Source organism: Streptomyces sp. NPDC005263, from assembly GCF_042872365.1.
In the GTDB taxonomy this organism is placed as follows: Bacteria; Actinomycetota; Actinomycetes; order Streptomycetales; family Streptomycetaceae; genus Streptomyces.
On the sequence record NZ_JBIAKJ010000005.1, the window covers coordinates 517810 to 574565 of the forward strand.

General features: G+C 72.2%; 47 protein-coding genes and 2 pseudogenes (2 of these 49 only partly in view). 31 read left to right on the plus strand and 18 right to left on the minus strand.

The genetic code is table 11. The features are described from left to right. The 3 genes and pseudogenes from ACFYRY_RS24810 to ACFYRY_RS24820 form a co-directional block, all read left to right on the plus strand. Nucleotides 1-61: pseudogene (locus ACFYRY_RS24810) on the plus strand (chemical-damaging agent resistance protein C) (its annotated part extends 29 nt beyond the left edge of the window); the annotation flags it as partial. Between the two features lie 90 nt (nucleotides 62-151). After that, nucleotides 152-808: a hypothetical protein gene (locus ACFYRY_RS24815; protein ID WP_389149571.1), complete on the plus strand. Its 657-nt coding sequence runs from the start codon at nucleotides 152-154 to the stop codon at nucleotides 806-808. A gap of 123 nt (nucleotides 809-931) precedes the next feature. Beyond that, on the plus strand, nucleotides 932-2101 hold the full coding sequence (locus ACFYRY_RS24820; RefSeq protein ID WP_389149574.1) for an FAD-dependent oxidoreductase: 1170 nt from the start codon (nucleotides 932-934) through the stop codon (nucleotides 2099-2101). 18 nt (nucleotides 2102-2119) lie between these two features. Here ACFYRY_RS24820 and ACFYRY_RS24825 read toward each other — a convergent pair whose 3' ends face one another. The 4 genes from ACFYRY_RS24825 to ACFYRY_RS24840 form a co-directional block, all read right to left on the minus strand. Continuing rightward, nucleotides 2120-3433, minus strand: a complete 1314-nt coding sequence (locus ACFYRY_RS24825) for a hypothetical protein (RefSeq protein ID WP_389149577.1) — start codon at nucleotides 3431-3433, stop codon at nucleotides 2120-2122. Then, entirely contained in the window at nucleotides 3430-4695 is a 1266-nt protein-coding gene (locus ACFYRY_RS24830; RefSeq protein ID WP_389150269.1) for a glycosyltransferase, read from the minus strand. Before ACFYRY_RS24830 ends, ACFYRY_RS24825 begins: the two co-directional genes overlap by 4 nt. Before the next feature lie 201 nt (nucleotides 4696-4896). Further along, on the minus strand, nucleotides 4897-5436 hold the full coding sequence (locus tag ACFYRY_RS24835) for a hypothetical protein (RefSeq protein WP_389149580.1): 540 nt from the start codon (nucleotides 5434-5436) through the stop codon (nucleotides 4897-4899). A 10-nt stretch (nucleotides 5437-5446) separates the two neighbouring features. Further along, the gene (locus tag ACFYRY_RS24840) at nucleotides 5447-5953 is read right to left on the minus strand and encodes a SigE family RNA polymerase sigma factor (RefSeq protein WP_389149583.1); all 507 of its coding nucleotides are present in this window, start codon (nucleotides 5951-5953) and stop codon (nucleotides 5447-5449) included. Nucleotides 5954-6199: 246 nt separating this feature from the next. Between ACFYRY_RS24840 and ACFYRY_RS24845 the strand changes: the two genes are divergently transcribed. Next, the gene (locus ACFYRY_RS24845) at nucleotides 6200-6589 is read left to right on the plus strand and encodes a DUF6193 family natural product biosynthesis protein (RefSeq protein WP_389150272.1); all 390 of its coding nucleotides are present in this window, start codon (nucleotides 6200-6202) and stop codon (nucleotides 6587-6589) included. Between the two features lie 195 nt (nucleotides 6590-6784). On the opposite strand, the gene pgm is transcribed toward ACFYRY_RS24845, so the two are convergent. Beyond that, nucleotides 6785-8425, minus strand: coding sequence for a phosphoglucomutase (alpha-D-glucose-1,6-bisphosphate-dependent) (pgm, locus tag ACFYRY_RS24850; protein WP_389149586.1), 1641 nt, complete (start codon nucleotides 8423-8425; stop codon nucleotides 6785-6787). Between the two features lie 150 nt (nucleotides 8426-8575). Here pgm and ACFYRY_RS24855 point away from each other — a divergent pair, with 150 nt between their 5' ends. Then, nucleotides 8576-10114: a CHAD domain-containing protein gene (locus ACFYRY_RS24855; protein WP_389149589.1), complete on the plus strand. Its 1539-nt coding sequence runs from the start codon at nucleotides 8576-8578 to the stop codon at nucleotides 10112-10114. Nucleotides 10115-10366: 252 nt separating this feature from the next. Here ACFYRY_RS24855 and ACFYRY_RS24860 read toward each other — a convergent pair. Further along, nucleotides 10367-11350, minus strand: a pseudogene (locus tag ACFYRY_RS24860) (MASE1 domain-containing protein); the annotation flags it as partial. Next, complete coding sequence (locus tag ACFYRY_RS24865) at nucleotides 11350-12231, minus strand: PP2C family protein-serine/threonine phosphatase (protein WP_389149592.1); 882 nt, start codon at nucleotides 12229-12231, stop codon at nucleotides 11350-11352. The pseudogene ACFYRY_RS24860 and the gene ACFYRY_RS24865, both read right to left, overlap by 1 nt. Nucleotides 12232-12549: 318 nt before the next feature. Between ACFYRY_RS24865 and ACFYRY_RS24870 the strand changes: the two genes are divergently transcribed. From ACFYRY_RS24870 to ACFYRY_RS24880, 3 genes are all read left to right on the plus strand, one after another. Next, complete coding sequence (locus ACFYRY_RS24870; protein WP_389149595.1) at nucleotides 12550-13149, plus strand: hypothetical protein; 600 nt, start codon at nucleotides 12550-12552, stop codon at nucleotides 13147-13149. Nucleotides 13150-13273: 124 nt separating this feature from the next. Beyond that, the gene (locus ACFYRY_RS24875; protein ID WP_389149598.1) at nucleotides 13274-13975 is read left to right on the plus strand and encodes a class F sortase; all 702 of its coding nucleotides are present in this window, start codon (nucleotides 13274-13276) and stop codon (nucleotides 13973-13975) included. A gap of 151 nt (nucleotides 13976-14126) precedes the next feature. Further along, a complete protein-coding gene (locus ACFYRY_RS24880; protein WP_389149601.1) occupies nucleotides 14127-14576 on the plus strand; it encodes a hypothetical protein in 450 nt (149 codons plus the stop codon). 82 nt (nucleotides 14577-14658) lie between these two features. On the opposite strand, the gene ACFYRY_RS24885 is transcribed toward ACFYRY_RS24880, so the two are convergent. Next, complete coding sequence (locus tag ACFYRY_RS24885; protein WP_389149603.1) at nucleotides 14659-16023, minus strand: alpha-lytic protease prodomain-containing protein; 1365 nt, start codon at nucleotides 16021-16023, stop codon at nucleotides 14659-14661. A 342-nt stretch (nucleotides 16024-16365) separates the two neighbouring features. Next, entirely contained in the window at nucleotides 16366-17250 is an 885-nt protein-coding gene (locus ACFYRY_RS24890; RefSeq protein WP_389149606.1) for an oxaloacetate decarboxylase, read from the minus strand. 248 nt (nucleotides 17251-17498) lie between these two features. On the opposite strand from ACFYRY_RS24890, the gene ACFYRY_RS24895 reads away from it, so the two are divergent. The 6 genes from ACFYRY_RS24895 (at nucleotide 17499) to ACFYRY_RS24920 (ending at nucleotide 24903) form a co-directional block, all read left to right on the plus strand. Beyond that, the gene (locus ACFYRY_RS24895; RefSeq protein ID WP_389149609.1) at nucleotides 17499-18647 is read left to right on the plus strand and encodes a substrate-binding domain-containing protein; all 1149 of its coding nucleotides are present in this window, start codon (nucleotides 17499-17501) and stop codon (nucleotides 18645-18647) included. A gap of 150 nt (nucleotides 18648-18797) precedes the next feature. Next, nucleotides 18798-20129 (plus strand): ABC transporter substrate-binding protein, encoded by a 1332-nt coding sequence (locus ACFYRY_RS24900; protein WP_389149612.1) that lies wholly within the window; start codon nucleotides 18798-18800, stop codon nucleotides 20127-20129. A 28-nt stretch (nucleotides 20130-20157) separates the two neighbouring features. Further along, complete coding sequence (locus tag ACFYRY_RS24905; protein ID WP_389149615.1) at nucleotides 20158-21135, plus strand: carbohydrate ABC transporter permease; 978 nt, start codon at nucleotides 20158-20160, stop codon at nucleotides 21133-21135. Next, nucleotides 21132-21995: a carbohydrate ABC transporter permease gene (locus tag ACFYRY_RS24910; RefSeq protein WP_389149618.1), complete on the plus strand. Its 864-nt coding sequence runs from the start codon at nucleotides 21132-21134 to the stop codon at nucleotides 21993-21995. The genes ACFYRY_RS24905 and ACFYRY_RS24910 overlap by 4 nt, the downstream gene beginning before the upstream one ends. A gap of 41 nt (nucleotides 21996-22036) precedes the next feature. Further along, nucleotides 22037-23017, plus strand: coding sequence for a hydroxyacid dehydrogenase (locus ACFYRY_RS24915; RefSeq protein ID WP_389150275.1), 981 nt, complete (start codon nucleotides 22037-22039; stop codon nucleotides 23015-23017). Further along, nucleotides 23014-24903 carry a DUF2264 domain-containing protein gene (locus ACFYRY_RS24920; RefSeq protein WP_389149621.1) on the plus strand — a complete coding sequence of 630 codons (1890 nt, stop codon included), beginning with the start codon at nucleotides 23014-23016 and terminating at the stop codon, nucleotides 24901-24903. Before ACFYRY_RS24915 ends, ACFYRY_RS24920 begins: the two co-directional genes overlap by 4 nt. Nucleotides 24904-25028: 125 nt before the next feature. Here the strand turns inward: ACFYRY_RS24920 and ACFYRY_RS24925 are convergent, their stop codons facing one another. Further along, nucleotides 25029-26363 carry an endo-1,4-beta-xylanase gene (locus ACFYRY_RS24925; protein ID WP_389149624.1) on the minus strand — a complete coding sequence of 445 codons (1335 nt, stop codon included), beginning with the start codon at nucleotides 26361-26363 and terminating at the stop codon, nucleotides 25029-25031. Between the two features lie 349 nt (nucleotides 26364-26712). On the opposite strand from ACFYRY_RS24925, the gene ACFYRY_RS24930 reads away from it, so the two are divergent. The 6 genes from ACFYRY_RS24930 (at nucleotide 26713) to ACFYRY_RS24955 (ending at nucleotide 37421) form a co-directional block, all read left to right on the plus strand. Then, nucleotides 26713-28290 carry an acyl-CoA carboxylase subunit beta gene (locus tag ACFYRY_RS24930; RefSeq protein ID WP_389150278.1) on the plus strand — a complete coding sequence of 526 codons (1578 nt, stop codon included), beginning with the start codon at nucleotides 26713-26715 and terminating at the stop codon, nucleotides 28288-28290. An 85-nt stretch (nucleotides 28291-28375) separates the two neighbouring features. Beyond that, nucleotides 28376-30166 (plus strand): fatty acyl-AMP ligase, encoded by a 1791-nt coding sequence (locus ACFYRY_RS24935; protein WP_389149627.1) that lies wholly within the window; start codon nucleotides 28376-28378, stop codon nucleotides 30164-30166. Further along, complete coding sequence (locus tag ACFYRY_RS24940) at nucleotides 30163-34287, plus strand: acyltransferase domain-containing protein (protein ID WP_389149630.1); 4125 nt, start codon at nucleotides 30163-30165, stop codon at nucleotides 34285-34287. Before ACFYRY_RS24935 ends, ACFYRY_RS24940 begins: the two co-directional genes overlap by 4 nt. Before the next feature lie 60 nt (nucleotides 34288-34347). Then, entirely contained in the window at nucleotides 34348-35280 is a 933-nt protein-coding gene (locus ACFYRY_RS24945; protein ID WP_389149633.1) for an alpha/beta hydrolase, read from the plus strand. A 122-nt stretch (nucleotides 35281-35402) separates the two neighbouring features. After that, nucleotides 35403-36629: a PucR family transcriptional regulator gene (locus ACFYRY_RS24950; RefSeq protein ID WP_389149636.1), complete on the plus strand. Its 1227-nt coding sequence runs from the start codon at nucleotides 35403-35405 to the stop codon at nucleotides 36627-36629. A gap of 150 nt (nucleotides 36630-36779) precedes the next feature. After that, nucleotides 36780-37421, plus strand: a complete 642-nt coding sequence (locus ACFYRY_RS24955) for a cutinase family protein (RefSeq protein WP_389149639.1) — start codon at nucleotides 36780-36782, stop codon at nucleotides 37419-37421. 78 nt (nucleotides 37422-37499) lie between these two features. On the opposite strand, the gene ACFYRY_RS24960 is transcribed toward ACFYRY_RS24955, so the two are convergent. From ACFYRY_RS24960 to ACFYRY_RS24975, 4 genes are all read right to left on the minus strand, one after another. After that, nucleotides 37500-39221 (minus strand): hypothetical protein, encoded by a 1722-nt coding sequence (locus ACFYRY_RS24960; RefSeq protein ID WP_389149642.1) that lies wholly within the window; start codon nucleotides 39219-39221, stop codon nucleotides 37500-37502. A 177-nt stretch (nucleotides 39222-39398) separates the two neighbouring features. Next, nucleotides 39399-39572: a CsbD family protein gene (locus ACFYRY_RS24965; RefSeq protein ID WP_389149645.1), complete on the minus strand. Its 174-nt coding sequence runs from the start codon at nucleotides 39570-39572 to the stop codon at nucleotides 39399-39401. Between the two features lie 121 nt (nucleotides 39573-39693). Further along, nucleotides 39694-40575: a diacylglycerol/lipid kinase family protein gene (locus ACFYRY_RS24970; protein WP_389149648.1), complete on the minus strand. Its 882-nt coding sequence runs from the start codon at nucleotides 40573-40575 to the stop codon at nucleotides 39694-39696. A 154-nt stretch (nucleotides 40576-40729) separates the two neighbouring features. Further along, nucleotides 40730-42325, minus strand: coding sequence for an FAD-binding oxidoreductase (locus ACFYRY_RS24975; protein WP_389149650.1), 1596 nt, complete (start codon nucleotides 42323-42325; stop codon nucleotides 40730-40732). A 79-nt stretch (nucleotides 42326-42404) separates the two neighbouring features. Between ACFYRY_RS24975 and ACFYRY_RS24980 the strand changes: the two genes are divergently transcribed. Beyond that, nucleotides 42405-43001, plus strand: coding sequence for a TetR/AcrR family transcriptional regulator (locus tag ACFYRY_RS24980; RefSeq protein ID WP_389149652.1), 597 nt, complete (start codon nucleotides 42405-42407; stop codon nucleotides 42999-43001). Next, nucleotides 42998-44701, plus strand: a complete 1704-nt coding sequence (locus ACFYRY_RS24985; RefSeq protein WP_389149654.1) for a glycerol-3-phosphate dehydrogenase/oxidase — start codon at nucleotides 42998-43000, stop codon at nucleotides 44699-44701. The genes ACFYRY_RS24980 and ACFYRY_RS24985 overlap by 4 nt, the downstream gene beginning before the upstream one ends. A 28-nt stretch (nucleotides 44702-44729) precedes the next feature. Here ACFYRY_RS24985 and ACFYRY_RS24990 read toward each other — a convergent pair whose 3' ends face one another. From ACFYRY_RS24990 to ACFYRY_RS25000, 3 genes are all read right to left on the minus strand, one after another. Next, on the minus strand, nucleotides 44730-45368 hold the full coding sequence (locus tag ACFYRY_RS24990) for an SAM-dependent methyltransferase (RefSeq protein ID WP_389149656.1): 639 nt from the start codon (nucleotides 45366-45368) through the stop codon (nucleotides 44730-44732). Between the two features lie 165 nt (nucleotides 45369-45533). Continuing rightward, nucleotides 45534-45821: a hypothetical protein gene (locus tag ACFYRY_RS24995; RefSeq protein WP_389149658.1), complete on the minus strand. Its 288-nt coding sequence runs from the start codon at nucleotides 45819-45821 to the stop codon at nucleotides 45534-45536. Next, nucleotides 45814-46647, minus strand: a complete 834-nt coding sequence (locus ACFYRY_RS25000) for a lysozyme (RefSeq protein ID WP_389149661.1) — start codon at nucleotides 46645-46647, stop codon at nucleotides 45814-45816. The genes ACFYRY_RS24995 and ACFYRY_RS25000 overlap by 8 nt, the downstream gene beginning before the upstream one ends. A 279-nt stretch (nucleotides 46648-46926) precedes the next feature. Here ACFYRY_RS25000 and ACFYRY_RS25005 point away from each other — a divergent pair, with 279 nt between their 5' ends. From ACFYRY_RS25005 to ACFYRY_RS25025, 5 genes are all read left to right on the plus strand, one after another. Next, nucleotides 46927-47508, plus strand: coding sequence for a hypothetical protein (locus tag ACFYRY_RS25005; RefSeq protein WP_389149664.1), 582 nt, complete (start codon nucleotides 46927-46929; stop codon nucleotides 47506-47508). Between the two features lie 115 nt (nucleotides 47509-47623). Continuing rightward, nucleotides 47624-48157 (plus strand): DoxX family protein, encoded by a 534-nt coding sequence (locus ACFYRY_RS25010; RefSeq protein ID WP_389149666.1) that lies wholly within the window; start codon nucleotides 47624-47626, stop codon nucleotides 48155-48157. Between the two features lie 291 nt (nucleotides 48158-48448). Then, entirely contained in the window at nucleotides 48449-49141 is a 693-nt protein-coding gene (locus tag ACFYRY_RS25015) for a nucleotidyltransferase family protein (protein ID WP_389149669.1), read from the plus strand. Further along, nucleotides 49138-49428 carry a BON domain-containing protein gene (locus ACFYRY_RS25020; RefSeq protein WP_389149671.1) on the plus strand — a complete coding sequence of 97 codons (291 nt, stop codon included), beginning with the start codon at nucleotides 49138-49140 and terminating at the stop codon, nucleotides 49426-49428. Before ACFYRY_RS25015 ends, ACFYRY_RS25020 begins: the two co-directional genes overlap by 4 nt. Continuing rightward, nucleotides 49425-50153 carry a metallophosphoesterase gene (locus tag ACFYRY_RS25025; protein WP_389149674.1) on the plus strand — a complete coding sequence of 243 codons (729 nt, stop codon included), beginning with the start codon at nucleotides 49425-49427 and terminating at the stop codon, nucleotides 50151-50153. Before ACFYRY_RS25020 ends, ACFYRY_RS25025 begins: the two co-directional genes overlap by 4 nt. A gap of 146 nt (nucleotides 50154-50299) precedes the next feature. Here the strand turns inward: ACFYRY_RS25025 and ACFYRY_RS25030 are convergent, their stop codons facing one another. Next, nucleotides 50300-51349: a LacI family DNA-binding transcriptional regulator gene (locus tag ACFYRY_RS25030; RefSeq protein WP_389150281.1), complete on the minus strand. Its 1050-nt coding sequence runs from the start codon at nucleotides 51347-51349 to the stop codon at nucleotides 50300-50302. A gap of 317 nt (nucleotides 51350-51666) precedes the next feature. Here ACFYRY_RS25030 and ACFYRY_RS25035 point away from each other — a divergent pair, with 317 nt between their 5' ends. The 4 genes from ACFYRY_RS25035 to ACFYRY_RS25050 all read left to right on the plus strand — a co-directional run. Continuing rightward, complete coding sequence (locus tag ACFYRY_RS25035) at nucleotides 51667-52593, plus strand: carbohydrate ABC transporter permease (protein WP_389149677.1); 927 nt, start codon at nucleotides 51667-51669, stop codon at nucleotides 52591-52593. A gap of 4 nt (nucleotides 52594-52597) precedes the next feature. Then, complete coding sequence (locus tag ACFYRY_RS25040) at nucleotides 52598-53545, plus strand: carbohydrate ABC transporter permease (RefSeq protein ID WP_389149680.1); 948 nt, start codon at nucleotides 52598-52600, stop codon at nucleotides 53543-53545. An 89-nt stretch (nucleotides 53546-53634) separates the two neighbouring features. After that, nucleotides 53635-54969 carry an ABC transporter substrate-binding protein gene (locus ACFYRY_RS25045; RefSeq protein ID WP_389149683.1) on the plus strand — a complete coding sequence of 445 codons (1335 nt, stop codon included), beginning with the start codon at nucleotides 53635-53637 and terminating at the stop codon, nucleotides 54967-54969. A gap of 87 nt (nucleotides 54970-55056) precedes the next feature. After that, a protein-coding gene (locus ACFYRY_RS25050) for a beta-galactosidase (protein WP_389149686.1) crosses the window boundary here: on the plus strand, nucleotides 55057-56756 show its 5' portion. The gene runs 343 nt beyond the window's last position; only the first 1700 of its 2043 coding nucleotides appear in the window; it begins with the start codon at nucleotides 55057-55059; the stop codon falls past the right edge of the window.

A 56756-nucleotide genomic window follows, 5' to 3' on the forward strand; every position in this document is an offset into this window, starting at 1 on the left:
GGTCGGGCAGGGTTACGCTTCCGGGCCGACCGGGATCGCCGCCGACTTCGGCGTCAACGTCCGAGGCCGCGGGTGGGCCGGGTCGGCTCTCGGGAGCGGGCCCGGCCCGCCGCGTCCACCACCGTCGGCACCCCACCCCTGAGGAGACCATGTGAGCGGACCGTCCGGCCTCCGCCCCGAGCACCGCGCGGACTTCGAGGCGGTGCTGCACCTGGCACTGAACACCCCCGACATCCGCAGCGCCCTGCGCGCCGACCCGGCCGGCCTGGCCGCCCGGCGCCTGCGGGTCCGCGCACTCGCGGACGCCGGGGAGATAGCCGCCCCGGCGCGCGCCGAGTACCGCGCGTATCTCGCGTGCCTCGACCTGGACGCGGCGGCGACGGGGGCCGGGGTGCGGCGGCACACCTCGGACACCGGGCCGGGTCGGCGGGCCGAGGGGGGACCGCTGTCGGCGCCGGCCGTTCTCACGCCCCTGCTGGCCTGCACCTCCGCCGCCGTCCTGATCGTGCTCGGCCACCTGCTCCACCTGGTCGACGTACGCGGCCCACTGCCGAGTTCACTCACCACCGCCGGCTGGGCGCTCGCTCTCCTGGCCGCCCTGAGCACGCTCCTCGCGCTCGTGGCACCGATGCGCGGGATGGTGCGCCGACGTGCCGGTCGCGCACCGGCCGCCCGGCGCGAGCAGACCTGGCTGGAGTGGCGGCAGGCCCTGTTGGAGCGCGGCATGCTGCCCCATCTCCGGCGGTGCCTCGACGAGGACCCCTCGCTGTGCCCCTCCCGCGGCGGGCAGCCGCGGTCCCACGACTGAGGCACGCCGTCCGATCGTCCCGCGGTCGCCCACCCGTTCGACCGGAACCGTCACCGCCGCCCGGACGTTTCCCACCCGAAGGCGCGGCCGCGGCGGCCGAACCGGGCACGAACGGGGTGTGGTGTGGCGCGCGTACTGGTCATCGGCGGCGGAATCGCGGGTACGGCGGCGGCCGTGGCCCTGCGCAAGGCGGGTATCGACGTCGTCGTGTACGAGGCGCACCCCGACTCGGCCGAGGACATCGGCGCGTTCCTCACCCTCGCGAGCAACGGCATGCGCGCCCTCGCGGAGCTCGACGCCTCCGCCGCCGTCACCGCCGTCGGCTTTCCGCTGACCTCGATGCGCGTCCTCGACGGCGCGGGCACAGCGGTGGCGCACGTTCCGCTCGGCGAGGCCGCCGACCCCCTGCTGCGCTACCGGTGCCTGCGCCGCGGCGAGCTCACCACGGCCCTGCAGGCGGAGGCCGCACGCCGCGGCGTCGACATCCGCCACGGCGCCCGGCTCACCTCCGTCCAGGACGGCCCCGGCGGCGTCACCGCTCACTTCGCCGACGGCGGCACCGCGACCGCGGACCTGCTCGTCGGCGCCGACGGTCTCCACTCCACCGTGCGCCGGGCGGTCGCGCCCGCCACCCGCCCGCGTCACGCGGGCCAACGCGTCTTCTACGGCTACACCGGCGCCACCGCGCTGCCCGGCCCGGACGCCTGCATCACCATGGTGCGAGGCGGCCCGGGCGGCTTCGGCTGCGCGGTGTCGCCCGACGGCGAGAGCTACTGGTTCGCGCGTGTCCCCGGTGATCCCCTGCCCATGGACGAGATCGCCCGGGGCACCCCCGCCGGCTGGCGCGACCTGCTCGTGCCGTTGCTGCGCGAGGACGCCCCCGTCGCCGCGGACGCCGTGGCGGCCACCACCGACGACATCATGGTCACCAACGCCACCGAGCTGCCCCCGGGCACCCCCTGGCGCACCGCCCGCACCCTGCTCATCGGCGACGCGGCCCACGCGGCCTCCCCCGCGACCGGGCAGGGCGCGTCCATGGCGCTGGAGGACGCCGTCGTCCTCGCGAAATCCCTGCGCGACGCCCCCGACACCGAGACCGCGCTCTCCCACTACGAGTCGCTGCGCCGCCCGCGCACCGAGCACAACACCACCGTCAGCGGGAACATCTCCCGCGGCACCCACACCCGCCCCGTCGGTGGAGCGCCCCCGTCCCGGCCCGGCGACGACGACCTGGCCCGGCTCCTGGACTGGGACGCGGACGTCATGACCATGCAACCGGTTCACGAGGGGTAGCGGGCGGGGCGAGGGGGCCTACGGGACCCCCACTTCGAAGAGCACGTATCCCGCGTACGAGCCCGACGCGACCGCTGTGATGCCGAGCAAGGTGAACAGCGTGGGCAGACCGAGGCCGCGCAACTTGACGGCCACGGGGATGAAGAGAGGGAAGAGCGGGAGCAGGTAGCGGGAGACGTTGCCGAATATCTGCTGGCTGCCCAGGACCAAGGCGAGGGTGAGGAGCGTGTAGACGGGCAGGACGGCCGGTGGGCGCAGGCGGATCAGCAGCGGGATCAGCAGCACCGCCAGGAGGACCACGCCCGCGCCGATGGTGTCCTCCAGGGGGTACGCGAAGAGGTAGTCGAAGCGGCCCACGGCCATGGAGGTGAACACGTCGACGGTTTGTTCGCCGTAGTCGAAGGTGTGCGCCCAGGCCCCCTTCTGGAGCTTGAAGTAGCCACTGAGGTCGCCCATCCGGTTGCCGACCCAGAGCAGGTAGCCGACGAGTCCGAGCGGCGCGATCAGGATCGCGGTCCATGGGCGGGCGATGTCGTCGTGACGGCGGTGCAGCGCCAGCAGCCCGGCGACGGTGAGCGCGGCGATGAGCGCGACGGAGGTGGGGCGGTTGAGGCCGGCGGCGAAGGTGAGGATGCCGGCGGTGAGCCAGCGGTCGCTCATCACGGCGTGGCAGGCCCAGACGGCGAGGGCGACGTAGAGGGACTCCGAGTAGGCCGCCCACTCCATGCCCGAGCCGGGCCAGACGGCCCACAGTCCGGCCGCGGCCAGCCCGGCCCGGCGGCCACCGAACCGGGCGGTGACGGCGTAGATGCCGAGGGCGGCCACGAACGAGGCGACGACCGAGACGAGCATGCCGGAGCCGTACAGACCGAGCCCCGTGCCTTCGGAGACGATCCGCATGGTCGCCGGGTAGAGCGGGAAGAACGCGGCCGAGTTGCCCTCGAGGGTGATGAGTCCCTTGGCGCCGGCGACCGGAACGAGAGCGGGGTCGTACCCGTGGGCGGCGATCTGCTGGTACCACCAGCCGTCCCAGCTCGCCAGCACGTCCCAGGCATGGGCGCCGCCGCCGAAACGCGGGTCCCTTTTCCGGTACTCCCCCGAGGAGTTGAGCAGGTACATGAAGACGGAGAAGCCGATGAGCTTCAGTACGCCGTAGAGGGCCAGTACGGGACCGTGGTGGGCGGCCCAGCGTCTCAGGCGCCCCCGCCAGGCGTGCCTCCACCAGCGATACGGGGTGCGGCTCGGGTCGGGGACGGGGCTCGGGCCCAGGACGGCGGACTCGGTGGGGTCGGGCCCGGGGATGACCGCGGGTGTCGGCATCGTGTGGTTCATGCGGCAGTGGATCCCGTCCCGCGGCGGCGGACCGGGAACACCCAGGCCCGGAAGAGCAGGAAGCGCAGGAGTGTCGCGCCCAGGTTGGCGGCGACGAGCACCCCGATCTCGGTGGGCCGCGCGGGTCTCGGTGCCACCTGGTGCAGCACGGCCAGAGATCCGCTGGTGAGTGTCAGACCGACCACGAACACCAGCAGGCCCTTTGCCTGGTGGCGCAGCGCGCCGCCCCGGCCGCGCAGCCCGAAGGTGAGCCGACGGTTCGCGGCCGTGTTGGCGACCGCGCAGATCAACAGGGCCAGCGCGTTGGCGGCCTGCGATCCGGTCGGCGGGCGCAACAGCGCGTACAGCAGCACGTATCCGACGGTGCTCACGGCTCCCACCGCCGCGAAGCGCAGCAGTTGGCCGGGCAGACCGCCGGCCGAGTGGTCGACGCCGCCTCGCCGCAGCCCGGCCGTGGGCAGTGTGCCCCGGGCCAGGGACCGGCCCATCCTGGCGATGCCCCGCAGGTCCGCCAGCGCCGTGGACAGGATGTCGACCCGGCTGTCGGGATCGTCCACCCAGTCGACCGGCACCTCGTGGATGCGCAACCCGGCCCGCTCCGCTATCACCAGCAGTTCGGTGTCGAAGAACCACCCCGAGTCCTGCACCAGGGGCAGCAGCCGCTCGGCGACATCACGTCGTACCGCCTTGAATCCGCACTGCGCGTCGGAGAACCCCACGGCGAGGGTGGAGCGCAACAGGACGTTGTAGCAACGGGAGATGACCTCGCGCTTCGGGCCCCGCACCACGCGGGCACCGCGGGCCAGGCGGGTGCCGATCGCGATGTCGGAGTGGCCGGAGATCAGCGGGGCGACCAGCGGCAGCAGCGCCGTCAGGTCGGTCGACAGGTCCACGTCCACGTAGGCGAGTACCGGTGCCCGCGAGGTGGACCACGCCGCGTGCAGCGCGCCGCCTCGCCCCTTCTCGGCCAGCCGCAGCGACCGCGCTTCCGGTAACTCGGCGGCCAGCCGGGCCGCGATCCGTGGGGTGTCGTCGGTGCTGGCGTTGTCCGCGACGGTGATCCGGAACGGGTACGGGAAGGTCTCGCGCAGATGCGCGTGGAGCCGCCGCACGCTCGGCTCCAGTTCCGCCTCCTCGTTGAACACCGGGACCACCACGTCCAGAACGGGATCCCGGTGATGCGCCGACACCGGTGTGCGGAGCGGCAGTTGGTCCAGCGGGCAGTCGGTCGCGGAGTCCCCCGGATGATCCGGATGATCCATGGAGTGGCCCTTCAGCGCGGCCGTCCCGATATTTGTCACGATGTGTCCGTGTCTGTGTTCTGTCGCAGGGCATGCCGAGGTCACTCGCGGCGATGGTGCGACCGGCGGGCAGGGGTCAGGAGTTACGAGGTGCCGGTCTCGGCTTGTCGTTGCCGTTGAGGGAATGCGTGGAGGTTGGCCGGCCGGTGTCGGCCGGGCCGGTTATCCGGTGTCGGCCGAGCCCCAGGTCGCCGACGGATCGTTGGTCGACGGCATGGTCGTCGGTGCGGACGGAGTGTGTGTCGCCCCCGAACTCGAGGTCGGCGGCGGGGAGGTGGTCGACGAGACGTTCGGGCCGGAGGGCAGCCCGTCGGGATCGCCGGTCGTCGTCGGCGTCTCCGACGGGCCGACGGTCCCCTCGATGGTCGGGTCGGCGGTCGCGGTGGGGGGCGGGGCGGTCACGGACCGGGACGCGGGCGCGTCCGGAGTCCGGGTCGGAGTCGTGGTCGGCCCGGCCGGGCTCGTCACGGGCCGCGGAAGGGGAGCCTGGGGCCTGTTCTCGACGGGGTCGCGGGGCAGCAGGAAGAAGCCGATGCCGAGTCCGGCGACGGCCAGGGCGCACCCCACGGCCCGCTGCGCCACCCGCGCGCGCCGCCGGGACCGCACTCCGGACCGCAGGCGGTCTCGGTGCCGCGGCTCGAAGGGGGCGTGTTCCTGGGTGTCGCGCATCATCCGCGACAACTCCCGCTCGAAGTGATCCATGGCCTCCCCTTCACCCCACCGGCTCGATGACATCGGCCAGGATCCGACGCAGCCGGGCCACGCCGCGTGACGCGTGGGATCGGGCCGTGCCCACCGGGCACCCCAACACCTCCGCGACCTGCTTCTCCGACAGGTCCTGGTAGTAACGCAGCACCACCGCGGCCCGCTGCCGCGGCGGCAACTGGGCCAGCGCGGCTTCCAGCCGGGAGCGCTCCACCACCGCGGCGGAGACGTCCCCCGTCGTCGCCAGGTCGGGCAGCTGCTCCACGGGGCGCTCGCCCCACCAGAGCCGCCTCGCCGAGCGTGCCGCCGCTCGCGCCAGCACCTTGCGCAGGTACGCCTCCGGCGCCTCGTCGGCGATCTTGGGCCAGACGAACCAGAGCTTGACCAGGGCCTCTTGGAGCAGGTCCTCGGCACGGTGCCGATCGCCTCCCACGAGGAGACGGGCGAGGTTCAGCAACGCCGACCAGCGGGCCGCCACGAACCCGTCGAACCCCTCGGCTCGACTCTGCTCCATCCGCACCGTCCCCGTTCCGGTCAACCCTCTACATCCAGGGAAAGGCCGTGGGACCGGCACTACGATGCACTCCGAGCCTATGATCCAGATCACATCGCCCCGTACGCGGGGCGGCCGGTGGACGAGAACGTCACCGCCTCGCTCCCACCGATTTCAGGCAACGGCCGCGACACTATGACAGTGGACGCGAATGACGAGACCCGCGATCAACAAGTGCCCCTGCCTCCAAGGCCGGTTCTGCCAGACATGGCCGCGGCACGCAGTCGCGGGCCGGCTGACGTTGTCGAGGCCCATTGGCAGTCCCTACGACTCAGCTGGCAGTGGAGACACGCCGTACACAGGGTCCGCTCGCCCGGGCGCCCGTATCCGGACACCGTTGCGCTGTGGGAGGCTGCCGCCGCTCAACCACGACTCCGACGGCTGTGTCCGTTCACCAGCCACTTCGCCCTGCTCTTCAGCAGCTCCACCAGCTACCCCTGGAATGTGCAGGCCGGATCGATCGAGCCCCTGGACAACGGACGGTTCAAGGTGCGCCGAGGCAGTACTTCCGCCGTGATCGGCGACGTCGAGACCGCCGAAGAGGCTGTGGCCATGGTGCTTGACCTCCTGCCCACCGGCCCCGAGCCGTCACCCTGAAGAGCATCGCGGAGTCCATCGCCCAGGGTCTCCTGACCCCCTCATGAGTGACGCCGAAGGCGCCCTTGACGAGCCGACGCGACCCAGGCGAAATCGCCGCAGGTCGGCGAGTTCCGTCGGCCCCCCTCATCCGGGCTGATGACGGCCACACCGTCGACCAGGTCGAGTACTGCCCGGTCACGCTCGCTCGTCGCCTCAGCCGCCCAGTGCCGTACGGACCACCGCCTTGGCCTCCTCCTGCACCTGGGCGAGGTGGTCGGGGCCGAGGAACGACTCGGCGTAGATCTTGTAGACGTCCTCGGTGCCCGAAGGGCGGGCCGCGAACCAGGCGTTGGCCGTGGTGACCTTGATACCGCCGATCGGCGCCCGGTTGCCGGGGGCCTCGGTGAGTACGGCGGTCACCGCGTCGCCGGCCAGGGTGTCCGCGCTGACCTGGGCGGGCGAGAGCTTGCCGAGCAGGGCCTTCTCCTCGCGGGTGGCGGGCGCGTCGATGCGGGCGTACGCGGGCTCGCCGAAGCGGGCTGTCAGTGCGGAGTAGTGCTCCGACGGTGTCTTCCCGGTGACCGCCGTGATCTCGCCGGCCAGCAGCGCGAGGATGATGCCGTCCTTGTCGGTGGTCCACACCGAGCCGTCCCGGCGCAGGAACGACGCGCCGGCCGACTCCTCGCCGCCGAACCCGAGCGATCCGTCGACCAGTCCGTCCACGAACCACTTGAACCCGACCGGCACCTCGACCAGCCGGCGTCCCAGGTCGGCGGCGACCCGGTCGATCATCCCGGACGACACCAGCGTCTTGCCGATGCCCGCTGCGGCGGGCCACCCCTCGCGGTGCGCGAAGAGGTAGGAGATGGCCGCGGCCAGGTAGTGGTTGGGGTTCATCAGCCCCGCGTCGGGCGTGACGATGCCGTGCCGGTCGGCGTCGGCGTCGTTGCCGGTGGCGATCTGGAAGCGGTCGCGTTGCTCGATGAGGGAGGCCATGGCGTACGGCGACGAGCAGTCCATGCGGATCTTGCCGTCCCAGTCCAGCGTCATGAACCGCCAGGTCGGGTCGGCGAGCGGGTTGACCACGGTGAGGTCGAGCCCGTGCTGCTCGGCGATCCGGCCCCAGTAGGCGACCGAGGCCCCGCCCAGCGGGTCGGCGCCGATACGGACGCCCGCCGAGCGGATCGCGTCCAGGTCCAGGACGCTGGGCAGGTCGGCCACGTACGTGCCGAGGAAGTCGTAGCGCCCCGTGCCCTCGGCGGTGAGCGCCCGGGTGTAAGGGATGCGCCGGACGTCCTTGAGGCCGGCCGCGATGATCTCGTTGGCGCGGTCCTGGATCCAGGTCGTCGCCCCGGAGGCGGCCGGGCCGCCGTTCGGCGGGTTGTACTTGAACCCTCCGTCGGCGGGCGGGTTGTGCGACGGGGTGACGACGACGCCGTCCGCGAGGCCCGAGGTCCGCCCGCGGTTGTGGGTGAGGATGGCGTGCGAGACGGCCGGGGTGGGTGTGTAACCGTCCGCGCTGTCGATGAGCACGGTGACCTCGTTGGCCGCGAAGACCTCGAGGGCGGTGACCCTCGCCGGCTCCGACAGGGCGTGCGTGTCGGCCCCCAGGAACAGGGGGCCGTCGGTGCCCTGGTCGGCGCGGTACTCGCAGATGGCCTGGCTGGTCGCGGCGATGTGCGCCTCGTTGAACGCGGTCGCCAGGGACGACCCGCGGTGCCCGGACGTCCCGAACGCGACCCGTTGCCCCGGTTCGGTCGGGTCGGGGTGCAACGCGTAGTACGCGGTGACCAGTCGGGCGACGTCGACGAGGTCCTCCGGACCGGCCTGCTTGCCCGCTCGCTCGTGCTGCATGCCCGCTCCCACAGATCGTTCGGCCTACGGTGAAGCCCCTATCCTTCCTCGTCACGGCAGTGTTCCGCGAGTCCGCCTCGGGTTCCCGGCGGGAACAGCGGAAGTGCCTCCGCGGGTTTGATTCGGGCTGAGATGTGTACGCGGAACCACATGGCCCAGTCGACACGAGAGACGGAACGAAAGTACGAGGCTCCGGCGGCGGAGGACACGTCCTGGCTGCCCGACCTCACCAAGGTGGACGCCATCGCGTCCGTGGTGGACCGCGGCACCGACGACCTCGACGCCGTGTACTACGACACCGTGGACCTGCGGCTGGTCGACGCCTCGGCCACGCTGCGCCACCGGACGGGCGGCGCCGACGCCGGCTGGCACCTCAAGCTGCCGCTGTCCGGCGACAGCCGCGAGGAACTGCGCGCCCCCCTGTCCGACACGGTCCCGGACGACCTGCGTGACCTGGTGCTCTCCCGTACCCGGGGTGCGGAACTGAGGCCGGTGGTCCGCCTGCGCACCGAACGTCACCGGCGCGAGTTCGTGGACGCCGGGGGCACCGTGCTGGGCGAACTGAGCATCGACGCGGTCGAGGCGGAGTCACTGCTCGCCGGGGCCACGCGGGCCTCGTGGACGGAGCTGGAGGTCGAGCTCTCCGAGAGCGCCGACCCTCAGCTGCTGCGGGCCGTGGACAAGGTGCTGCGCGAGGCCGACGTCAAGCGGCTGCCCGGTCCGTCCAAGCTCGCCCGCGCCCTGGAGGAGACGGCGGTGGGCGCGCCGCGGCTGCCGGACGCGCGGGCCGAGGACGTGGTCGCGGGCTCGGCCGGCGATCTGGTCCTCGCGTATGTGGAGAAGCAGGTGCGGACCCTGGTCGAACTCGACCCCGCGGTCCGCCGGAACCTGCCGGACTCCGTGCACAGGATGCGGGTCGCCTGTCGTCGGCTGCGGAGTGTGCTTCGCTCGTACCGTTCGGTCCTGGACCGCGCGGCGACCGACCCCGTGCGCGGGGAGCTGAAGTGGCTGGCCGGTGAACTGGGCGTGGAGCGCGACCACGAGGTGCTTCAGGAACGGCTCGACGCCGGGCTCGGGGCGCTGCCGCGGGAACTGGTCCTGGGACCCGTCACCGCCCGGCTCCAGGCGTGGCACGTCACCAAGAGCTCCGAGGCCCGGACGCGTACCCAGGACGCCTTGGCGTCGCCCCGCTATCTGGCCCTGCTGGACTCGCTGGCCGGTCTGGTCGCGCGGCCCCCGCTGCGCCGCAAGGCCGCCGGGAAGCCGAAGGACGTGATGGCCAAGGCGGTCCTCAAGGAGTACGACCGGTTCGCCGACCGGGTCGGCATCGCCCTGGAGACGCCCCCCGGCCCGGACCGGGACGTGGCCCTGCACCAGGCACGCAAGGCGGCCAAGAAGGCCCGGTACGTCACGGAGCCGGCCCGCGTCTCGCTCGGCAAGCCCGTCCAGCGCCTCGGCAAGCGCGTCAAGAGCGTGCAGAAGGTGCTCGGCGACCACCAGGACAGCGTGGTGGCCCGGGCCGAGCTGCGCCGGATGGCGGCGGCGGCGGGAACGTCCGGTGAGGCGAGCTTCACCTGGGGCCTTCTGTACGGGCGGGAGCAGACGGTGGCCGGTGAGCGGCAGCGGGAACTGCCGAAGGCCTGGGCCCGCGCCTCGAAGCCCGCGTTGCGCAAGGCGCTGAGGCGCTGAGTCGGACAGATCGCGGATCCCACCTGGACCGCACCCGCGTCAGGGCCTGTCGGGCCGGTCACCGCCGTCGGTGTCTCCGGGCGGCGGGCCGGGCAGGTCGCCGTCACTCATGTCCCTGGGCGGCCGGTCGTGCAGATCACCACCGCCACCCTCACCGGCCGGGCGGCCCGGCAGACCGCCACCACCCGTCTCACCCGGCGGCCCATCGCCCTCACCATGGTCACGGGCCGCCCGGTCGGGGCGGTACCCGCCGTCCATGTCTCTAGTCGGCTGGGCGCGTGGTGTGTCGCCGGCGGTGAGGTGTTCCAGGACCTCGACCAGTTCCTGGCAGGCTTGTTCCACCGAGCGTCTGGTGTTGCGTTGCTCGGTGATGACGGCCGACAGGAGCAGGGCGATCATGGCCATGGTGCCGTTGAACGCCTGCAGTTTGATCATCACGTCGATGCTGGACAGCCCGGCGAAGGGGCCGATCACGTCCGTCGCGGCGACGGTGGCCATGACGGACGTGAAGAGGGCGCAGAGCATGCTCCCGACCAGGAGGAAGCGCAGCGCGGCCCAGATCAGCAGCGGATAGACGAGGAACAGGAGGCTGGCCTCGTCACGGGTGGCCGTCGGTACGACGACGCAGGTGATGGCGGTCAGCGCCAGGGCCTCCTTCCACCGGCCCATGGGCAGCGGCAGGCGGGCCCGGTACAGCAACAGCAGGAGCGGGGTGACGATCAGGACGCCCATCGCGTCGCCCACCCACCACGCGAGCCAGACCGGCCAGAAGCTCCCGGCGTCCAGCCGGCCGGTGACCACGAGGATGCCGACGCCCACCGTGGAGCTGATCAGCATGCTGGCCAGCGCCCCCAGGAACACCAGGGCGAGGCCGTCCCGCAACCGGCTGAGATCGATGCGGAAGCCCACCCGGCGCAGCAGGAGGTACGCGCACAGGGGAGCGAGGGTGTTGCCCGCCAGGTTGGCGAGCACGTCGGGCCGGAACGCGGTGATGTGCAGGATGACGAGGAGGACACCCAGCGCGATGCCGGGCAGGACACGGGGCCCGAGGATCAGCAGGCAGGCCACCGCGACACCCGTGGGCGGCCAGATGGGCGTGAACACCGCGCCCTCGACGACCAGGTCCCGCAACAGTCCGAGCAGCCCTGCCGCGTAGTAGCCGCCGGCGACTGCCAGCGTCTGGAGGGCGAAGACGCCGGTGCGGCGCAGATCCTCGGTGCCCACCACACCAGCCATCAGACACCGGTAGCGCCGTCCCGGCGAGACGTGGGGCGCGCGCTGCCGCCCTCTGGCTGAACCTCGGGCCCGTCGTAGCCGAGGACCAGCACCGCGGCGTCGTCCTCGTGGCCCACTCGGTCGGCTCCCTTGATCACGGCGGCGGCGAGCGCGTCCACCCCCATGCCCGCCACCACGGCGACGCCCGCCAGCCGGACCACCTGGTCGAGCCCCTCGTCGACCTCCATCAGGGGGCCTTCCACCACGCCGTCCGTGAGCAGGACGATCACTCCGCCCGTGGTGAGCCGGTGCCGGGCCACCGGGTAGGTCAGTCCCGCCTGGATGCCGAGCGGCGGTCCCCCTTCGCCGTCGACGATGCCTGACTTCCCGTCCGCGGTGGCCCAGACAGAGGGGATGTGCCCGGCCCGGGCGCTCTCCAGCACGCCGGTGGACGGGTCGAGCCGCATGAACGTGCAGGTCGCGAACAGTTCGGTGCCAAGGGCCAGGAGCAGGTCGTTCGTCTTGGCGAGGAGCTCGCCGGGCTCGCTCGTGACGGACGCGAGCGCCCGCAGCCCGACCCGTACCTGACCCATGAACGCGGCGGCCTCGATGTTGTGCCCCTGGACGTCGCCGATCGACAGCCCGACGCGGCCGTCGGGCATCGTGAAGGCGTCGTACCAGTCCCCGCCCACATTGAGGCCGTGGTAGGCCGGTGCGTAGCGCACGGCGAGGTGGTAGCGCGGGGCCGCGGGCATGTCCGCCGGCAGCATGCCGCTCTGCAGGGCGATGGCCAGTTCGACCTGGGAGCGCTGTAGTTCCGCGCGTTCGCGCGCCTGCGCGGTCAGCGATCCGAGCCTGGTCAGCAGCTCGTCGCCGTCGTCCGTGGGGCGCTTGCGGGACATGATCGCTCCGGGAGGATGTCGACCCCTTGGGGCAAAATCCCCAAATGGTTCTTTATCGGATGATAGCGATGCCAGAGTGCGGGCCGGAAGCCAGGACTCTGAGACGTGATCGCCTCCGCCGCCGCGGAAGGGGCACCACGCCGTTCGGAGCACCCCGCCTCGGGGCCGTACGGGGGACCTCCCGCCCCGCCGGGTCGCCCGACTGAGCGCCTTGAGTGGTGGGATCCCCGGGTGTGACTGACGGTGGATCATGTCGAGGCCGGGTCAGTCCAGCTGACGCGACGCCAGCTGCCCAGGCCGAGACGGAAGGAATCCCGGATGCGCTCCACACGGATGCTCCTGGCCACCGCGGCCGCCTCCGCCGTTCTCGCGATCACCGCACCCGGCGCCTACGCGGCCGACCAAGACCCGGGCCACGAGGACTCGTCGTACAGCAAGGAGAAGGAGCACGGCAAGGACCACGGCGACAAGTCGCCGCACGGCGGGATGCACACCGGTGGCGGTGCGCTGACCACGGTGAACGAGGACGACTGGGGCAAGGAGCACGGCAAGGACCACGGCCACAAGTCGCCGCACGGCGGGATGCACACCGGTGGCGGTGCGCTGACCACGGTGAACGAGGACGACTGGGGCACCGCCAAGGACCCCAAGTACGACCCGGAGACGTACAAGGACAAGGACAAGGAAAAGGACGGCGGATACAAGAAGGAGTCGTCCGGCGGGTACGAGAAGGAGTCGTCCGGCGGGTACGAGAAGGACTCCTCCGGTGAGCACCACGGGAAGCCCCACGGCGGCGTGCACACCGGTGGCGGCGCCCTCGCCACGCCGGGCATGACCGGCGCCGGTATGGCCGTGCTGGGTGTCGCCGCGACCGGGCTGTACGCGGCGCGGCGCAGGTCGGCCGGAACCGCTGCCTGATCATGCCTGACGCGATAGCAGCCGGGCCCACCGCCGCCCCCAGCACCGGTCGGCGGGGGCCCGGCTCGCGTTCGCGTCCCCACCCCCCGCTGTGCTGCCGTGCCCGAGAGTGAGGTGCTGCCCGATGGCAGCCGGTCCTTCTTCCCCTACCGTCAGCGAGCCGGTACCGCCCGAGCAGGGGTCCCGCCTCGGCCTGGCGATGATCTGTGCCGTGGCCGCCCTGCTCCTGGCGGTGAACCTGTTCGGCGGACAAGACCCGTCGTCGGTGGCCGCCCGCCCACCGCAGGGGGCGCAGGCCGCCGCCCCCGCCGACCCGTCGACGGCGCCCGCCGACCCGTCGGCCGCGCCCACCGCGTCCCAGGCGGGCAAGAGTCTGCCGCGGTCGAGGCCGGTGCGCCTGATCATCCCGAAGATCTGGGTGGACGCCCCCTTCACCGACCTCGCCATCGAACCGACCGGGCAGCTCCAGGCCCCGCCCGCCGCCGACACCAACCTGGTGGGCTGGCACGCCCAGGGGACCTCCCCCGGGGAAGCCGGCACCGCCATCATCGCCGGGCACGTCGACACGGCCACCTCCCCGGCGGTCTTCGCCGGCCTCGGTGAGCTGAAGAAGGGTGACACCTTCCGGGTCCTGCGCGCGGATGGGCGCACGGCACACTTCGTGGTCGACAGCGCGCAGACGTTCGCCAAGAACGACTTTCCCGACCAGCGTGTGTACAACGACACCCCACGGGCCGAGGTCCGGCTCATCACCTGCGCGGGTGACTACGACCGCTCGGTCCGCGACTACACCGACAACCTGGTGGTCTTCGCCCACCTCGTCTGACGCGGGCGGACACCCGAGCGCACCCTGACATCTGTCAGGCACCGGTCGCCGTTCCGGTCTTCTAGGGTCGCCGGACGAGGGGTGGCCGGGCGGCGCGCAGCCGGCCGTACACCGCTCGATCAGCACTCCGCCGACACGGGAAAGAGGGCTCATGAGCCGCCGATCACTCTCGACTCTGCTGGCCGCGGGGGGCGCCGCCGCGGTGATGGCGCTCACTCAGGTCTCCGCCCAGGCCGCTTCGTTCCAGGGCGGCAACTACGGGGCGTACGCGATGGAGGGCCAGTACCCCACCATCTCCAGCTGCGCGGGCACGTTCCAGCAGGTCGGTGCCACGCGCTCCTGGGAGGGCATGACGCTGAAGTACTTCTACTCCTCCTCGTGCGGGTCCTTCGCGAGGATCGAGAACTCCCGCCCCAACTGCGCCGCTGTTCTGCAGCGGTCGAACTCCGGCACCGGGCGGGTGGACGGCTGGGTCTCCGAGACCGTCGACTCCGGCATCACCTACGCGTACACGAAGATCGGCAACAACCTCAACGGGCGCGTCTCGCGGGCCCTGCTCGCGTGTGACGGCCACGACGCGGTGTACACGAACTGGTACTGACGTCCCGCCGGCCGCGACCGATATGCGCTGAGCGGTGAGCCGCCCGTGAGGGCGGCTCACCGCTCAGTCGTTCCCGGAAGGGTCAGGCGCGCTGCCACAGAGCGGGCGTGGCGGCGGGCCGCAGCACTCCCTGCGCCTGGTGCGCCTGCAGACACACATAGGTGACACCGTCGTACGTCACCCGTGCTCCGGTGTCATAGACCCGGCCGCTGACCCACGAACCGGTCGGGGCGGGGGTCCCGGGGGTCTCGGCCTGCGCCGCGTTCGTCTTCAGGACGAGTCCGTAGGTGCTCAGCACCGGGTTGACCGGCTGGTAGAAGGTGGTGCCGCCCCTCGTGCAGTCGCCGGAACCGCCCGAGAGGACGCCCTGCGCCTGCGCGCCGGAGAGGTAGGAGCCGCCCGAGTCGCCCGGTTCGGCACACACCGTCGTACGCGTGACTCCGTCGATGGTGCCCTCGGAGTAGGTGACGCTGGTGTCGTGCTGCTGGATGGTGCCGCAGTGCCAGCCGGTGGTCGATCCGGAGCGGCAGACCGCGGCGCCGACCAGGGCCTGCGCCGAACCGGCGACCTGGACGTTCTGGCCGCCCTCGCCCTTGACGTAGGGCGTGGCGGTCCAGTTGCTGTTGGCGGCGACCCACGACATGTCGTGGCCGGGGAAGACGGAGGCCTGGAAGACGCCCTGGGCCACCTGGTTGAAGCCGGTGGTGGAGTCCCCCGCGTCGCCGCAGTGCCCGGCACTGACGAAGCCCTGCTTCTGCGCCTTGGTGACGGCGAAGCCGACGGAGCAGCGGGCGATGTCCTCGATGTAGTAGGCGTCGCCGCCCCGGATGTCGTGCAGGGTCCGCGGACGGTCCGCCGACACCTTCACCTTCGCCAGCGTGCCGTCGATCCTGGCGGCGGTGACGAGAGCGTCCCCGGCGGCCCGGCTGGTGGCCTGGACCGTCACGCGGTTTTTGCGCACGTCGATGTAGCGGACCGGGGCCGCGAGGGCGGTGGCCGCGGTCGCGGCGCGGTCCAGCTTCGACTTGGCGGCCTTGAGGTCCGCCAGGGTGTGTCTGACGACCGCGGCCTTCGCTCCGCCGGCCGCGATGGCGGGGGCGTCCGCGGCGTCGGTGGTCGCGACGGTGAGGTCGGCGGAGGTCGGGCCCTGCACCCAGGCCCCCGCGAAGCGCTTGCCCAGGGCGATCTGCAGCCGCCCGGCCCGGCTGCCGGCCTCGGCCTCGTTCTCCAGCCGCGTCCTGGCCTGAGCCTCGGTCAGTTTCAGGTCGCGCTGCATCGCGCGCAGCATCGCGGGCGCCGGCGTGTCGGCGCCGAGCGTCCGCGCGGCCGAGGGCGCGTCCACCGGTACGGGGGATGCGGCGGCCGACGCCTCGGGCAGTGCCGTCAGCACCAACGCGCCGAGCGCGGTCACGGCGGCGCAGGTCGCCGCGATGTGTCTGGGGGGCATACACGTCTCCTTGGTCTCAAAGGGAAAACGCCTCGAACCAGAGCCTTTGCCGCAACCCGGGCGGATGATGTCAGGCGTCCGCCGGTTCCGCGTATCGGACGACATGGGGGAGCCGCCCGGCGCAACGGGGCGCTGATCAGACGGGCTTGAGCGCGCCGTCCGCCTCCCGGGCTCGCCCCGTACACCGCCGCGCCGCCCGTCGTAGAACCTCAGGTGCGGGTCGGCCCGCAGGCCAGGGCTGAGAACTCGGCGGTCACACGGCCCGCTGGGCCAACCGGGCGCGGCCGCGTCATCGCTCGCGGCCGCGGTCCTCCGCACTCGTCGACCTGCGCTGCCGTCCCGTCACCGGGCCGTGGCGGCACCGCCGTCGCCACTGTCACCGCCGTCACCGCAGGTGCGGGCCAGGTTGCGCTCCAGCAGCGCCGTGGACTCGGCGACCCCCACGCCCCCTGCCTCCGTCACCGGCGCGAGCCTGCCGTCGGCCGCCTTCAGTTCGGTGAGCGCCGCGTCGATCGCCTCGTGCGCCGCGAACAGACACGGCGTGCTGTAGATCGCCACGTCGACGCCCAGTTCGGCCAGCTCGGACAGCGAGAGGCGGGGCGACCGGCCGCCCGCGATCTGGTTGAACAGCAAGGGCTTGTCGCCGACCACGTCACGGATCCGGCGGATCCACTCCACGCTGCGGACCCCGTCCACCAGCACCACGTCGGCGGCGGTCGCGGCCAGGGACTTCGCCCGCAGCAGGATGTCCTCCTCCTCGGTGGCGTCCGTGCGGGCGACGACCACCAGGTCACGGCGGGTGGCCAGGACCGCCGCCAGCTTGTCCAGGTACTCCTCCAGCGGCAGCACCTGTTTGCCGTCGGCGTGCCCGCAGCGGCGCGGGCGCTTCTGGTCCTCCAGGATCACCCCGGAAGCCCCGATCCGTTCCAGGTTCTCCACCACATGGCAGGCCACCTCGGTGTCGACATAGCCGTCGTCGATGTCGACCAGCAGGTCGTGCCGCGGGAAGGCGCCGCGCAGCCGCTGGACGAACGCCACCATGTCCGGCCAGGCGAGGAACCCGATGTCCGGCAGGCCGTAGTGGGACGCGGCGAAACCGAACCCGGAGACGAACATCCCGTCGTAGTGCCGCGCCGCGAGGGACGCGGAGTACATGTCGTGGACGCCGATCAGCGGGGTGGTCCCCGGTGCGGCGATCCGGTGGCGCAGCGTGCTCCCGTACGTCAAGGCTGGGCTCCTCCTCGGGCTGCGGTGCCCGGTGTCGTGGCTGATGCCGACGCCAGATGATTCACGGGACCGGCCGCCGGGCGCGCGTTCGGAACGGTCACGCTCACTCGCCCGGCGTAGCGCATTCACCGCAGAAACGTCACGCGGCCGTGGCCGGGCTCGTGACGTACGAGGGGCTCCGTTTCTGGGGACGATCGTTATGATGGCGCGCATCGCTCAAACGAACATTCAAGCGCTCGGGAGGCCTCGTGCGGGAGCCGGTCGATCTCAGGCATCAGCGGATCGTGGCCGCGGTGGAGGGTCGGGGCAGCGCGCGGGTCAGCGATCTCGCCGCCGAGCTGCGGGTGTCGGTGGTGACGATGCGCCGGGACGTCGAGGAGTTGGCCCGTGCGGGCAGGCTGCGGCGCGGACACGGCGTGGTCCACTCGACCGGGGCCGCACAGCAGTCGCCCGGCAGCGGCACCGGCACCGGCACCGGCACCAGGACCGGCGCCGACATCGACACCCCGGACCCGGACGGCGACACGGTGGCCGTGGTCGTACCGGAGCGGCACTCGTACCTGTACGAGACCCTGCACGGCGCCCGCACGGTGCTCGCGGAGGCGGGCCTGCGCATCGCGCTGCACATCGCGCCGCAGACCGCCGGAGCGGAACGCCCGTTGGCGGAGCGGGCGCTCGCGGCCGGCGCGCGGGGTCTGCTGCTGGCGCCCCGGTGGCGCACCCGCGACGCCGAGGAGGCCGACCACGGATGGCTCGCCGCGCTGGAGGTGCCGGCGGTGCTGATGGAGCGGCGGCCACGGGCGGGCGGCGCCCTGCACTCCCTGGACTCGGTGTGTTCGGACCACTGGTACGGCGCGCATCTCGCGGTGGAGCACCTGGTGGCGCTCGGCCACCGGCGGATCGTGTTCGCGACCCGGGACGACAGTCCCACCGCGCGCAGCCTGCGGGCCGCGTTCACCGAGATAGCCGGGGCGCATCCGCTGGTCGAGGAGTGGGCGTGGGCGCTGAGTTCTCCTGGGGTCGGCAAGGACGGGCCGTACACGGCGCGGGAGACGGCGGACGTTCCCACGCTGCTGCGCGAGCTCGGCGCGACGGCGGCGGTGCTGCACAGCGACGTGGACGCGCTGATGACCGTCCAGCGGTTGACGGAGAACGGCGTGCGCGTGCCGGAGGACTGTTCGGTGGTCGCCTACGACGACGTGCTCGCCGGGCTCGGCACCATCCCGCTCACCGCCGTGGCCCCGCCCAAGGCCGAGGTCGGGCGGGTGGCCGCGGAGCTGTTGGCACAGCGTCTGAAGAGCGGGCGCGGCCCCGGGTCGCCGGTGCGCCGCGTCGAGTTGCTGCCGTCGCTCACGGTGCGGGGTTCGACGAGGCAGCCGATCGCTCCGCAGGAATGAGCGTTTGACCGCTTTGATTTTCATCTGATCGATCTATTGACCGTTTACGGTCGGCGCGATGAGGATTCCCGTGTCCCGAACCGCCGTATCCCGAACCGCCTATCCCGAACCGCCGTGTCCCACCGTTCACGCAGAGCCGCGGGAGGCACCATGCTCGGTCGGCCCAGTCGCCGATCCGTGCTCGCCGCGACGGCCGCCGTACCGCTGTCAGGAGCCGTGAGCGCCTGCAGCGGGACGTCGGATTCCTCGTCGCGCAGCACCGGCAAGACAACGCGCGTCACGTTCTGGTCCGCCCTGCGCGGCAGCCAGGAAGTGGTCGACGCCTTCAACAAGACCCACTCCAGCGTCCAGGTCGACTTCCAGCAGATCCCCTCCGGAACCCAGGGCGGCTACGCGAAGCTCAGCAACGCGGCCCGGGCCGGCAACGCCCCCGACGTCGCCACCATCGAGTACCCGCAGATCCCCGGCTTCGCCATCGACGGCGTCGCCCGCGACATCACCGACCTGGTCAGCGACACGCTGCGGCGCAAGCTGCTGCCGCAGGCGCTCGGGCTGACCACCTTCCAGGGACGGGTGTTCAGCGTCCCGCTGGACGTCGAACCGATGGTGATGCACTACCGCACCGACCTGTTCGACCGTTTCGGCCTGCGCGTCCCCGGCAGCTGGGACGAGTTCGCCGAGCTGGCCCGTACGGTGCACCGCAAGACGCCCGACCGGCGACTGGTGCTCCTGCCCACGGACGGGGGGCCTCATTTCGCCGCCTGGTCCTGGCAGGCGGGCGCGCAGTGGTTCGACACCGGCAAGGGCGCCTGGAACGTCTCCCTCGCCGACGCGCCCACCCGGCGGGTGGCCGCGTACTGGCAACAACTCATCGACCACGACGACGTGTTCATGAACGCCGTGGACAGCAGACAGTACGACGCGCAACTCGCGGAAGGGCTGGTGCTCACCCGGCTCAGCGGCGCCTGGGACGCCGGCGCGCAGATGAACGCGCGCCCGGAGCAGAAGGGCCAGTGGCGGATCGCGCCGCTGCCGCAGTGGGACTCCGGGCGCCCGCACATCGGCACCCACGGCGGCTCCACGTTCGCCATCACCAAGGACAGCCAGGTGCCCGAGGCCGCGATGGAGTTCATCGAGTGGCAGGTGTCCCACCCGGACTCCCTGCGCGCCAGGCTGTCCAGCGGAGCCAGCAGCCAGTACCCGGCGGCCGGCGCGCTGGTCGCCGTCGGCCGCAAGGCGTTCGACCGCTCCTACTACGGCGGCCAGGACATCTACAGGCTCTTCCAGCAGGAGGCCGAGAAGATCCGGGACGGCTGGGTGTGGGGGCCGCGGATGACCGCGACGCTGAAGGTCATGCAGGACAACTTCGCCCGCGTGAGCAGCGGCCAGGGCTCCCTCATCGACTCCGTGCGCGCGGCCCAGGACGGCACCATGCCCGACCTGAAGGCCCTGGGCCTGTCCACCACCCAGCACAGCACCTGAGCCGCCCGAAAGGCAGGTGAACTCCCCCATGACCGCGACCACCCAGCACACGCTTCCCGCCACCGCGCCACCGAGCGCCGCGCCGGCCGCCGACCGGCGCGCCCGCAAGGCTGCCCGCCGTCGCCAACTCACCGCCTGCGGCGTGCTGATGACGCCCTTCTTCGCCCTGCTGGTCATCGTCTTCCTGGTCCCCGTCGGTACCGCCGTCTACCTGAGCTTCTTCAGCGACGACCAGCCCGGTCTCGGCTTCGGCCCCGAACGCACCGTCTTCGTGGGGCTGCGCAGCTACGCGGCGGTCCTGACCGACCCGACCTTCCTCGGCGGTCTCGGCACCGTCGCCCTGTACTGCCTGATCTACATCCCGCTCATGGTGGTCGGCGCGCTCGCCCTGGCCCTGCTGCTGGACTCCGGTGTCGTGAAGCTGCGTGCCTGGGCGCAGCTGGCGCTGTTCCTGCCGCACGCGGTGCCCGGCATCATCGCCGCCCTGATCTGGCTGTACCTGTACACACCCGGAATCAGCCCGGTCATCGACCTGTTCGCCCGCGCGGACATCACGATCGACTTCCTCGGCGTGCACACCGTGATCCCGTCCATCGTGAACATCGCCCTGTGGAGCAACCTCGGCTACAACATGGTGGTCTTCTACGCCGCTCTGCAGGCCGTGCCCCGTGAGGTGATCGAGGCGTCCGTGGTCGACGGTGCCGGGCCGGTGCGTACGGCGTTGCAGGTCAAGACGCCGCTGGTGCGGGCCTCGATCGTGATGGTCGCCATGTTCACCCTCATCTGGGCGTTGCAGCTGTTCACCGAGCCGATGCTGCTCAGCCAGTCCTCCCCGATGATCAACTCCCGGTTCTCGCCGAGCATGTACATCTACGACGCGGCGTTCACCCGCAACAACTACAGCCTGGCGGCCGCCGCCTCGGTGGTCCTGCTGCTGTGCACGATCGCCCTGTCCTATGGCGTCACCCGCTGGACCAGCCGTGCCGACGCCCAGGAGGTCCGATGAGCGCCACCGACAGCACCCTGCTGCGCCCGCGGCTGCTCGGCCGTACGACGGTCAACGCCGTCGTCCTCGTCTCCGTCCTGTACACCCTGCTGCCCGCGCTGTGGCTGGTGCTCGCCGCGTCGAAGGACCGGGACGCGCTGTTCGGCAGCGACCTGCTGTCGCTGGGCGACTTCTCCTTCGCGCAGAACCTGCGCGACCTGTTCGCGATGGACGGCGGCCAGTACGGGCGCTGGTACCTCAACAGCCTGCTGTACGCGGTGCTGGGCGCGGGGGTCGGCGCGCTGGTGAGCGTCGCCTGCGGCTACGCCTTCGACAAGTACCGCTTCCGCCACAAGGAGAAGCTGTTCGGTCTGGTGCTGGCGGCGGTGATGGTGCCGCAGACCGTGCTGGCGCTGCCGCTGTACCTGCTGGCGTCGCAGGCAGGGCTGGTCAACACCTTCTGGGCGGTGTTCATCCCGGTCCTGTTCAACCCGTTCGGCGTCTACCTCGGCCGGATCTTCAGCCAGGGCTACGTCCCCGACGAGGTGCTGGAGGCGGCCCGCATGGACGGCGCGGGCGAGCTGACCGCCTATGTGCGGGTGGCGCTGCGGATGCTGGGGCCCGGGCTGGTGACCGTGTTCCTGTTCCAGCTGACCGCGATCTGGAACAACTTCTTCCTGCCCATGGTGATGCTGTCCGACCAGGACCTGTATCCCGTCAGTCTCGGCCTGTACCAGTGGAACAGTTCGGCGACGGTGTCGCCCGAGTACTACCCGGTGGTGATCATGGGCTCGCTGCTCGCCGTCCTGCCGCTCGTCCTCGCGTTCATCCTGCTCCAGCGCTTCTGGCGCGGCGGGCTGACCGCCGGAGCAGTCAAGTGAGCGCGCCGGGGCCGGGATTCCGCCCGCGCGCCGCCCTGGCGATGTCCCAGGACGCCGCCGGGGCCGTCCTCGACGCAGAGTCACTCGACGCCCTCGCCCGGATCTGTGATCTCGCCCCGCTCCCGGTCCTCGACGACCTGAGCACACCGCGCGCCCGCCAGGTGCTCGCCGACGTGGATCTGCTGGTCACCGGCTGGGGCTGTCCGCCGTTGGACGCGTCGGTGCTGCGCGCCGCGCCCCGGTTGCGGGCCGTGGCGCACACCGCGGGCAGCGTGCGCGGCCATGTCACCGACGCGTGCTGGGAACGCGGCATCGAGGTGTCGTCCGCCGCCGCGGCCAACGCCGTGCCGGTGGCCGAGTACACCCTCGCGATGATCCTGCTCACCGGCAAGCACGTCCTGGAACGGGCCCGCGACTTCACCGCCTCGAAGCGGCGCGCGAACTGGCTGCGCACCCCCCGCGAGGTCGGCAACCACCGCCGCACGGTGGGCATTCTGTCGGCCTCACTCGTGGGCCGCCGGGTCGTCGAGCTGCTGCGTCCGCTCGACGTCGAGGTCCTGCTGTACGACCCCTACGTCTCCGATGCCGACGCCGCCGAACTCGGTGTCCGGCCCGTGGGGTTGGCGGAGCTGTTCGCCCGCTGCGACACCGTCAGCGTGCACACTCCCCTGCTGCCCGCGACCCGCCAACTGGTGAGCCGTGAGCTGATCGACTCCATGCGGGCGGGGGCGGTGCTGATCAACACCTCGCGGGGTGCCGTCGTCGACCAGGAGGCGCTCACCGACGCCGTCCTGGCGGGCCGCGTCCGGGCCGTCCTGGACGTCACCGATCCCGAAGTGCTCCCGCCCGACCACCCGTTGTGGGACTGCGAGAACGCGCTCCTCACCCCTCACCTGGCCGGCTCCGAGGGCAACGAGTGGCGTCGGCTGGCCGACCACACGCTCGCCGAGATCGAACGGTGGGCCTCCGGCGCCGGGTTCCGGCATCCGGTACAACGCGAAAGGCTGGCCTTCCTGGCATGAGCATCCCGTTCGAACTGCCCGCGGAGGACCGCGCGTCCAGCCCGTACACCGGCTACACCCGAGGCCACTGGGAAGCGGTGGCCGATGGGCTGCTGACGGCGGCATGGCGCTGGAGCACCCCCGGCGGCGCGCTGCTCGACCTGCCCGGCCGGCCCTCACGTTCGGGGGTGCGCTCCGACGGTCTCGAGGGCTACGCCCGGACGTTCCTCGCCGCCGCCTTCCGGGTGGCGGGGGCCGGCGGCGACGATCCGCACGGCTGGCTGGACCGCTACGCGCGCGGCCTCGCCGCCGGCACCCGCACCCCCGGCCGCGAGGACACCGAGTCCTGGCCGCTGATCCTCGACCACCATGTGCAGGGCCAGCCCATGGTCGAGTCGGCGTCGGTGGCGATCGGGCTGCGGCTGACGGCACCGTGGCTGTGGAAGCACCTCGACGACGACGTACGGGACCGGGCCGAGGAGTGGCTGCGTGGGGCGCTGCGGCACACTCCGGCGCCGAACAACTGGTACCTGTTCCCCTTCACGGTGGCCGGGTTCCTGGAGTCGGTCGGCCGGGGCGACGCCGAGACGGCGGCCGTACGGGCACGCGCCCTGGAGCTGATGGAGACCTGGTACCGGGGCGAGGGCTGGTACGCCGACGGCGACGGGCGGGCCTTCGACCACTACAACGGCTGGGCGCTGCACCTGTATCCGGTGCTCGACGCACACCTGGGCGGCGACACCGAACTGTCCGCGCGGTACGGCCCCCGGCTGCGCGCCCACCTGGCCGGTTTCGCGCTGATGTTCGGCGCGGACGGGGCGCCGCCGCACTTCGGCCGTTCCCTGACCTACCGGTTCGCCGCCTCGGCCGCCGTCGGCCTGGGCGCCCTGACCGGGGACACCCCGCTCTCCCCCGGGACCTCCCGCCGGTTGGCGAGCGGCAGCCTGCGGTACTTCCTGGAGCGCGGCGCGCTGACCGACGACGGTCTGCTGAGCCTGGGCTGGTTCGGTCCGCACGAGGCGACGCTGCAGTCGTACTCGGGTCCCGCCTCCCCCTACTGGGCGTCAAAGGCGTTCGTGTCGCTGCTGGCGCCCGCGGACCATCCGCTGTGGACGGCCCGCGAGGAGGCCGCGCCGGTCGAGGAGGCCGACCGGGTGCTCGCCCTGCCGGCGCCGGGTCTGCTCGTACAGGCGACCCGCGCGGACGGGATCGTACGACTGCACAACCACGGCAGCGATCATGTGCGCCCGCACGAGGGCGAGGACCCCGGAGCCGACGATCCGCACTACGGGCGCCAGGCCTACTCGACCCGCACGGGGCCGACCGCGACCGGGAACGTCGCCGACAACCATCTGTCGCTTGAGGTGGCCGGCCGGCGCAGCGTGCGGCGGCGGATCCGTCCGCTCGGTGCGGGGCAGGGCGACGGGTGGGGCTGGGCGGCGTCCTGGCACCAGCCCGTGTTCGCCGGGGGGCCGCCCATGGTGCCGGGGCTGCGGGTGGAGAGCGTGACGGTGGCGCACGGGCCGTACGAACTGCGGGTGCACCGGGTGGTCGGGGCTCCGGCCGGAACCCTCCTGACGCAGACCGGGTGGGCCACCGGCCCCGAGGAGGACCTGGTGTCGGCCCTGCACGGCCCGTACGGGTGGAGCGGTCCCGCCGAGCCCGCCCGTGCCCCGCAGGGCACCGCGTACACGCCCTGGGCGCGGGTGCCGCGGCTGGTGGGCCGGGCCGGGGGCACCACGGTGCACGTCTGTGTCGCGCTGCTGACCGGCGGGGCGGCAGCGGGTGACCCCGCTCGGGCCGTCAGGTCCGTGACGGTGGACGGGGCCGAGGTCGAGGTGGGATGGGTCGGGGCACGGACCCGGATCTCGTTCGAGCCGCTGCGGGTGTCGCACGAACCGGTGTGACGGACGGTGCGGGTGACGGCCTTGGGCGGCGTGCAGGGTCATGTGGCTGCGGGAGGCGTCGCGGACCACGAGAGGGCGCGTCACAGGGTCGTGGCGCCCCCTCTCGTGTTCCCGCCCGCGGCAGGTCAGGACGCTGAGCACGACCCCAGTGCCGGAGTCGCCGTGCTGCCGTTCTTCATCACCGTGAAGCCGAAGCTGGTCGACGCCCCGGCGGCCAGCGAGCCGTTGCCGTTGGGCTTCATGGTCATGGTGTTGCCCGTGCCGTCCCAGGTGGGCGTGCCGTTCCAGGTGGTGGAGATCTTCTGCGGCGAGGTCACGGTGACCGTCGTCGTCCAGGTACTGATCGCCGAACCGCCCGCCGTGACGGTCACCTTGCCGTTGTAGCGGTCGCTCCACTCCTCCTGCTTGCTGTAGGAGACGGTGCACGCCGCCGTACCGCCACCGCCACCCGAACCCGAGCCGCCGAGCGCCGTGAGGACGGACGTGTAGGCGGGCTTCTTGGTGTAGTTGCCGTCGAACAGCAGCGGTGTGCCACTGGAACGCCAGGAGTACTTGTCGGTGACGCCCCACACCGTGATGCCGGTACAGCGCGACACGGCCAGGCAGGCGTTGACGACGTTGCTGTAGCTGTTGGCCTGGGCGGTGCCGGAGCCCTCGATGTCCAGCTCGGTGATCTGGACGTCGACGCCGAGGTCGGCGAAGCGCTGGAGGTTGGCCCGGTAGTCGGCGGGCACCGGGGAGGCGCTGTTGAAGTGGGACTGGAAGCCCACGCAGTCGATCGGGACGCCGCGCGCCTTGAAGTCCCTGACCAGGTTGTAGACCGCGTTGCTCTTCGCGTTGACACCGTCGGTGTTGTAGTCGTTGTAGCAGAGCTTGGCGGCCGGGTCCGCGGCGCGCGCGGTGCGGAACGCCTCCTCGATGAAGCCGTTGCCGAGCTTGTCCTGGAAGGGCGAGCTGCGCCGGGCGCCGCTGCCGCCGTCCTGGAAGGCCTCGTTGACGACGTCCCAGGAGTAGATCTTGCCCTTGTAGTGCTGCATGACCTGGGTGATGTGGTTGTTCATCGCCGTTCTGAGGTCGGCGGCGCCGAGCGTGCCGACCCAGCCGGGGAGTTGGGAGTGCCACACCAGGGTGTGACCGCGGATCTTCATGCCCTTGCTCTGCGCGTGGCTGACGATCTGATCGGCCGAGCCGAAGGAGAAGGAGCCCCGGGTGCCCTCGACGGCGTCCCACTTCATCTCGTTCTCGGGTGTCACGGAGCTGAACTCGGTGTCCAGCGTGGCGGCGTACGCCGACTCGCCCAGGTGGTTCGCGGCGACCGCGGCACCGAAGTAGCGGCCCTTGCCGGCCGCCGCGGAGCCCAGGGTGCTGGCGGCGTCCGCGGTCCCGGACAGGGCGGCGACACCGGTGGCGGCGAGCAGGCCGGCCAGACCCAGGGCGCCGATGGACTTGCGGGTGACCATCTCGTCCCCCTTCTGTCTCGTTGTTGAGGTCATGACATTTCGAAACTTTCGAACCTGGTTCCGAAGGGTGCGGGAGACGTTACGACCGGGTCCTCGCACCGTCAACGCCTCGCGCACGGGCCATTCTCAGTTGTCTCAAGAAGGCCGATCGGGAGAGACGTTCGCTCTCCGGACCGAAAGTTTCGAGAACGCCCATCGCTCGATCACCGACTGCGCGATGCCTGGACGTCGCTTGTCACGCCCGGACGAAGCCTCGCCCTTCAGCACTCACCTCCGGCAAACGCCGCCCCGATCCCCCCGGTCCTCGCCCCAGGCGCTGCCATATTCGAAGGCCACTTCGGAGGTGGCTGTGACGACTGAGGCGACAACGTCCGAGGCAAGGCAGACCGCGCCGTACGTGCCCGACGGCACCGCCGACCGCATCGCCGACCTGGAGCGGCGTCGGACGCGGGCGGTGTCCCCGGGCGGGGCCAGAAGACGGGGGGAGTTCGACGCCCGGGAGCGGATCGACCGGCTGGTGGACACCGGTTCGTTCACCGAGACCGGGCTGTTCGTCCGGGCCCGGTCCGCCGGGGACGGGGCCCGGCGGCCCCACGGCGACGGCGTGGTCACCGGGACCGGCACCGTCGACGGCCGCCCGGTCTGTGTGTTCGCGCAGGACTCCGGCGTCTTCGGCGGCAGCATGGGAGAGGCCTTCGGCGAGAAGACCATCGCCCTGATGGACCTCGCCCTGAAGACCGGCTGCCCCGTCGTCGGACTCAACGACGGCGGCGGCGCCCGCATCCAGGAGGGCGTCGCCTCCCTCGCCCGCTACGCCGAACTGGTCCACCGCAACGTGCGCGCGTCCGGGGTGATCCCGCAGATCTCGGTCGTGCTCGGGCCGTGCGCCGGCGGGGCCGCCTACTCCCCCGCGATCACCGACTTCACGGTGATGGTGGACGGCGCGTCGCACATGTTCGTCACCGGACCCGACGTCATCGAGACGGTCACCGGTGAACGCGCCACCGCCGAGGAACTGGGCGGCGCGCACACCAGCAACACCGTCAACGGCAACGCCCACTTCCTCGCCGCCGACGAGGAGGACGCCCTCGACACCGTGCGCGACCTGCTGTCGTACCTGCCCCCCAACAACCTGGAGCGGCCCCCCGAGTACACCCCGGCACCGCCGAGCGCCGACGGTGTGCCGCTCGACGAGGTCGTTCCCGACCGGCTCGGTCAGGCGTACGACATGCGCGACGTGCTGCGGGCGGTCGTCGACGACGGTGAACTCCTCGACGTGCAGGAGCTGTTCGCACCGAACATCATCTGCGCCCTGGCCCGCGTGGAGGGGCGTTCGGTCGGGGTCGTCGCCAACCAGCCGCTGCACGCGGCCGGTGTCCTCGACATCGACGCCTCCGAGAAGGCCGCGCGGTTCGTGCGGTTCTGCGACGCCTTCCAGATCCCACTGCTGACCTTCGCCGACGTCCCCGGCTATCTGTCGGGCGTCCGGCAGGAGCGGGGCGGCATCATCCGGCGTGGCGCCAAGCTGCTGTACGCGTATGCCGAGGCGACCGTCCCCAAGGTCACCGTGGTGGTGCGCAAGGCCTACGGCGGCGGGTACGCCGTGATGGGCTCCAAGCACCTGGGCGCCGACGTCAATCTCGCCTGGCCCACCGCCCGGATCGCCGTGATGGGAGCCGAGGGCGCGGTGGGCCTCCTGCACCGGCGCGAACTCGCCGCCGCCGACGATCCCGAGGCACTGCGCGCGCGGCTGGTGGCCGCCTACGAGAGCACCCACGGCACCCCCTACCTCGCCGCCGAACGCGGGTACGTCGACGCGGTCATCGCGCCGCGCGAGACCCGCGACCAGGTCTGCCGGGCCCTGCGCACCCTGCACGGCAAACGCGCGCCGATGCCGCAGCGCCGGCACGGCAACATCCCGCTCTGACCGGCCCACCTGCCCGACCCGCCCCGCCCGACCGACCCGCGTCACCCGCGAGCCGCCCCCCGCGTCGTGAGGAGCCACGCCACCCATGGACAGCCGCCGCCCCCCGCTCGCGCCCCCGTGCCGGACCCTGCCGGAGTACGTGTGGCACTGGGCCGAGACCACGCCCGACCGCCGGGCGTTCACCTTCGTCGACCATCCCGACCCGCACTCGCGCGGCGTCCACCGCACCCTGACCTGGCGGCGCCTGGACACGCGGGTACGGGCGGTGGCCGCCCATCTCGCCGCCGAGGCCGAACCCGGGGCACGGGTCGCGCTGCTGTGCCCCCAGGGCACGGAGTACGTCACCGGGTTCCTGGCGACGCTGGCGGCCGGGCTGGTCGCCGTACCGCTGTATCCGCCGAGCCTGCCGGGGCACGCCGACCGGCTGTCGGGGGTGCTGGCCGACGCCACGCCCACCGTCGTGGTGACCACCAGCCACGTCCGCGCGGAGGTGCGGGACTTCTGCGACCGCGCCGCGGTACGGGTCGTCGCCGTGGACGACGTGCCCGACTCCGCCGCCGGGGACTGGCGTCCGGTCACGGTGGACGAGGACGCGATCGCCTACCTGCAGTACACCTCGGGGTCGACCCGGGCGCCGGCAGGCGTGGAGATCACCCACGGGAACGTCGTCGCCAACGCCTGGCAGGCACTGACCGCCTACGGGGCCGACACGCGTCCGGTGACCTGCGTGGGCTGGCTGCCGCTGTACCACGACATGGGGCTGGTGCTGAGCGTCGCCGCTCCCGTCGCCCGCGGGGTGCCCTCGGTGCTGATGGACCCGGCCGCGTTCCTGCACCAGCCGGCGCGCTGGCTGCGACTGCTCGCCGCGCATCCGCAGGCGATCAGCGCCGCACCCAACTTCGCCTACGACTACTGCGCCTCGGCCGTCACCCCTGAGCAGAAGGCCGAACTGCGGCTGGGCGGGGTCGCCGCGCTGATCAACGGGAGCGAGCCGGTGCGCCCCGCCACCGTCGACCGCTTCCACGCCGCGTTCGCCGCGCAGGGACTTCCCGCGGACGTCCACTGCCCGTCGTACGGGCTGGCCGAGGCGACCGTGTTCGTCAGCGCCGCCCGGCCCGGTGAGCCGGTGCGCCGGTTCGCGCTCGACCGGGACGCCCTCGCCTCCGGAAAGGCCCTGCCCGCCCGCCCCGACGACCCGACGGCCGTCCTGCTCGCGGGCTGCGGCACCCCGGCGGGCCAACGGCTGCGCGTCACCGACCCGGAGACCGGCACGGTCCTGTCCGAGGGGGAGATCGGGGAGATCCGGGTGCAGGGCCCCAACATCGGCCGCGGCTACTGGAACCGGGCCACCGAGAGCCGCCGCGTGTTCGGCACCGGGCCGGCCGACCCTGCCGAGCGGACCGGGTCCGCGGACCCCGCGGCCGGAGGGGGCCGGTGGTTGCGCACGGGCGATCTGGGGACGGTTCTGGACGGCCGGCTGGTCGTCACCGGGCGGCTGAAGGACCTCATCGTCGTCGACGGGCGCAACCACTATCCGCAGGACATCGAGGCCACCGTCCAGGACACGCATCCGGCCGTGCGCCGGGACCGGCTCGCCGCCTTCTCCGTCCCCGGACCGACCGGCGAGCGGGTCGTGGTGGTGGCCGAGCACACCCGGTCCACCCGCGTGTCCGAGATCGACGTACCGGCCCTGGTGCGGGCGGTGCGCGGGGCGGTGTCCACCCGGCACGGGCTGCGCCTCGCCGACGTCGTCCTCGTGCCGCCGGGGGCGGTGCCCCGGACGTCCAGCGGGAAGGTGTCCCGGGCGTTGACCCGGGCGCGCTATCTCACGGGCGCCTTCACCGAGGCCGGCGGGGCGCCGGAGGACGCGCGATGAGGGCCGTCGGCGAGGCCGCGCTGCGCCGCCTGATCGCCGAGCGGGTGGCCGCCTGGAACGACACGCCGGTCGGGTCGGTCGCGATGGACCGGCCACTCGCGGACCTCGGCATGTCCTCCCGGGACGCGGTCGCCCTGGCCGGGGAACTGTCGTATCTGCTGGGCCGCGAACTGCCGTCGACGCTGCTGTGGGAGACACCCACCGGTGACGCCCTGGTGGCGCGGCTGTGCGGCGAGGCGGAGGATGATCCGGTCCCCGTCGAGGACCGGTCGGCGCCCGGCCGGTCCGGCGAGCCCTACCAGCCCTACGAGCCCGTCGCGGTCGTCGGGGTCGGCTGCCGGCTGCCCGGCGCGGTGCACGGGCCCGCCGACTACTGGCGGCTGCTGGACGAGGGCACCGACGCGATCCGCCGGGTGCCCGAGGACCGGTGGCGCGACTTCACCCCGTTCCCGCCCGCCGACGTGCCCGCGTACGGCGGCTATCTCGACGAGATCGCCGGGTTCGACGCGGACTTCTTCCACATCACCCCGCGTGAGGCCGCCGTGATGGACCCTCAGCAGCGGATCCTCCTGGAGGTGGTCCACGAGGCGCTCGCCCACGCGGCCGTCCCGGCCGCGTCCCTCGCCGGTACCGCCACCGGTGTCTTCGTCGGGATCTCCGCTCCGGAGTACGGGCAGCTCACCGGCGCCGACCCGGCCGCCGTCGATCCCTGGGCGCCGGCCGGCGCGGCCCTCAGCGTGGCGGCGGGGCGGCTGGCCTACGTCCTGGACACCCGGGGTCCGAGCATGGCCGTGGACACCGCCTGCTCCTCCTCGCTGGTCGCCGTGCACCACGCCTGCGTCAGCCTGCGCACCGGCGAGAGCGACACGGCGATCGCGGCCGGCGTCAACCTGCTGCTGTCCCCGACGGTCACCCTGGCGTTCCAACGGGCGGGCGCGCTGGCGCCGGACGGCCGGTGCAAGCCGTTCTCGGCCGCCGCCGACGGCATCGGCCGCGGCGAGGGCTGCGCGGCCGTCCTGCTGAAGCGGCTGTCGGACGCCGAGCGGGACGGCGACCGCGTGCTGGCCGTCATCCGCGCCACGGCCGTCAACTCCGACGGCCGTTCCGGCGGCCTGATGGCACCCAACCCGGCCGCCCAGCGGGCCGTGTTGAACACCGCGTACGCGCGGGCCGGTCTCGCCGCGGCGTCCGTCGACTACGTCGAGGCGCACGGCACCGGCACCCCGCTCGGCGACCCGATCGAGGCCGGCGCGCTCGACGCGGTGCTCGGCCCAGGCCGCGACCCCGACCAGCCGCTGCTGGTCGGCTCGGTGAAGGGAAACCTCGGCCATCTGGAGTCAGCGGCGGGCATCGCGGGCCTGGTGAAGACGGTGCTGGCCCTCCACCACGACCGCATCCCGCCGTCCCTGCACTGCGCGGACGGCAGCGCCCTGGGCGAGGAACGGCTGCGGGTGGTCACGGAGCCCGAGCCGTGGCCCCGCTACGGCGGCACGGCCACGGCCGGTGTCTCCGGCTTCGGGTTCGGCGGCACCAACGCCCATGCCGTACTGGAGGAATGGCGGCCCGGGGCCCTGGTTCCGGACGCGGGCGGGGAGCCCGTCGCCCAGCTTTTCCCGCTGTCGGACGTGGACTTCGAACGGGTCCGCGACACCGCGAGCCGGATCTCCGACTGGCTGCACACCCCCGAGGGCTCCACCGCTCGCCTCGCCGACCTGGCCCGCACCCTCACCGGACGCACCGGCCGCGGGCGGGCGCGCGCCACCGTGACCGCCCGTGACCGGGCCGAACTCGCGGACGCGCTGGGCGCGTTGGCACGTCAGCGGTCCCACGCGCGGGTCGTCACAGGCGAGCGCGACCGCGTCGGGCGCGGCCCGGTGTGGGTGTTCTCCGGGTACGGCAGCCAGTGGGCCGGCATGGGACGGCGACTGCTGGCGGAGGAACCCGCCTTCGCCGCCGCCGTGGAGAAACTGGACCCGCAGCTCGCCGCGGAGTGCGGGCTGTCGCTCTACGACCACCTGGCGACCGGCGGTGATCTCGACCGGCTGGAGGTGGCTCAGCCGGTCCTGTTCGGGCTTCAGGTGGCGCTCGCCGAGTTGTGGCGTTCCCGGGGCGTGGAGCCCGTGGCCGTGATCGGCCATTCCCTGGGCGAGGTGGCCGCCGCCGTGTGCGCGGGCGCCCTGGACGTGCCGGACGCGGCCCGGATCGTCGCCGTACGCGCCCGGCTGCTCAGTGGGCTGAGCGGGGGCGCGATGGCCGTGGTCGACGTACCCGACGACGAACTGGACGGACTGCGCCGGGACTTCCCGGGCGTGCATGTCGCCGTGCACTCCTCGCCCCGGCAGAAGGTCGTGACCGGGCGGGAGCCGGACGTGGCCGCGTTCGTGCGGCGGCTGGAGGAGCGGGGCCGGGCCGCCCGGGTCATGCGGGTGGTCGGCGCGGGGCACTCACCGCAGGTCGACGCGCTGCTGCCGGAGCTGACGGAGGCCCTGGCCGGGCTGCGGGGACGGGCGCCGCGCGTTCCCGTCTACTCCACCGTCCTCGACGACCCGCGCGGCGTCTCCCGTTTCGACGCCGCCCACTGGGCCGCCAACCTGCGACGGCCAGTGCGTCTGGACCGGGCGGTGGCGGCGGCCGCGCAGGACGGTCACACCGCGTTCGTCGAGATCTCCCCCCACCCGGTCCTCGGGCAGGCCGTCGCCGACACCGTCGCGGACGCGTTCGTCATCGGCACCCTGCGCCGGGGCGGCGACGACTCGGCCGCGTTCACCGCACAGCTCGGCGCCCTGTACACCGCGGGGCTGCGGCTGCCGGTGCCGTCCGGCCGGGTGGTCGACGTGCCCGCCCCGCGGTGGCGGCATGTGCGGCACTGGTGGACGGACGGCGTCCGGGACCGTCGCAGCGAGCCGACCGACGCGCCGCCTCCGGCGCGGGGTGCGACGGTGCCCGGGGCCGGGCCCGGATCTGATGCCGACGCCCATTCCGACTCCCGTTCCGACTCCCGTTCCGCTTCCGTAGTGGACCGTCTGAGGCATCACGTCGCCGCCGTCACCGGGCACCCGTCGGCGCGCGTCACACCCGGCACGGCGTGGGCGGACCTCGGACTGGACTCGCTCATGGCGGTCCGGATCCGGGCGGCCCTGCAGTGCGAGTTCGGGGTCGAGCTGCCGCTGCGTGACCTGCTCGCCTCCGGAACCGTCGCGGAGGCGGCCGAGCGGATCCGGCGCAGCCTCCCGCCGTCGGCCGCGTCTCCTTCGGGGGCTTCGGGTACGGCGCCCTCGGGGTCGGCGGCGCGTTCGGCGACGGGCGGGGACTCCCCGTTGAAGGTGCTGCGCGGCACCGGCTCTCGGCCTCCCCTCTTCCTCTTCCACGCCGCGGGCGGCTCGACCGACGTCTACCGGCGACTCGTCGAACGGCTCGGGGACGACCGGCCGGTGTACGGGCTGGAGCGGCAGGAGGGTGCAGGCACGGTGGCGGACAAGGCACGCCGGTGTGCCGAGGCCGTCGCCGCCGCGCATCCCGACGGCCCCTGTCTGCTGGGCGGTTGGTCCTTCGGCGGCTTCGTCGCCCAGGAGACCGCACGGCAGCTGACCGCCGCCGGACGCGCCGTGGACCTGGTGGTGCTCATCGACTCCGTACGGCCCCTCCCCCGGCCCGGCCACACCCCGGCCGACCGGATCCGCGCCCACCTCACCGGGTTCGCCCGGTACATCGGCGACACCTACGGCGTCCCGCTGACGCTGCCGTACGACGACCTGGTGGCCGTGGACGACGACGGCGAGCGCATCGACACCGTGCTGCGGGCCGTGCGCGAGGTCGCCGACGTGCCGCCCGCCGCGCTGGAGCACCAGCGGTCCTCCTATCTGGACCTGCGGATCGGCGAGGCCCACCGGCCGGGCCGGTACGACGGGCGGGTGCTGCTGTACCGGGCCCTCGACGCGGCACCGCACACCGTGCGCGACCCGGCGTACGAACGCGCGGACGAGGCGCTGGGCTGGGACGAGGTGTGCCCGCGTCTGGAGGTGGTCCCGGTACCCGGACACCATCTGTCACTGCTCGATCCGCCGCAGGTCGACGAGATCGCCGTACACCTGCGGCGGGTGCTCGCCGAGCCGACCCACTGAACCGGACCCCGAGCGGCCCGGCCGCGACGGGAACCCCGAGCCGGAAATCTAGGAGCCGCCATGTCCCCCCACTCCACCCCCGTGTCCCGACGCACCGTCACCAGAGCGGCGGCCGCCGCCGGGCTGACCGTCCTGTTCGCAGCCGGGCGCGCCCGGGCCGCGACCCGGATCGGGCCGCGCACCCTGGACGTGTCCGTGCCCTCCGCGGCGCTGGGCCGCAGCGCGCCCGTCCGGCTGATCCTGCCGTCGTCCTTCGCCAGTCAGCCGAACCGCACGTATCCGGTCCTGTACCTGCTGCACGGCGCGCACGACGACTACACCTCCTGGACCCGGGAGACCGACATCGAGGCGTTCACCCAGGGCCGCGAGCTGATCGTGGCGATGCCGGACGCCGGTCCCACCGGGATCCCGACCGCCTGGCGCAACGGGCCCGACTACGAGACCTTCCAGCTGGAGGAGGTGCCCGCACTGCTGCGCCGCGACTACCGGGCCTCGGGGGTCCGGGCGGTGGCCGGGGTCTCGACCGGCGGGTACGGGGCGATGGCGCACGCGGCCCGGCATCCCGGCGCGTTCGGCGCGGCGGCCTCCTACAGCGGCATCCTCGACACCACCGCTCCCGGCGTGCCGCCCCTCATGGACACCATCGTGGCCCGCGAGAACCTGGCGCCCGCCTCGCTCTGGGGCAATCCGATCCTGAACCTCCTCACCTGGCGGGACTTCAACCCGCGCGCCCGTGCCCAGGGCCTGCGCGGCACCGCCCTGTACGTCTCCAACGGCAGCGGGATCGGGGGCGGCGGCGGTGACCCGCTGCCCGGGGTGCTGGAGAGTGCGCTGTGGCCCTCCGCGCATCTGTTCACCGGCGCGCTGGCCCTGCTCGGCATCTCGGTGACGACGCACTTCTACAACGGCGGAGGGCACGACTGGGCGTACTGGAAGCCGGAGTTCGCCGCGTCGTGGCCGATGCTCGCCCGTGCGCTGGGGCTGCCCGAGTGATGTCGGAGCCATGGGGGCACGGAACGGAGCGCAGGGACCGTCCGTCCAACACGGGACGTCCCCCTCACCTCATGGGAAACACCCCACGGGTGAGCCGCTTCCGGGTGAAAGGAGTGTCCGCGATGGCTGTTCCCGCCCCCCACGGCGATCTGACCGGCCCCGGACCCGCACCGGTACCGCCCGAACTGGCCAAAGTACTGCGCGACCAACTGGAGTCGGTCGCCGACGAAGTGGAGGAGGAGGTCAGACGGCAGGTTCCCCAGTACGCCCGGCCCGCCGACGGGACCTACCGGGAGAACCTGAGATCCGGGGTGGTGCAGGCGCTGACCCTGTACGTCGACCACATCGCCGATCCACGCGGACGAGGCGACGCGATCGCCGCGACGTACTACGAACTCGGGCGCGGCGAAGCCCTGGAGGGCCGCAGCCTGGACGCGCTGCAGTCCGCGCTGCGGGTCGGCGGGCTGCACGCCTGGCGGCTGATGGGACGTACGGCGGAGGAACTCGGGCTGGACTCGACGGCCGTGGCCACCCTCGGCGAACTCGCCTTCCGGACCGTGCACGAGGTCGCCGAGGCGGCGGCCGCCGGCTACGCGGAGGCCCGGCTGCGCAGCACGGACGAGCTGGAGCGGCGTCGAAAACGCCTGCTCGACCTGTTGCTGGGGGACGGTCCGGTGTCGCTGGAGGCGGTGCACGATCTGGCGCACGGCGCGCGCTGGTCGGTGCCGCGGCAGATCGCCGTCGTCGCGCTCGCGGCCTGCCCGGAGCAGCGCGAGGAGGACCGTCCGCTCGCCGCGGCGGGCGCGCTGGTGGACATGGCCTCCCGGCCGCCGCGCATGCTGGTGCCCGATCCGGACGGCTCCGGCCGGTTCGGGCGGGCGTTCGCTCTCGCCCTGCGCGGCCGGCCGGCCGCGATCGGGCCGACGGTCGCGCTCACCGACGCGCCGCGGTCGCTGCGCTGGGCCAGCCGGGCCCTCGGGCTGATGGGCCGTGGGATCCTGCCCCGGCAGGGGGTGGTGCGGTGCGACGACCACCTCTCGACGCTGTTGCTGTACGGCGACGAGCCGCTGCTGGCGCAGGTGCAGGCGCGGGTCCTCACCCCGCTCGACTCCGTGTCGGCGGGGCAGCGTCCCCGGCTCGCCGAGACACTGCTGGCCTGGCTGCTCAGCGGCAGCAACGTCCCCGACGTCGCCGCACGGCTGCACGTGCACCCGCAGACGGTCCGCTACCGGCTCCGGCAGCTGGAGAAGCTCTTCGGCCAGGCGCTGCACGAGCCCGAGACCCGGCTGGACCTGGTGCTGGCGCTGCGCGCCGAGGAGTTGCGGAATCAGGGGGCGGAGAGCCGATGAAAAACCCCCGGGAACGATACTCATGCGGGCACAAAAAGACGCCGTAATTCCATAATCCGCTGCATAACAGTCCGCCGGGAAAAGCGAATACGTTCGGGACCGTTCCTTTTCGCAGGCGCGTCAAGCGCCCCGCACGCAGAGGATTCCCCCATGCGTATTCGCTTGTGCCTCGCCGCTCTCTCCCTGGTCGGCGGGGCCGGACTGGCCACCCTGTCGGCCCCCACAGCAACGGCCGCGGCCTGCACCGACATCGACGTCGTGGCGGCCCGCGGCACCTTCGAACCGGGCACGCTCGGTTTCATCGTCGGCGACCCGGTGTATTCCGCCCTCCAGAAGAAAATCACCGGAAAGACCCTCTCCAGCTACAAGGTGAACTATCCGGCGGACCTTTCCCTGACCTCGGCGGCGCAGGGCAACTCGGACCTCGTGAACCATGTCAGGAGTCAGGCCGCCGCATGCCCGAACCAGCGTTTCATTCTGGTGGGCTATTCGCAGGGCGCGAACGTCGTCGACAACTCGATCGGTATCAGCAGCGCGGGCGCGGTGGTCGGCAGCCCGATCGTCGCCACCCTCCCCGCCGCCCTCGAACCGAAGGTCTCCTCGGTGCTGCTGTTCGGCAACCCGATCCGGGCGATAGGCAAGAGCGTCACCGGGACCTACCAGAGCCGCACCATCGACTTCTGCGCCAAGGGCGACCCCGTCTGTGAGAACGGAGGGGGTGACGTGGGGGCGCACCTCGGCTACACCGCGAACGCGGACGCGGCGGCTTCCTTCGCCGCCGGCCGCCTCTGAGCCGGACCGTTCGTTCCGAGCCGCACGCACGGGGGCCCGGGAGGTGATCACCTCCCGGGCCCCCGTGCGTGCGGTCTCCTATCGGGGTGAGCGCGCGAACCGCGCGAGGTTGGTGGAGGTGGGCTCGGGCTGTCCGTTGTTCTGGACGGGCGCCGCGGTCAGCACGTCGAGGTGCTGGTAGCCGTCGGCGATCACCGGATGCAGGTCGGCCGGGACCCGGCCCGACAGCAGCCCGTCGCCCGCGAGCACGGTGAGCGTCGGGTTGGCGGTGAGCCCCTCGGGATGCACGACCAGCCCCTTCACCTGCGGCGAGGTCCACAGTTGGAGGTCGGTGACCAGCTTGGTCGGGAAGTACTGCTCGGTGAAGTCCAGCGGCTGCTGCGCGAGACTGCGGGCCAGCTCCCGGATGTCGGTGACCTCCTTGCCCGCGCCGGTGAAGGGGGTGCCGTCCGCCGACCGGTGTCCGGGGTCGTCGGGGTCGCCGACCCGGTCGTAGTTCCGCCAGGTGTACAGCGGGCCGTGCGGCCGGTCGGGGATGGCCTTGTACTCGGTGCCGAAGAGGGCCGGTTGTGCGGCGCTGCCGTTGGCGACGGGGAAGTTCTTGTCGGCGATCGGTCCGCCGTCGAAGAGCCCGACGCTGCTCTGCAGGAACGCCAGGGGGACGGAGTTGTCGTCCATCAGCGCACCCAGGACGGCCGCGTTGGTGAGGCGGAAGTCCTTCACGGCGGGCGTGCCGCTGAGGAAGGTGGCGGTGTCCTTGGAGAACAGGAAGCGGTTGGTGGCCTCGATGTTGACGTTGACGGGCAGATAGCGGGGCAGGTCGGCCTCACCGTCGGGGGCGTCGACCGCGCCGAGTCCCGCGATGGCGAGCAGGGTCATGGTCTCGGGGTTGAGCAGGACCGGCGCGGACAGGGTGCGGGAGAGCACCCCGCTGTCCAGGCCCGCCTGCACCACGCCGTAGCCGAGGCCGATGTCGGGCAGGTTGGTGTCGTCGGGGATGCTGCCGCTGAGGTCGCCGAGGGACGTGGAGACGGTGGTGTCGAGGGCGAAGTAGCCGGCGCACTGGTTGTGTCCGGCGTCGGCGGTGGTGGCCCGGTCGCCGTCGAAGTCGGCGGTCGCGAAGTACCCGGTGATCACTCCGCCCAGCGAGTGCCCGCCGCACAGCACCTTGTTCCTGCGCACTTCCTGGTCGGGGAGTTCGGCGGCCAGCAGGTCGTACTCGTCACGGACGGTCTGTGCGATGCCGAGCTTCGCCATCCAGCCGAGGCGGTCGTTGCCGACGTAGCCGTCGAAGGTACGGCCGGCGACCTGTTTGCCGCGGTAGTAGTAGTCGACGGAGGTGTGCTGGTCGCCGGAGGCGATGCCGGTGCGGTCCTCCAGGCAGTTGGAGCGCCGGTCCAGGGCCCAGAACTCGATGTGGCTGCCCTGCTCGGCGGCGCGTGCCACGGTGTTGCGGGCGACGCTGTCGAACGCTCCGGCGCCTTCCAGGATGCCCGGCTGGGCGAGGAGGACCCGGTCGGCGTCGGCGGAGGCGGCCGGTCCGGCGGAGGAGCGGTAGCGCAGGTACGACAGCCAGTCGCACGCCGCCGGTCGCGCCCCGAAGGACGCCGGAAGCGGCACCTTGACCCGTACCACCGACTCGACCACCCCGTCCGCCGGCGCCGAGGTCGTCACCGGCGACTCAGTCCGCGCGGCCTGTGCCTGGGCCCCGGGAGCGACGGCTGTCAGCGTTCCCGCGGTCAGCAGTACCGCCAGCGCGGCACGTCGCCACGTTCCTTTTCTGCTGCGACTCGTCTTCATAGCGGGACGGTAGGGCCGGGGCCGCGGCCCGCTCAGGCGGTGCTCACAGGAATTCAGCTCATCCGGCCGCCCTTTGTCACCGGATTACACAGAAAGGGCGGGACCCCGCCCGATGAACGCGGATCCCGCCGCTGCTTTCCTGATGTCCGGCCGCCGACTTCCCGGTGCTCGCAAAGCTCAGTGCTTGAAGGCGTCCTTCGCCTTCTCCTTGGCCTGACGTGCGTCGCCCTTCGACTGTTCGGCGCGGCCCTCGGCCTCCATGCGCTCATTGCCCACGGCGCGGCCGATCGTCTCCTTGGCCTTTCCCTTGGCCTGTTCCTTCTTCCCCTTGGCCTTCTGGTCTCCGGTCACGTTGTCTCACTCCAAGCCATCTCGACTTCGGTGTCGTCCTTCGGGTAGCCGCCTCGGCAATTCCCAAACCGTGCGGAGAATTGCGTTCGGCCATCCGATGTGCCGTGTTTACCGGTCAGGGTCAGGACAACACCTGGAGCGCTCCGGGCAGCACTCTGGCCGTCACCGGCAGCTGGGCCTCGACCTCGCCGTCGGCGCCGTAGGGCACGGTGCGGTCGGCCTCGAAGCGGATCTCCCGGCCTCGCAGGACGCGTACCTCGGGGCGGTGGACGTGGGCTCCGGACCTGAGGTCGTTCATCAGGGCGAAGAACAGCAGGCGTGGTGCCTCGCGGATCATCACGACGTCCAGCAAGCCGTCGTCGAGGCGGGCGTCGGGGGCGACGAGGCGGCCCGACCCGTAGTAGCCGGAGTTGGCGGCCACGACCGTGTAACCGGTGTGCGGATGTTCCTCGCCGTCGACGGTGACCCGGTAGCGCACCGGTCGCCAGGTGGCGACCGCTCGCAGTCCGCCCGCGTAGTAGGAGGCGGTGCCGCGCAGGAGCCCGGCGCGGTTGGCGTGCCGGTTGGCCAGCGCGTCCACTCCCGCGTACACACTGCCGAGCACCACCGTGCGGTCGTGGACGGCCGAGCTGACCTCGATGGCGTCGACCGGGCGTGGCTCGTGGTGCAGCAGGATCCGGGCCAGGCCGACCGGGTCGGCGGGCAGTCCCAGCGCCCGCGCGAAGTCGTTGCCACGGCCGGCCGGAACGAGCCCGAACAGCGTGCCGGTGCCGCTGAGGGCTCCGCCGACGCGGCCGGTGATGCCGTCACCGCCGACGGCGAGGACCACCCGCCCCCGCTCCCCCGCCTGCCGGGCGATGTCCTGGGCGTGGGCGAGGCTGCGGCTGTACTCGGTCTCCAGTTCCGCCCCCGCCTCCCGCAGCAGCCGCGCCACCGCGAGCAGGGCCGCGGCGCCGGTGGATCCACCCGCGGTGGGGTTGACGACGGCGGTGAACTGTCGCATCGGGGTGCCTCCGGGGCTGACGGCAAGGGGGAAGGGGGAAGGGGGGAATAACGGCAGGACAGCAGGACGGGTATCAGGATGACCGGACGTGCGGACCTGCCGGGGCCGGGGGGCGGCCGGGCGGGCCGGAGGGCCGGACAGTAGCGGGCGAGGGTCAGTCCGCGGGCAGCAGGACCCCGGGGTTGAGCAGTCCGGCGGGGTCGAGGCGCCGTTTGACCGCGCGCAGGGCTTGGATGCCGAGCTCGCCCGCCTCCCGGACGTACCAGTCCCGGTGGTCGGTGCCCACACCGTGGTGGTGGCTGATCGTGCCGCCCGCGGCGAGGATCGCGTCGCCCGCGGCGCGCTTGGCCCGGGCCCAGTGCGCCACCGGATCGTCGCCCTGGGCGGAGACCACGGTGAAGTAGAGCGAGGCCCCGTTCTCGTACACGTGCGAGATGTGGCACATGACCAGGGGCGGGGTACCGGCGTCGGTGAGGGTGCCGGTGAGCGCCTCACGGACGGCGGCGTACAGCGCGGGGACGCGGGACCAGAAGGCCGCCGTCTCCAATGTCTCCGCGAAGGCTCCGGCGTCGAGGAGGGCGTCGCGCAGGTAGGGGGCCGAGTAGCGGCCGTGGGCCCAGCGCCGCCCCGGTTCCTCGCCCAGGGAGGTTCCGCCGTGGGCACTCAGCAGGGCGGCGGCCCGGTCCCGCTGGTACGCGGTGTCCTCCCGGGTGCCCTCGAAGCCGACGACGGCCGTGCAGCCGTCGGTCCGCGGTGCCGGCGAGGACCCGATGGCCTCGGGGTGGGCAAGGCCGATCAGCGTCTCCGTCTCGTCGGACAGCCGCAGGACCGTCGGGCGCGGCCCGTCCTGGGCGAGTCGGCGCAGTGCGGCGGCGCCCTCCTCGAAGGAGGCGAACCGCCAGCCCTCGTAGTGACGGATCTGCGGGACGGGGCGGATCCGGACGGTCACGGACGTGATGACACCGAACGCGCCCTCGGACCCGAGGATCAGCTGGCGCAGGTCGGGGCCGGCGGCCGAGCGGGGGGCGCGGCCCGCCTCCAGGGTGCCTTCGGGGGTGGCGAGGGTAAGTCCGAGCACCATCTCGTCGAAACGGCCGTAGCCCGCGGACGCCTGTCCGCTGGAGCGGGTGGCGGCGTAACCGCCGAGGGTGGCCCACTCGTAGGACTGCGGGAAGTGGCCGAGGGTGAAACCGTGTTCGGCCAGGAGCGCCTCGGCCTGCGGGGTCCGCAGGCCGGGTTGCAGGGTCGCGGTGCGGGAGACCGGGTCGAGGGCGAGCAGCCGGTCCATGCGGCGCAGGTCCAGGGCGACGAAGGTGCCCCTCGTTCCGGGGGCGAGGCCGCCGACCACGGAGGTGCCGCCGCCGAAAGGGACCACCGCCAAGCCGTGTTCGGTGCATGTCCGCAGTACGGCGAGCACCTCGTCGTGCCGCGCCGGGAGGACGACGGCCGCCGGGAGGTCCGCGACGTCGCCGTCCCGTATCCGCAGCAGGTCGGGGGTGGACTTGCCGCGGGTGTGCCGGATCCGGGTCGGAGCGTCGGTGCGCACGTGCTCCGCGCCGCCGACGGCGGTGGCCAGGGCCTGGTGGGCGACGGCGTCCAGGGATGACGGGGGGACGGGAATGTCCGCCATCGGGACCGGTTCGGTGGCGCGCGGCTTGACCCCGAGCAGGTCGCGCAACAGCCCGATCACCGGCTCCGGGAGGGGCTGGGCCCTGGCCGGGTCGCCCCAGCCGCTCCACAGCATGTCCATGACTGTCGTCCTCACCGGTTGATTCGGGATGTGCCGTTCGGAGCCTCGAGGCACCTGCGGGGTGGTTACACTGTTACACATGACGCCTATTCGTCACAACAGCTCGGATGACGCGGTCCTCGACGCGGTGCGCGACTGCGTGCTGGCCGTCGGCGTCCGCCGCACCACCCTCACCGACGTGGCCCGCCGCGCCGGGGTCTCCCGGATGACGCTGTACCGGCGCTGGCCCGACGTACGCACCCTGGTCGGCGACCTGATGACCCGGGAGTGGGTCGACGTGGCCACCCGGGCCATGCCCGAACGCCACCCCGGCGCGCGGACCCGGGACCTGATCGTCGACGGACTGGTGACCGGGGTGGACGCCTTCCGCGGCCACCCGCTGTTCCGCAAGATCGTCGACGTCGATCCCGAACTGCTCCTCCCCTACGTGCTGGACCGGCGCGGGGCGAGCCAGTCGGCGCTGCTGGGGCTGTTGGCGGAGGCGCTGCGGGAGGGGCACGCCGACGGGTCGGTGCGCCCCGGCCACGTCGAACGGCAGGCGCGCTCCCTGCTGCTGCTCGTGCAGTCCTTCACCCTGTCCCTGCGGACCATGACCGACGAGGACGACCCCGAGCTGACCGGCGCGGCCTTCCTCGGGGAGCTGCGGACCATCCTGGAGAGGACCCTCACACCATGAGCCGGACCGGCGGCCCGGCGGCCCGGCCAGTGTCTCCGTCGTCATGGTCCCCGTCGTCAGGATCGGCGTCGCCAGGGTCCCCGTCGTCGGCGTCGTCGTCGCTCTGTGCCGCCCGGCGGGCGCGGGAGCTGGCCGCCACCGTCGACGGGCCGGTGGTGGACGTCCTGGTCGTCGGTCTGGGCGCCACCGGAGCCGGTGCCGCTCTGGACGCCGCGGCCCGCGGGCTGAGCGTCGTCGCCGTGGACGCGCACGACCTCGCGTTCGGCACGTCCCGCTGGAGCTCCAAACTCATCCACGGCGGTCTGCGGTACCTGGCCTCCGCGCAATGGGACGTGGCCCACGAGAGCGCCGTCGAACGCGGGGTCCTGATGGAGCGCACCGCGCCCCACCTGGTCGGCGCCCAGCCGTTCGTGCTGCCGCTGACCGCGCTTCTCTCGCGCCGTCGGGCGGCCCTGGCATGGGCGGGGCTCCGCGCCGGGGACGCCCTGCGTCTGACGGCCCGCACGGCCCGGGCCACTCTGCCCGCGCCGCGTCGGCTGTCCGCGGTGGAGACCCGCCACCTGGCTCCGGCACTGCGCGCCGACGGCCTGCGCGGCGGCCTGCTGTCCTGGGACGGCCGGCTCACCGACGACGCCCGGCTGGTGACCGCGCTTGCCCGCACGGCCGCCGCGCACGGCGCCCTGATCCTGACCCGGGTCCGCGCCCTGGAACTCACCGGCTCCGGCGCCCGGGTACGGGACGAACTCACCGGCCGGGAAGGGCACATCCGGGCACGGGCGGTGATCAACGCCTCCGGTGTGTGGGCGTCGGACCTGGTCGACGGCATCCGGATACGACCGTCCCGCGGCACCCATCTGGTCCTGCGCTCGGAGCACCTCGGCCCACTGCCCGCGGGGCTGCACATCCCGGTTCCCGGCGAGAGCAACCGCTTCGTCCTGGTCCTGCCGCAGGGCGACGGCCGGGTCTACGTCGGGCTCACCGACGAACCCGTGGAGGGCGGGGTCCCGGACGTGCCCGAGGCCCCGGAGTCCGACATCGGGTTCCTGCTCGACGTCCTCGGCTCCGTGCTGGACGTGCCCGTCCACCGCGAGGACGTCGTAGGGGCGTTCGCCGGTCTGCGCCCGCTGCTGGACACGTCGGCGGACTCCGGTACGGCGGCCGGGACCGCCGACATCTCCCGCCGGCACGCGGTGCTGACCGCGCCGGACGGCGTGGTCACCGTGGTCGGCGGCAAGCTCACCACCTACCGCCGGATGGCCGAGGACGCCGTCGACGCCGCCGTCGCCGCCCGCCGCCTCATGGCCGGCCCGTCCCCCACCGCCTCGCTGCCGCTCGTCGGCGCCGCGTCACCGCACACCCTCGGCGGCGTGCGGGCGCCACAGCGCCTGGTCCGGCGCTACGGCACCGAGGCCGCGGCCGTGCACGCGCTCGGGGAGAGCGACGCCCGGCTACGGGAGCCCGTGGTGCCGGGGCACCCCGTCACCCGCGCCGAACTCCTGTGGGCGGTACGCCACGAGGGGGCGCTCGACCCGGCCGACCTGCTCGACCGGCGCACCCGCATCGGTCTGGTGCCTCACGACCGTGCGGCGGCGCTGGAGGTGGTGCGGGAGATGTCGCTGGAGGTCCTGGGCGAGGACCTCGGTGCAGGGTTCGGTGAGGTGACGGGGGCGGGCACGGGCGTGGAACCGGGTGAGATCTGAGCGGGGTGAGCGCGGGCGGCGCCGGTCGTCAGTGACCGGCGCGCTGGATCCGCCACACGTTGTCCTCGCGGAAGCCTTCGATCCCCTCGGGGGAGACGCTCGGCTTGCGCACCTTCTCCATGGTCGTGAAGGACCACTCCCCCTCCGGGAGCGCGAGCGCCGCCCGCACGCCCGTCAGCGTCGGGAACTCCACGTCGAAGGGCGGTTCGTCCTGCCACGACGGCCAGCCCCCGTGCATGACGATCAGGAGCGTGCCGCCGGGCGCCACCGCGGCGGCGGCCCGCCGCAGCACCCGGTCCTGGTCCAGGGGCACCGGGGACTGCAGGAACTGCGCGCTGACCAGGTCGAAGGACCCTTCCGGGAACGTCACGCCCAACTCGTGCCGCTCCCACCGGACACGGTCGGCCACTCCTGCGTCGGCGGCGTGCCCGGCCGCGCGTTCCAGAGCCGTACGGGAGATGTCGGCTCCGGTGACCCGCCAGCCGCGCGAGGCCAGCCACACCGCGTCCGCTCCCTCGCCGCACCCCAGGTCGAGCGCGGTGCCCGGCGTCAGGCCGGTCACCTCACGCACGAGCAGCGCGTTGGGCCGACCGCTCCAGATACGGTCGCCGCCCTGATAGCGGGCCTCCCAGAACTCGGCGGCCGGTGTCGGGTGGATGTGGGTCATGGCGCCTCCTGGGCGGAACACTGCTGGTCGTCTCGCAAGGAAGCCTCCGCCGTAACGGCCCCTCCGGCAAATGAAGTTGCCGGTTCGGCAACGAGGACGGGGCGGCAGTTCCCGGTCGGCTCATGTGCCGTCCGGGGGCTGCCGCCCCGTCCTCGTGCCGCCCGGCTATTCGCCGTCCCGGCTGCGCACCGTCGTCTCCACGTCCGCCTGCACCTCCTGTCGCGACCGGCCCCGTTCCGAGGCGTACTCGGCCAGCGTGGACTGGGCTTCACGGTCGAGGTCGCGCCAGGCGCGCCAGGCGGTCTCGTAGGTGACGGTCTGCTGCTTGGTCCACTTGTGCTCGGCGGGCGGACCGAGGGAGTGCCGCAGCTCTTCGACCCGGTTGTGTGCCTGGTTCGCCGCACGCTGTTTCTCCACCACCTCCTCGAAGGTGGGGGCTGGGTGATCAGCCATGGGCGAGCGCCCGGAGCTTGTCGGCCGAGCCGTTGAACCTGTCGTGGTCGCCGACCGTCGGCCCGGAGGAGGTGTACTGCCACATCGTGTACTTGGTCCAGCCTGCCGGCAGGGTGCCCGCGGTCGAGGCGTAGCGGGCGATCCACAGCGGGTTGGCGGCGAACCCGCCGTAGTTGCCGGTGCATTGGCTCCACCAGGTGGTGGCCGTGTAGATCACGGCGGACCGGCCGGTTCGGGCCTTGTACCGGTCCAGGAAGTTGCGGATCCAGGTGACCATCGCGCTCGGTGACTTGCCGTAGCAGGAGTCGCCGTACGGGTTCCACTCGATGTCGAGTGCGCCGGGCAGGGTCTTGTCGTCCTGGGACCACTTGCCGCCGTGGTCGACGAAGTAGTCGGCCTGGGTGGCACCGCCGGTGGTGTCCGGGGTCGCGAAGTGGTACGCCCCGTGGATCATTCCCTGGTTGTAGGAGCCGGCGTACTGCTGACTGAAGTAGGGGTTGCGGTAGTACGTCCCCTCAGTCGCCTTGGCGTAGGCCCAGCGCACTCCGCTGGTCCAGAGGGTCGACCAGGACACGTTGCCCTGGTAGCTGGCCACGTCCACACCCTCTGTCTGGGTGGCGCGGGTACCTAGGGGCAGACCGTCGCGGCCGTCGTGGGCCGCGACCCCCATGCCCATGAAGGCGGAGCCGCGGACGGGCGAGGGATCCGGGGCCGCGGAGACCGCGGCCGGGGCCAGTTGGACGCACGCGGCGGCGAGCACAGTGGCGGCCACGAGCAGACGTGAGCGGCTCAGGGCCGCGGTGATGGATATTCGCACGCTCTCCATCTGACCCGCAGAAGGGCTCCGGTGCCTCGGCCGACTGATCCGTGGGAGTGAACGAACTCGGACGGCCGCACCCGTCAGTGGGTATGTCGCCGACTGTCGGGGGCGGCCCTTCGGGGACGAGAGGGAGGGCCATCCGGCCGTCCGCACGGCCCAGTTGATCCGGATCAGTCGGTTCGGCCAGAGCCGGATCCGTCGTCTGCGGCACATGGACCGAGCACGCGAGGACGAGCGACGAGCCTGACGGCTACTCTCTCCCGGTCGGCGGAGACGGGAGGGGCCGTGGGTTGGTTCGGGAGCGGTGCCGAGAGCGGCGGGGAACGCCTGTGGCGCGCCTATCTCGAAGCGGATCACCTCCGTTTCGTCGCCGAGGAGAGACTGCGCGAAGTGGAACAGGACCGTGCGGCGGCCAGGGAACGGCTCCTCGGATCCGACGTCGTCCCCGTGCTCCGGGAGTCCCTGCGCTCCGGCCGGGGGTCCCTGGCGGTCCTGGACCTGCTGCGTGACGTGGGCACGGATCGTCCCGACGTGGTCCACCACCTGCTCCCCGAGGTGTACGAGTGCTGCCTGAGCGTCAACAAGCCCGGTCTCTGGGGCCGTGAGGTCCTCAGCACGCTCGCCGGGTCGGTCGCCGTGCACGACGACCTGGCCCCGTTGGTGGAACGCACCCTGGTCGACAAGGTGACCGACGTCCTCGCCATGCGTGCCCTCGTGATGCTCCTGGACGACCTCGGGGACGCCGCGCTCAAGGCACGGTGGCGACGCGCCGTCCTCGCCTCCACGGATCTCGGCGTCCGGGAGCTCGCGGAGGAGTACCCCTCCGGAGAGGACACCCAGCGGCCGGTTCCTCCCGACGGCGGGTGATCGGCGCGGCGGTGGTTTGGTCACGGCGGGCGGTGCGTCGAATGAGCGCGGCCGGGGTGGGGAACCCGGGCCCCACACCTTTCTGTCCTTGCTTTCGAACCTCCGAGGAGGGCTCATGAGTCTCCTACGCCTGGCCGGCCGCCCCCTGCTCGCTTCCATGTTCGTCGCCGGCGGTCTGAACTCCGTTCGTGCCCCCGAGGAGGTGGCCGAGGCCGCCGAGCCCGTCGTACGCCCTCTCACCGAACGCGTCTCCGCTCTGCCCGACCGCACGGACCAGGCGGTACGGCTCAGCGGTGCCGTTCAGGTGGTGGCGGGCGTCCTGCTCGGCATGGGACGTGTCCCCCGGCCGGCGGCCCTGGCCATCGCCGCCACCCTCGTGCCCACCACGCTGGCGGGCCACCGCTTCTGGGAGACGGAGGACCCCGAGGAGCGCGCCCAGCAGCGCATCCACTTCCTGAAGAACCTCTCGATGCTGGGCGGTCTGCTGATCGCGGCCGACGACACGGCCGGTCGGCCCTCCCTGTGGTGGCGCGGCCGTCACTCCGCCCACGACCTGCGCCGTGAGGCCCACCTGGTGCGCCGCTCGGTCCGCGCCACCGCGGGACCCGCCGCCGCGGCCGGGCGGGTGCGCGCCAAACTGCCCGCCTGATCCACCGGCGCGGGAGCCGGCACCTGCGGGGCGCGACCGGACGGGCCGCGCCCCGCACGCTTGTGCCACGACCGGAAAGGTCCACCGTGCCCCGGGCCGCCCGACGCTCGTTTCCGCTGTTCATGGCGCCGGGTGCCCTGATCCACCGCGCGAGAGGCCGGCTCCGGTATCCCGCGCGCGGTGCCCGTGTCGAAGGCGGAGCCCCGGGTACCCGGGGCTCGCCGTCACGGTCCTCGCCTGCGGCCCCCCGGAGCGGGGCCGGGTGACAGGACGACCAGGAAAGGGGCAGCGATGGCGCCGCACGCCGACGACAACACTCTCGACCAGCGCGCCGGCGTCGCCGAGCTGCGGCCGGCGACAGGGGATCCCGAGCTCGTCCCCCAGAACAGGGTGCTCACGGGCGATCTACCCCTGGACCGTAATCAGGCGATCCTGCAGGCCGCCAAACAGGTCGGCACGATCCTGAAACGGAAGGGTCATCCGTTCGCGCTGGCGGGAAGTGTCGCCGTGTACGCCCACGGCGGCGCCCAGAACCTCCAGCACGACGTCGACTTCGCCATCCGCCCCGAGGACGCCCAGGCCGTCGCCGAGAGCCTGCGCGAGTCCGGAGTCCAGGTGTTCACCCCGCCGGAGGACTGGCTGCTGAAGGCCGACTGCCTGGGCCAGCAGGTCGACCTGATCTTCGAGTTGGCGCACCAGCCGGTCACCACGGAGCTGCTGGAGCGGACGCGGGAACTGTCGGTGGACTCGGTCTTCATGCCGGTGCTGTCGCCGACCGACCTGGTGCACAGTCTGCTGGCCGCCTTCTCCGAGCACCACTGCGACTTCGGGGCGGTCCTCCCGATCGCCCGCACCCTGCGCGAGAAGGTCGACTGGGACGCGGTGCGCGAGGCGTGCGGCGACGCCCCGATGCCCGACGCGTTCTTCTACTTCCTGGAACGGCTGGAGGTCATCGAACCCCGGCCGGCGAAGGAGCAGCGATGAGCGAGCCCGCCGCACCCCGCCCCGGCGACCCGGGCGGAAGCGCCGAGAACGTCGAATACCGGGTCGCCCACCTGCACGACCGTCTCGCCGCCGAGGAACTCGGCGAGCTGGGCGTACGGGCGGAGGTGCGGGCCGGGGCGGTCGTGGTCACCGGCACGGTGCCCTCCGCGCAGTGCCGCGAGACGCTGCTGCGGACCGTCCACGAGGAGCTGGCCGGGCTCGCGGTGCACACGGACGTCGTGGTGGCCGAGGCCGCCTCCCCCGACCATGCGGAGGAACTGTCATGATCCGCGTCGCCGCCGTGGGGGACATCCACATGGGGCCCGACACCCAGGGTCTGCTGCGTCCCGCCTTCGAGACCCTGCCCGACTGCGCCGACCTGCTGCTGCTGGCCGGGGACCTCACCCGGCACGGCACTCCGGAGGAGGCGCGGGTGGTGGCCCAGGAGGTACGGGGGCTGCCGGTCCCGGTCGTCGCTGTGCTCGGCAACCACGACCACCACGACGAGCAGCCCGAGAAGGTCATGGGCATCCTCCAGGAGGCCGGCGTGCGGGTGCTGGAGGGTGAGGGCACAGTCGTGGAGTGCGGCCCGGCGCGTGTCGGGATCGCCGGGACGAAGGGCTTCGGGGGCGGGTTCGTGGGGCGCTGCGCCGGGGAGTTCGGTGAGCCGCTGATGAAGGAGTTCGTCCGCACCACCCGGCGCAGCGCCGACAGTCTGCGCGGCGCCCTGGAAGAGCTCGGGGATCAGGAGTGCGAGGTGCGGGTGGCGCTCACCCACTTCTCCCCCGTCGCCGACACACTCGCCGGGGAGCCCCCGGAGATCTTTCCGTTCCTCGGCAGCTACCTGCTGGCCGAGGCGATCGACACGGCGGGCGCCGACCTCGCCGTCCACGGCCACGCCCACGCGGGCACCGAGCACGGGATGACGGCGGGCGGCGTGCGGGTGCGGAACGTGGCACAGCCGGTCATCCAGCGGGCGTTCAACGTATACCAACTGCACACCACCGTCTGACGGCTGCCCGGTTCCGGCGCGTGACCAGGCGCCCGCCGTCGTCTCCAGGTCGAGACGCCCCTTCGACACCTCCGCGACGGACGGCCGAGCGGTCGCCCGCCCGGGCCCCTGACGTCCGGGACGAGAACCCCGCGCCCTCCGCGACGTCAGCGCGCCCCGGGGCGGTCCGGCGGCGGCGCCGTGCTCGCCCGCTGCACCAGCCGGGTCGGCACCAGCGTCGTACCCCGCTCCGGTCCTTCCTGGCGCATCTTCCGCAGCACCGCCTCCACACAGAGGCGGCCCACCTCGGCGAAGTCCTGGTGGAGGGTGGTCAGCGGCGGCAGGAACGAACTCGCCTCGGCGATGTCGTCGAAGCCGATCACACTGACGTCCTCGGGCACCCGCCGCCCGCGTTCGTGGAGGGCACGCAGCAGTCCCAGGGCCATCTGGTCGTTGGCCGCGAAGACGGCGGTGCACTCCTCGCGCGCGGCGAGTTGGAGTCCGACCTCGTAGCCGGACGCCGCCGACCAGTCGCCCCGCACCAGCGGCGGCGCGCTGCGGCCGGCCTCGGCGAGGGCGGCCCGCCAGGCGTCGGCGCGACGCTGGGCGGCGAACGAGCCCTCGGGACCGCCCAGATGCCATACGGTCCGGTGTCCCAGGTCCAGGAGATGACGCACGGCCGCCCGGCTGCCGCCGGCCTGATCGGTGTCCACCACCGTGTAGCGGTCACCGGCGTCGGAGTCCGCCACGACGACCTGGACGTGCGGCGGCAGCGTGACGGTCGCCGCGTCCAGCAGATGGACCTCCATGATCACGATCACCGCGTCGACGGCGAGCTCCTCCAGCCGGCTGAAGGCGCCCCGTACCTCGTCCTCGGTGGGGACGGCGACCGGGAGCAGCGTCACCGCGTACCCCCGGTGCGCCGCGGAGTTGGCGATCGCCTCCAGGGTGCGCACGTTGCCGGTGGTGGACAGCGAGAAGGTGATGACGCCGATGGTGCGGAACTCACCGCGTTTGAGCGCGCGGGCCGCGCTGTTGGGCCGGTACCCGAGTTCCTTCATCGCGGCGAGCACCTGCCCGCGGGTCTCCTCGTTGACGCCCGCGTAGCCGTTGGACACCCGGGACACGGTCTGCGACGAGACACCCGCCAGCCGGGCCACGTCCGCCATGGAGGCGCTGGCCCGTCCGCCGCCCCGGGTGCGGCCGGGGGCGCGCATGGGACCGTCGCCGGTCACGTCCACGGGCCCGTCGGCCGCATGCGGCCCGGGCCCCTTCGCCGGGGTTCTGTCAGCCGTGTCCACTCGCCGTCCGCCACCTCTCCACCGCTGCTCACATCACCGTTTCACCAGGGGACCTTGACCCCCGTCAACGGGGCAGTGTAGACATGCCGCCATCGGATGTTTACGTAAACATAACAGCACACCGCATCCTCGTGATGGCCGATGTTTGCGTAAACATCGCGGTGGAGCGCCACCGGCGACGGATGTCCCGGCCGCACCACCGGGCTCCAGGACGTGAACGAGCGAGGAACGACATGACGACGCTGCAACCGCCGGCGGCCGCGGAACCGCGGTCGGCACCACCTCCGGCGAAGAGGGACCGCCGCTCCTGGACGGGATGGGGTTTCATCGGTCCCTTCGTGGCCGTGTTCGCCCTCGTGTTCCTGGCTCCGATCGCGTACTCGATCTATCTGAGCCTTTACCGCAACCAGTTGATCGGTGGAAACACCTTCGTCGGGCTGGACAACTACAAGGCAGCCCTGCAGGACGACCAGTTCTGGGAGTCGCTCGGGCGGGTCTCGCTGTTCCTGTGCGTGCAGGTGCCGATCATGCTCGGCATCGCCCTGCTGGTGGCCCTGGCGCTGGACAGCGGGCGGCTCTACGGCAAGAGCTTCTTCCGTATCGCGATCTTCCTGCCGTACGCGGTGCCCGCCGTCGTCGCCACCCTGATGTGGGGCTTCATGTACGGCACGGAGTACGGGCTGGTGGGCGACATCAACCAGGCGTTCGACGTCACCCTGCCCGACCCGCTCTCGCCCGACCTGGTGCTTGCGTCGATCGGCAATATCGTCACCTGGGAGTTCGTCGGCTACAACATGCTGATCTTCTACTCGGCGCTGCGTGTCATCCCGCACTCGCTGTACGAGGCGGCGGAGATCGACGGTGCCGGACAGTTCCGGGTCATCACCGCGATCAAGCTGCCCGCGATCCGGGGCGCCCTCGTGATCGCGACGATCTTCTCGATCATCGGCAGCTTCCAGCTCTTCAACGAGCCGAACATCCTGCGGAAGCTGGCCCGCAACGCCATCACGACGGACTACACCCCGAACTTCTACACGTACTCGCTGTCCTTCAACGGCCAGCAGCACAACTACTCCGCGACGGTGGCCATCATCATGGGTCTGATCACGATGGTGATCGCCTATGCCGTGCAGCTGCGCGGCATGCGCAAGGGAGCGTGACCCGATGAGCACCTCTGTCACCACCGCCTCCCCCGCCGCACCCGCCGAGACCGGCGGCCCCGGCAAGAACGCGCCGCGGCTGCGCGGTCCGCGCCGGCACTCCGTCAGCCGACCCAAGCGCAGCGTGCTGCTGACGGTCATGATCTCCCTGCTGGTCATCTACACCGTGGTCCCGCTGATCTGGCTGGCCATCAACGCCACCAAGACCCAGACGGGCCTGGCCGATTCGTCCGGGCTGTGGTTCGCCCACGAGTTCGCTCTGTGGGACAACATCCGGGACACGTTCACGTACGACGACGGCGTGTTCACGCGCTGGCTGCTGAACACCCTCTTGTACGTCGTGCTGGGCGCAGGCGGGGCGACCCTGCTCGCGGTCCTCGGCGGCTACGCGCTGGCGAAGTTCGACTTCCCCGGCAAGCGCGGCATCTTCGCGATGGTCATCGGCGCGGTGGCCGTCCCCGGTACGGCTCTGGCGGTACCCACCTTCCTGATGTTCAGCAAGATGGGCCTGACCGACACCCCGTGGGCGGTGATCATCCCCTCGCTGGTCTCGCCGTTCGGCCTGTACCTGATGTGGGTGTTCGCCACCGAGGCCATCCCCACCGAACTCCTCGAGGCGGCCCGCATCGACGGGGCCGGCGAGGCGCGCACCTTCTTCACGGTGTCCCTGCCGCTGCTCGCCCCCGGCATCGTGACCGTGCTGCTGTTCACCACGGTCGCGACCTGGAACAACTACTTCCTTCCGCTGATCATGCTCAAGGACTCGGACTGGTATCCGCTGACCCTGGGTCTGAGCGTCTGGAACTCCCAGGCCGAGACGATCGGCGGCGAAGTGATCTACAACCTGGTGATCACCGGTTCGCTGCTGACCATCGTGCCACTGATCGCCGCTTTCCTGCTGCTGCAGAAGTACTGGCAGTCGGGTCTCGCGGCCGGAAGTGTCAAGGAGTGACCCCCGCGGCCCTCCGGCCGCCCCTCAGCCCCACGTTGACCCCCACCACCCTCCACCTGTCCCACCCACGAAGAAGTGGAAGCATCTCGATGCGCAGAACGACCGGCCGCCTGCTGCGCGGCCTCGCCCTCCTCTCCACCCTCGCCCTGGGGGCCACCGCGTGCGGCGGCTCCGACGACGACTCGGGCCAGAAGGCGGTCTCCGCCGGAGACATCCAGGCGGCCCTGAAGAAGGGCGGCACGGTCAACGTCTGGGCCTGGGAGCCCACGCTGAAGTCAGTGGCGGCCGACTTCGAGAAGAAGTACCCCAAGGTCAAGATCAATCTTGTGAGCGAGCGGTCCGGCGACAAGCACTACACCGCCCTGTCGAACGCCATATCGGCCGAGAAGGGCGTGCCCGACGTCGCCCAGGTCGAGTACTTCGCCCTGGGCCAGTACGCCCTCACCAAGGGCCTCACCGACCTGGCTCCCTTCGGCGCCGACAAGCTCGCGTCCAAGTACAGCCCGGGTCCGTGGAACGCTGTGAGCGAGGACAAGGCCGTCTACGGCCTGCCGATGGACGCCGGCCCGATGGCGCTGTTCTACAACAAGAAGATCTTCGACAAGTACAAGGTCGCGGTGCCGACCACCTGGGACGAGTACGTCGAGGCGGCCCGCAAGCTGCACAAGGCCGACCCCAAGGTCTTCATCGCCGCCGATGCCGGCGACGCGGGCCTCACCACCAGTCTGCTGTGGCAGGCCGGCTCGCGCCCCTACAAGGTCGACGGCACCGACGTGAAGATCAACTTCGCTGACGCGGGTGCCAAGAAGTACACCGACACCTGGCAGAAGCTGATCGACGAGAAGCTCCTCGCGCCCATCAACGGCTGGACCGACGACTGGTACAAGGGTCTGGGCGACGGCACCCTCGCCACCCTGCCCAGCGGCGCCTGGATGCCCGCCAACTTCGTCACCGGCGTGCCGAACGCCAAGGGTGACTGGCGCGCGGCCCCGATGCCGACCTGGACCACGGGCGACAAGGCGAGCACCGAGAACGGCGGCAGCTCCCTGACCCTGCCCTCGCTGGGCAAGAACAAGGAACTCGCCTACGCCTTCGTCAAGTACGCCAACGCCGAGGACGGCGTGCAGACCCGCGTCAAGCAGGGCGCCTTCCCGGCGACCACCGCGGAGCTTCAGTCCACCGAGTTCCAGAACACCAAGTTCGACTACTTCGGCGGCCAGCAGGCCAACAAGATCTTCGCCGAGTCCGCCGCCAACGTCGCCGACGACTGGTCGTACCTGCCCTTCCAGCAGTACGCCAACTCGATCTTCAACGACACCGTCGGCAAGGCCTACATCTCCGGCACCCAGCTGTCGGCAGGCCTGAAGGCCTGGCAGGACGCCTCGATCAAGTACGGCAAGGAGCAGGGCTTCACCGTCAAGTAGTCGAGAAGCAGTCAGGAAAGCAGCAAACGCCGGGCGGCGCGGTGACACACCGCGCCGCTCCCGTGCACCACATCCGGAAGGACCGCCATGATCTCCACCCTCCTGTCCCGCCCGCGCGGGGCGGACGGTGACCTTGTCCCCCGTCTCGGCTACGGCGCCGACTACAACCCCGAGCAGTGGCCCCGGGACGTGTGGGAGGAGGACGTCCGGCTGATGCGGGAGGCCGGCGTCACCATCGTGTCCGTGGGGATCTTCTCGTGGGCCCGGATCCAGCCGGGCCCCGACGAGTGGGACTTCGGGTGGCTCGACGAGGTCATGGACCTGCTGCACGCCGGCGGCATCGGGGTCGACCTGGCCACCGCCACCGCCTCCCCGCCGCCCTGGCTCAGCACGGCCCACCCGGAGATCCTGCCGGTCACGGCGAACGGCGAGACCGTGTGGCCGGGCGCCCGCCAGCACTGGCGGCCCACCTCCCCGGTCTTCCGCGAGCACGCCCTGCGGCTGGTCCGGGAGTTGGCGAACCGGTACCGCGACCATCCCGCGCTGGTCGCCTGGCACGTCTCCAACGAGCTGGGCTGCCACAACATCTACGACTACTCCGACGACGCGGCCCGCGCCTTCCGCGGCTGGCTGCGCGCCCGCTACGGCACGCTCGAGGCGCTCAACCACGCCTGGGGGACGGCGTTCTGGTCGCAGCGCTACAGCGACTGGCAGCAGATCCTGCCGCCGAGGCTCGCCGCCTCGCACCCCAACCCGACCCAGCAGCTGGACTTCAAGCGGTTCTCCTCGGACGCGCTCAAGGATCACCTGCGCGCGGAACGGGACCTCCTGCGCGAGATCACGCCGGACGTGCCCGTCACCACGAACTTCATGGTGACGCCCGGCACCAAGGGCATGAACTACCCGGACTGGGCCGAGGAGATCGACTTCGTCTCCAACGACCACTACGTCCACCCCGGTCCCCAGGCCCGCGACGAGCTGTCCTTCTCGGCGAACCTCACCAGCGGTATCGCGGGCGGCCGGCCCTGGTTCCTGATGGAGCACTCCACCAGCGCCGTCAACTGGCAGCCCGTCAACGTGGCCAAGCGGCCCGGCGACCTGGCCCGGGACTCGCTGCTCCATGTCGCGCACGGCGCCGACGCGGTGTGCTTCTTCCAGTGGCGGCAGTCGGCGGCCGGCGCCGAGAAGTACCACTCGGCGATGGTCCCGCACGCCGGTGAGGACAGCGACCTTTTCCGGGCGGTGACCGCCCTCGGCGCCACCCTCGCCGCGCTCGCCCCGGTCGCCGGATCCGAGCGGGAGCCGGCCCGGGTGGGGATCGTCTACGACTGGGAGTCGTGGTGGGCGAGCGAGCAGGACTCCCACCCCACCTCCCTGCTCGACTACCGGCAGGAGGCGCTCGACTGGTACTCGGCGCTGCTGGCCCTCGGCGTCCGCGCCGACCTGATCACCACCCGCGCCGACCTGTCCCGCCACCAGGTGCTGATCGCCCCGGTGCTGCACCTGGTGCCCTCCGACCTCGCCAAGGAGCTCACCCGGTACGCCGAGCAGGGCGGCCACCTGATCACCACGTACTTCTCCGCGGTCGTCGACGAGAACGACCACGTCTGGCTGGGCGGCTACCCGGGAGCCCTGCGCGACCTGCTCGGTCTGCGCATCGAGGAGTTCGGGCCGCTGCTCGACGGGGACACCGTCGAACTGGACGACGCGAGCACCGGCAGCCTGTGGACCGACCGGATCACGGTCACCGACCCCCGGACCGAGGTCCTGGCCCGCTACCGCACCGG

Bases quoted from the DNA above. Each gene is read 5' to 3' on its own strand.
- ACFYRY_RS24825 (WP_389149577.1), bottom strand. From the start codon at position 3,433: ATGAACCACACGATGCCGACACCCGCGGTCATCCCCGGGCCCGACCCC.
- ACFYRY_RS24830 (WP_389150269.1), bottom strand. From the start codon at position 4,695: ATGGATCATCCGGATCATCCGGGGGACTCCGCGACCGACTGCCCGCTG.
- ACFYRY_RS24835 (WP_389149580.1), bottom strand. From the start codon at position 5,436: ATGGATCACTTCGAGCGGGAGTTGTCGCGGATGATGCGCGACACCCAG.
- ACFYRY_RS24840 (WP_389149583.1), bottom strand. From the start codon at position 5,953: ATGGAGCAGAGTCGAGCCGAGGGGTTCGACGGGTTCGTGGCGGCCCGC.
- ACFYRY_RS24845 (WP_389150272.1), top strand. From the start codon at position 6,200: ATGGCCGCGGCACGCAGTCGCGGGCCGGCTGACGTTGTCGAGGCCCAT.
- pgm (WP_389149586.1), bottom strand. From the start codon at position 8,425: ATGCAGCACGAGCGAGCGGGCAAGCAGGCCGGTCCGGAGGACCTCGTC.
- ACFYRY_RS24855 (WP_389149589.1), top strand. From the start codon at position 8,576: ATGGCCCAGTCGACACGAGAGACGGAACGAAAGTACGAGGCTCCGGCG.
- ACFYRY_RS24865 (WP_389149592.1), bottom strand. From the start codon at position 12,231: ATGTCCCGCAAGCGCCCCACGGACGACGGCGACGAGCTGCTGACCAGG.
- ACFYRY_RS24870 (WP_389149595.1), top strand. From the start codon at position 12,550: ATGCGCTCCACACGGATGCTCCTGGCCACCGCGGCCGCCTCCGCCGTT.
- ACFYRY_RS24875 (WP_389149598.1), top strand. From the start codon at position 13,274: ATGGCAGCCGGTCCTTCTTCCCCTACCGTCAGCGAGCCGGTACCGCCC.
- ACFYRY_RS24880 (WP_389149601.1), top strand. From the start codon at position 14,127: ATGAGCCGCCGATCACTCTCGACTCTGCTGGCCGCGGGGGGCGCCGCC.
- ACFYRY_RS24885 (WP_389149603.1), bottom strand. From the start codon at position 16,023: ATGCCCCCCAGACACATCGCGGCGACCTGCGCCGCCGTGACCGCGCTC.
- ACFYRY_RS24900 (WP_389149612.1), top strand. From the start codon at position 18,798: ATGCTCGGTCGGCCCAGTCGCCGATCCGTGCTCGCCGCGACGGCCGCC.
- ACFYRY_RS24905 (WP_389149615.1), top strand. From the start codon at position 20,158: ATGACCGCGACCACCCAGCACACGCTTCCCGCCACCGCGCCACCGAGC.
- ACFYRY_RS24910 (WP_389149618.1), top strand. From the start codon at position 21,132: ATGAGCGCCACCGACAGCACCCTGCTGCGCCCGCGGCTGCTCGGCCGT.
- ACFYRY_RS24915 (WP_389150275.1), top strand. From the start codon at position 22,037: ATGTCCCAGGACGCCGCCGGGGCCGTCCTCGACGCAGAGTCACTCGAC.
- ACFYRY_RS24920 (WP_389149621.1), top strand. From the start codon at position 23,014: ATGAGCATCCCGTTCGAACTGCCCGCGGAGGACCGCGCGTCCAGCCCG.
- ACFYRY_RS24925 (WP_389149624.1), bottom strand. From the start codon at position 26,363: ATGGTCACCCGCAAGTCCATCGGCGCCCTGGGTCTGGCCGGCCTGCTC.
- ACFYRY_RS24935 (WP_389149627.1), top strand. From the start codon at position 28,376: ATGGACAGCCGCCGCCCCCCGCTCGCGCCCCCGTGCCGGACCCTGCCG.
- ACFYRY_RS24940 (WP_389149630.1), top strand. From the start codon at position 30,163: ATGAGGGCCGTCGGCGAGGCCGCGCTGCGCCGCCTGATCGCCGAGCGG.
- ACFYRY_RS24945 (WP_389149633.1), top strand. From the start codon at position 34,348: ATGTCCCCCCACTCCACCCCCGTGTCCCGACGCACCGTCACCAGAGCG.
- ACFYRY_RS24950 (WP_389149636.1), top strand. From the start codon at position 35,403: ATGGCTGTTCCCGCCCCCCACGGCGATCTGACCGGCCCCGGACCCGCA.
- ACFYRY_RS24955 (WP_389149639.1), top strand. From the start codon at position 36,780: ATGCGTATTCGCTTGTGCCTCGCCGCTCTCTCCCTGGTCGGCGGGGCC.
- ACFYRY_RS24960 (WP_389149642.1), bottom strand. From the start codon at position 39,221: ATGAAGACGAGTCGCAGCAGAAAAGGAACGTGGCGACGTGCCGCGCTG.
- ACFYRY_RS24970 (WP_389149648.1), bottom strand. From the start codon at position 40,575: ATGCGACAGTTCACCGCCGTCGTCAACCCCACCGCGGGTGGATCCACC.
- ACFYRY_RS24975 (WP_389149650.1), bottom strand. From the start codon at position 42,325: ATGGACATGCTGTGGAGCGGCTGGGGCGACCCGGCCAGGGCCCAGCCC.
- ACFYRY_RS24980 (WP_389149652.1), top strand. From the start codon at position 42,405: ATGACGCCTATTCGTCACAACAGCTCGGATGACGCGGTCCTCGACGCG.
- ACFYRY_RS24985 (WP_389149654.1), top strand. From the start codon at position 42,998: ATGAGCCGGACCGGCGGCCCGGCGGCCCGGCCAGTGTCTCCGTCGTCA.
- ACFYRY_RS24990 (WP_389149656.1), bottom strand. From the start codon at position 45,368: ATGACCCACATCCACCCGACACCGGCCGCCGAGTTCTGGGAGGCCCGC.
- ACFYRY_RS24995 (WP_389149658.1), bottom strand. From the start codon at position 45,821: ATGGCTGATCACCCAGCCCCCACCTTCGAGGAGGTGGTGGAGAAACAG.
- ACFYRY_RS25000 (WP_389149661.1), bottom strand. From the start codon at position 46,647: ATGGAGAGCGTGCGAATATCCATCACCGCGGCCCTGAGCCGCTCACGT.
- ACFYRY_RS25010 (WP_389149666.1), top strand. From the start codon at position 47,624: ATGAGTCTCCTACGCCTGGCCGGCCGCCCCCTGCTCGCTTCCATGTTC.
- ACFYRY_RS25015 (WP_389149669.1), top strand. From the start codon at position 48,449: ATGGCGCCGCACGCCGACGACAACACTCTCGACCAGCGCGCCGGCGTC.
- ACFYRY_RS25020 (WP_389149671.1), top strand. From the start codon at position 49,138: ATGAGCGAGCCCGCCGCACCCCGCCCCGGCGACCCGGGCGGAAGCGCC.
- ACFYRY_RS25025 (WP_389149674.1), top strand. From the start codon at position 49,425: ATGATCCGCGTCGCCGCCGTGGGGGACATCCACATGGGGCCCGACACC.
- ACFYRY_RS25030 (WP_389150281.1), bottom strand. From the start codon at position 51,349: ATGCGCGCCCCCGGCCGCACCCGGGGCGGCGGACGGGCCAGCGCCTCC.
- ACFYRY_RS25035 (WP_389149677.1), top strand. From the start codon at position 51,667: ATGACGACGCTGCAACCGCCGGCGGCCGCGGAACCGCGGTCGGCACCA.
- ACFYRY_RS25040 (WP_389149680.1), top strand. From the start codon at position 52,598: ATGAGCACCTCTGTCACCACCGCCTCCCCCGCCGCACCCGCCGAGACC.
- ACFYRY_RS25045 (WP_389149683.1), top strand. From the start codon at position 53,635: ATGCGCAGAACGACCGGCCGCCTGCTGCGCGGCCTCGCCCTCCTCTCC.